The following is a 57671-nucleotide window of genomic DNA, read 5'->3' on the forward strand; positions in this document are numbered from 1 at the left end:
TCAACGAGATATACGGCAGATACTTCACATCTGTCCCTGCAAGAAGCTGCGTTGCAGTAAAAACGCTCCCAAAGGGCGTACTTGCAGAAGTCGAGGTAATAGCAGAGACAGCTGATTATTCCTATTGATACGGACATACTATATATTCAGGGGCGGAAAATATCCGCCCCTGATTTTTTGTACCTTTTTGCTGTCATATCAGCGAAAAAAGTATTTTACTTGAAATTATATCTCATATGTGATATAATTGATAAAATGGGTTAATTGTAATTTTACTCCAGAAAGGAAGTATATATATGACTGTCCGTGAATTACAGGATAATATCATAAAGCTCAAAAAGGAGACTAATACAGCTATCCTCGCACACTGCTATCAGGCGCGTGAGATATGCGAGATAGCCGATTTCGTCGGCGACAGCTACAAGCTCAGCGTTGACGCAAAGGGCGTATCTCAGGAGAATATCCTCTTCTGCGGAGTCCACTTCATGGCTGAGACCGCAAAAATGCTCTCACCTCAGAAGCGCGTTTTTCTCTCCAATAAACACGCAGGCTGCCCTATGGCTGAACAAATGGACGCTGAGATGATAAACATGATACGCGCACAGGAGCCCGATCGCACCGTAGTTGCATACATCAATACAACCGCTTCACTGAAAACAGTCTGCGACGTATGTGTAACTTCTTCAAGCGCACTTAAAATAGTAAAGGCTCTCGACAGCGACAAGATACTGTTTATCCCCGACTGCAATCTCGGTGATTATATAAAGAAGCAGTGCCCCGACAAGGACATAAAGCTCCTACAGGGCGGCTGTCCAACACACGCAAGGATAACTCCAAAGGAAGTCCTCAAAGCAAAGGAAGAACACCCCGATGCACTCTTCCTTGTTCACCCCGAATGTACTCCTAAGGTAGTTGAACTTGCGGACTATGTAGGCTCTACCACAGGTATCATGGATTACGCAAAGAAGTCCGACAAAAAGGAATTCATCATCGGTACAGAGAATTCTATCGTAGAGCATTTGCAGTATGACTGCCCCGATAAGAAATTCTATCCTGTAAGCCGTGACCTCGTCTGTCACAACATGAAGCTCACTACTCTCCCCGACATATACAACACTCTTGTTGGTATCAGCGGCGGTGACGGTGACGCATTTGAGATACTCATGGACAACGAGCTCATCACAAAGGCAAGAAAATGCATAGACGAAATGATAAGGCTGGGCGGCTGATATGACAGAACTTGTCCAAAAGCTTTATACTACAGGCGACCTTGACGACAGCGAGCTGAAATCTCTTATTGAGACCGATGACGAAGCTGCTGCAAAGCTGCTTAGAGAAAAAGCAGATAAGGTAAGGCAGAAACACTACGGTAAAAAGGTGTTTCTCCGCGGACTTATCGAGGTATCAAGCTACTGTAAAAACGACTGCCTTTACTGCGGTATACGCCGCAGCAACAAGGACGCTGACCGCTACCGCTTATCCCGCGAGGATATACTCAGCTGCTGTGAAAACGGCTATGAGCTGGGCTTCCGAACATTTGTAATGCAGGGCGGCGAGGACGGCACATTTACCGACGACTTCATGTGTGATGTGATATCCGAGATAAAGTCGAAATATCCCGACTGTGCAGTTACATTATCCCTCGGAGAACGCTCATACGAAAGCTACAAGCGCATGAAAGAGGCAGGTGCGGACCGCTATCTGCTCCGTCACGAAGCTGCCTCCGAGGAGCTTTATTCACAGCTCCACCCCGAGGGCATGAGCCTTGAAAACCGTAAGAAATGCCTGTTTGAACTGCGCGAGCTGGGCTATCAGGTGGGTGCTGGCTTCATGGTGGGAGCTCCTCATCAGACCACAGAGCATATAATAGCAGACCTGCGGTTTTTACAGGAATTGCAGCCTCAGATGATAGGCATAGGACCTTTCATCCCCCATCACAATACCCCGTTTGCAGAGGAAAAAGGCGGCACTTTAGAGCTTACCCTGAGACTTCTCGGTATACTCCGCCTTATGTTCCCTAAGGTGCTTCTCCCTGCCACAACAGCACTCGGCACTATTGCTCCAAACGGCAGAGAGCTGGGCCTGCAAACAGGCTGCAACGTAGTAATGCCTAATCTTTCGCCTGTAAAGGTACGCAAGAAGTACGATCTTTACGACAATAAGATATGCACAGGCGAGGAAGCCGCAGAATGTCGCAGCTGCCTGCAAAGACGCATAAACTCCGCAGGATACGAGGTCGTATCCGAACGTGGTGACTGCATAGATTAGATCAATTTTTGCCTTGCAAAAATTGATCTGAGTTTAGAGTTGAGAGTGAAGAGTTGAGAGTTTAGGTGTTCGCTTCGCTCACGTTATTTTATTTTTATCGCCAAAGGCGACTCCATAACTTTCAACTCTCAATTCTCAACTCTCAACTTTTATGTTATAAAAAACACTAAAATCTGCCTATACATTAATTTAAGGAGAATACTATGCGAGTTCGTTTTCATCTTCCCGATTTTTCGGGAAATTTCAAGCTTAATGTTATGTTTGCGGAAATGCTTGCCCACCGCCCCGAATTATTCCGCGAGGGTGTGGAGATCGCTTCATTCTACGGCGTTTTTCCACCGTCAATATGGAACGGCGGCAGAACACAGGGCGGAGTCTGTGACAAGACCTTTGTAAAAAGCGTCATCAAGACCTTTAACGACAGAGGTATACCTCTTCGCTTCACATTCACAAACCCTGCACTCGAAAAGAAGCATCTCAGCGATCCGTTCTGCAATATGGTCATGAATTTGGCGAACAACGGTCTCAATGAGGCTATCGTTATGTCGCCTATACTCGAGGACTATATACGCAGGAATTTCCCTAACTACAAGCTTACAAGCTCGACCTGCAAGCGTCTGAATTCCTTAGAGGGACTTCTTGACGAGCTGAAAAAGGATTACAGCATAGTCGTAATGGACTATGACCTCAATAACAAGTTTGATCTGCTTGAACAGATACCTATGGAGGACAGACCTCGCATAGAGTTCCTTTCAAATGCCTGCTGTGTGCCTAATTGTCCGCGCCGTTCAGCGCATTATCACTCTATCGGCGTTCAGCAGATAGCTTACAACGAGCATATCAAAAAATATCCTAATCTGCCGTTTGACGCTTCAAAGTACGATCCCGAGCATTTCCGTGACTGCCCTTACTCACAGAGAGGTCTCTTTGATATAAAAGGTCTCAGCACACATATCTCCCCCGATGATATCTGGGACAAGTACGTGCCTATGGGCTTTGAGCAGTTCAAGATAGAGGGCAGGACAGCAAGCCCTATCAATGTACTTGAGACCTATATATACTATATGGCAAATCCCGAATGTCGTGACGAAGCAAGATTTATCCTGCTTAAATCTCTTGAAAACTCAGGCGCACTTGTATTCAAATAAAATATCCTTCATCACGTAGGAGACATAATATTCCATATGAAAATAAACTTGCCCACCCTCTCTTATGGGCATCAACTAAACGAATAGGAGTAATTTAATGAGAGCAGCCGCTGTTTTCAGCGATAATATGGTGCTTCAGCGTAACAAGAATATCCGCATATTCGGCACCTGCAACGCTGATGAAAAAATAATAACCGTAGCTATCCCCGAGCTTGAAAGCTTCGCAAAGGCTACTGTAAAAAACGGCAGGTGGGAGGCTATCCTGCCGCCGCGCAAGGAGTGCAATTCCTGCACACTGGAGATATCCTGCGGAGCTATAAAGAAGATATTCCATAACGTTGCCATAGGCGAGGTGTGGCTGGCAGGCGGTCAGTCCAATATGGAATACGAGCTCCACAACGACAAAAATGGCATCAAAGAGCTGACTCAGTGCAACGATGTCAATGTAAGATATTATTATACGCCAAAGTGCGAAATGGTGGACGAGAACCTTGAACGCGCGGAAAGAGAGTCCTGCTGGATGATGCCCTCCGCAGAAAATGCTTCTTCATGGTCGGCTGTAGGCTACTACTTTGCAAAGGAACTCAGCAATCGTCTTGGAGTCACAGTAGGCATTATCGGCTGCAACTGGGGCGGTTCTTCCGCATCTGCATGGATAAAGAGAGAATATCTCGAACATGACATACGTCTGAAGCCTTACCTTGATGACTATGACAACGCCATTGCAGGCAAGACCGACGAAGAGATGATAAAAGAGTTTGACGAGTATACCGTTAAACAGACTATATGGGACAGGAATGTAAATGAGTATATTGCTGCAAATCCTGGCGTAAAATGGGCAAAAGTCATAGAATTATTCGGTGAGAACCGTTATCCTGGACCTATGGGTATCAAAAATCCAATGCGTCCGTGCGGACTTTACGAAACCATGGTAAGCAGAATAGCTCCGTACACTATCACAGGTGTGCTCTGGTATCAGGGAGAGTCCGACGACCACCGTCCTCACACCTATGAATATCTGCTGAAAAACCTCATACAGAACTGGCGAAACACATGGAAGGACAAGGAACTGCCCTTTATGATAGTTCAGCTCCCCATGTTCATATACGAAGATACACCTGATACCAAGAGCTGGGCATATATCCGCGAAGCTCAGGAAAACGTATATCTTTCAGTAAAGAATACAGGTCTTGCAGTTTGTCTCGACTGCGGAGAATTCAACAATATCCACCCTGTTGACAAAGCTCCCGTAGGTCACAGACTGTATATGCAGGCAATGACCGAGGTCTACGGACTTATGGGCTACAGTATGTCTCTTCCGCCGTTATACGACAATTTCGAGATAATAGATGATTCAATCCTCATACACCTTATGAACTGTGAAAAGGGACTGGGCGGAAAGAACGAGAATTGTCTCGAAGGCTTTGAGATAGCAGGTGCCGACGGAGTGTACTATCCTGCAGACGCAACGGTAAAGCTCCCGTATTTAGAGCTGAGGAGCGAAAAAGTGCCAAATCCGCAGAATGCACGTTTCATGTGGACAAACTATGCGGAGGTATCCTTATTCGGCGTAAACGGACTGCCCCTTGCGCCTTTCCGCACCGACCGCTTTGAAGAACAGGAATAATACGAATATATAAAGGAGAACCATTATGCTTTTAGCAGTAGATATCGGTAATACAAATATAGTTTTCGGCTGTGTAAATGAAAAGGACGAGGTAGTCCTTTTTGAGCGCATAAGCACCAACCATAACGCTACAGCCGCTGAATACGCTGTACTTATCAGAACTATCCTCGAAATGAACAGCTTTGATGTATCCGACATAGACGACGCTATCATGTCATCTGTTGTTCCGTCTGTAACAAATACAGTAAAAGAAGCTATCCGCAAGCTTTTCAATGTTGACGTTATGGTAGCAGGTCCCGGAGTAAAAACAGGACTTAACATACTCATCGACAACCCTGCTCAGCTTGGAAGCGATCAGGCTGTTGATGCTGTTGCAGCTATAAACGAGTACCCTGTTCCCCTTATCATCATTGATATGGGCACAGCTACAACTCTTTCCGTAGTTGACAGCAAGAAAAATTACCGCGGCGGACTTATCCTCACAGGCATGAAAGTAGCTGCGGACGCTCTTACAGCCCGTACAGCACAGCTGCCTAAAGTCAATTTTGAAGTACCGCCTCACGTTATCGGCACAAATACTATCGACTGTCTGAAAAGCGGTATCCTCTACTCCAATGCAAGTGCTCTCGATGGCATAATCGACCGCATCGAGGAAGAGCTTGGTGAAAAGTGTACAGCTGTAGCAACAGGCGGACTTTCCGAGCTTGTCGTGCCGCTGTGCAAGCGCAAGATAATCCTCGACAACAACCTGCTTATCAAGGGACTTGCAATAATCTACAGAAAGAACAAGAAATAATACTATAAATTGAAATAGGGAAAAACTGTGCAATAAAGCCGTTAGCCATGAGCTCTTAGCCGAAAGAGTTCGCTTACGCTCACATTATTTAAAATATTCGCCGAAGGCGACACATAGGCTAATAGCTAACGCCTAAAGGCTAAAGGCTGAGATAATACTTCCCTGATCCGATCATTTTTTTAATACTAAAGCCACTGCAAATGCAGTGGCTTTTCTGTTAGTTCTTCTTTTTATCCTTATCCTTGTCTTTATCCTTATCTCTGTCATCATCGAAGCTGTTAACTGTATTCAGGAACAACTCAGGATTAAGGCATATTCCGTGGTGACGCACTTCAAAGTGACAGTGGTTTCCTGTTGAGTCACCTGTAGTACCTACCTTGCCGATGAGCTGACCGCGTGATACATACTGTCCCTCGTCAACGAGTACCTTGCTCATATGACCGTATACCGTCTGATACTCATCGGTGTGACCGATCTGTACGAAGTAACCGTAGCCGCCTGTGTTCCAGCCTGCCGAAACTACCTCGCCGTCAGCAGCCGCATAGATATCAGTTCCGCCGTCAGCAGCTATATCAAGTCCCTTGTGGTTTCTTGCACCGCCGAAGTGGTCACTTATATATCCACCGTCAACAGGCCAGCCGAACTCGCCCGAACCTGTAAGGATAGTATTCGGACTGTCAGGTCTTGCAGCGTATACACCTATACCTATCTTTTCCACAACAGGCTCTTTTGTTACCTTTGAGCTTATGGTCTTTCGTGAATACTCCTTGCCGTCAACAAAAGTAACCTCGATATGGCTGACCTTTTCGCCTCGTCTGCCCTTTACGATAACATCTCTTACGCCCTTATTGAGTGAGCTGGTTTCCACTTCCACGGATTCATAATCAAGGAAGCTGACAGCATCAAGCTCGCGGACATACTGTATAGGAAGATAGCTTTCCTTCTCGATAACATTTACCAGAGTACCCTTGCGGCATTGCTCTGATATACCCGGATTGAGCTCTTCGATCTTCTCTGTTTCCATGTTATACTTCTGTGCGATAGAAACAGCTGTATCTCCTCTCTGAGCAATATATACAGCCTTTTTGTCCTTGGAAGATGTAAGAAGGTCGATAGCGTCCTTTTCTGCCATAACACTGCTTGCAAGGTATATTCCGTGAGAATACTCGACAGTGTTCTTATATCCGAGATCCTTTACAACACCGTCAACGCGGAAATTGAGTATCCTGTCGTTGAGAGCGTCCTGCACCTTGTCTTTATTCTGTACAGCACCTACGAATTTACCGTCGATATAGATACCGTAAGCTTCCTTGAGAGCCTGATCCGAGGCAGTAAGCATCTCGTTAGCCAGCTGAGCCGCAGAAAAAACAGTATCGTTCTCATTTATTATCCTGAGCGAATACTTAGCCGAAAGGTCGATCTTTTCCGCTTCTTCCGAGTGAGCTATTCTCTGCTTGACTTCACGTTCAGCCTCTTCAAAGTCCGCCTCCGCAGTTATCATACCTATCTCTTTGCCGTTATACTCTACACTCAGACCGTATTCCAGTCCCGAGCCGTATTTGACTATACCCACAAGGAATGCAATGGAAAGTATGGGCAGTATATAATTGAAAGCCGTGTAGAAAACTCCGTCCTCACCAAAAAGGTACGAACCCCAGAAGTTAATGAGTGCCTTTTTGTATTCGCGCTCGTCCTCTTTTTTGGCTTTGCGGACATTTTTCTGTAGCTTCTTGTTCAGATCAAATCTGCTCTTCATAGGAGATATAAGCTCCTTAAAGAGCCACAGGAGTGCTTTCAGTATAGACTTGCCAAGGTCGACAAGCTCGGAGAATATGAGCTTTATGCCCAATATTACGCCTATAAGGACTGCCGCAAATACTTTTACCGCAAAATGACCTGCTCTTGTGAAAAAGTCCATTTTACTGTACCGTGAATTTATCCTGTACGCCTCTGCAAGTATGGCAGACCTGCGTTCTCTTTCGGCTTTTTCTTCGGGAGATATATCATCTTCGGGAGTTACATCTTCACTAAAGGCTTCGGTGGCTTCGTCTGACAGTTCGCTTTGCACTTCACTGAACAATTCATCATTTTCATCGTTAAACAGCCCGTTTTGTTCTTCATCGAACAGCCCGTTATTATCGTCCATATCTTTTCAGCATCTCCTTTCTTTCTTATTTAAAAACTTTCCCATTGAAAGTCCAACAAATAATATTATACCAAATTTATGTGATAATACAACGAAAAAATCCCCCGAAAACAAGTTTCAAGGGGATATTTCGTCATTGTATACAAAAATCCGCTTATTATTTATCAAAATGCCACGAATAATTCAGCATCTCAACTGTATAATCCTGAAGCTTTTCAAGAAGCGGCACAACGTCCTTCTTTGCAGAAGCAAGATCGTGCTCACGGTAGTTTCCGCACTCTACCTCTGTGCAGCCGGGGATCTCGCCCTCATAGTCTCTTATGAAAGTATATGCCTCACGAACAAGCTTTATTGCATCTTCGTGTGAAATACCTCTTGTGAGCAGATAAAAGCCTGTACGGCAGCCCATAGGTCCTACGTATACGATGTTCTTTCCGAACTGCGAATTTCTTGCATATGTAGCGAAAAGGTGCTCGATAGTGTGCATAGACGGTGTTTCGAGGTATACTCCGCCGTTTGGCTTTACCATGCGGACATCATATGTTACGATATCATCATCTATTCTTGATATGTACAGTCCTACGCTGAATTTAGTGTGGTCTACCTGAAAGCTTGCTATCTTTTCCATGTTTATTCCTCCTGTTTGTTGAAAAGTGACTTTATATCCTCGGGAAGCTCTGAGGAAACTGTTACAGGCTCACCTGTCAGCGGATCGCTGAAGCTCATTTTTCCGCAGTGCAGAGCCTGTCTTGATATATCATCACGAAGTCCGCCGTACAGGTCATCGCCTGCAAGGGGAGCTCCGATATGAGCAAAATGTACTCTTATCTGGTGAGTTCGTCCCGTTTCGAGGTCTATCTCCGCAAGGGAGTACTTACCGTTTGTATCGAGACGTTTATAGTGGGTAACGGCTCTTTGTCCGTCCTCGCGCACACAGCGCAGGATTATAGACTCTCTCTCCCTTGCAATAGGTGCGTCTATCGTACCGCTTTCGGGGATAGTGCCGTGTACTGCCGCATAGTAGACCTTTTTGCAGTGCCCTTGCAAGAGCTTTGCTGCAAGAGCGTCCTTGGCAACTATGCACAGTCCCGAGGTATCGCGGTCAAGCCTGTTCACCGAACGGAAAGTCAGCTCGGGATAGCGGTAGGCAAAGTAATTTCCGAGTGTATCCCCCTGATGCCGTATGGACGGGTGTACAGGCATACCGCTGGGCTTATTGAACACCACAAGGCTGTCATTCTCAAAGGCTATGGGTACATCGAGGCTGCCGTTTGGTTCAAGGAAGCTGTCGTCCTCCATGCTGAGGATTATCCTGTCCCCTGCAGAGACCGTATCAATGCTCCTTATGGTAACACCGTCCCGAGTTATGCCGCCCTCCTGACGTTTAAGCTTTGTCAGCAGACGCTTTGAAACACCTTTTTTCCCTACGAGAAAGTTTTCCAGCGTTGTTGGTCTTTCCACGTCCGCTATCAGCTCTATTTGCTTCAAGGTATTCGTCCTCCTTGATAAAAATATCTATACTCAGCGAAAAAGCGTTCATCAGCTTTGTAAGTCCGTAAGGAAGTCCCGCTATAGTCAGCATCTGCGGCAGATATACCGCTATAAGCCTGAGAAGTACGCTTTTTCTTCCGCGCATGAAGCCTATGGTATATATGACTGTGCGGAATGCAGTCCGCTTTGGGTATCTCACCAGCAGAAATGGCACAGCCGCAAAGCTGAGCTTCAGAGATGCCCATATCAGCAGCGATACCAAAGTCAGAAATACGGCATTTATCGCAAGAAACGCCTCTCTTGCGTACATTTTTCCGCTGAGGAGAGTATATGCCGATGTTCCGAAGAATACCGCAGGAACAAGCGTAAAAAGCCCTATTGTCTTGGTCCAGAGCTTTGCCGATATACTGCGCTTTAACGTGCATTTTCTAAGCAGTATCCGCGAGAACGGCTTATGCCTGAGTTCGTTTTTCTCGGCAGTTATACTGTAGAGCCGCATTGCCGCCGCATACATGAGAGGCGCAGTCGTCACCCACCTGAGTAAAGCCGTAACTGCCGCAACTGCAAGCTGCAAAGGCTCATCGCCGCCGAAAAGCTTTATGGGAGCATAGTCCCCGAAATACAGCATAAGGCTGTATACAGCCGCTTCCGATGAGCGAAAGAAAAGCTCTGCCCCAAGCGGAAGTATGCATATCATCATAGTCCTTGCACGTCTGCCCGCAAGGAGTCCCTTTGAATAGCGGATAAGCTCTCTGACCTTCATATCTGCGCCTCCGAAAACCAGTTTTGCAGATATTATCGGCAGATTTTGGACAATTATTCATGCATTTATAGCTAACGGCTAATGGCTAACGGCTAATGGCTAATGCCTAACGGCTCAATCCTCGGCGTCGGGTATCTTGTCATAAGGACAATAGCCCAGTATCTCGAATGCCTGAGAATTCAGCCACATCTGAGCTGTAACTATTACATCAAATCCGCCCCCTGCCTCAGCAGTTATCTGCGACGGCGGATACTTCGGTATACCGAAGCAGCTGAGCATATTCGAGATGATTCCGCCGTGAGTTATCATAGCGCAGTGGGTCAGACCTGTCTCCATCATATCGGTTATGACGTAGTGCAGAGCCTTATAGGTACGGGCAGTAAGCTCTTCAAGGCTCTCGCCCTTTGGCGGACGGCTGTCCTTGCCACCGCGAAGCCATTTATTGTAGTCCTCGCGCTTTGCGAGCTCGTCAATGGTCTTGTTCTCGAATTCGCCGAAATTCAGCTCTTTCAGGTCATCTACCGTGCATAGCTCAGTATATGGGAACAATATCTCCGCAGTCTCTGTGCAGCGTTTCAACGGTGATGAATAGACTCTGTGGACGGTAGGATAACAGAATTCGTCCATTTTTGCCGCAAGGTCGGCTGCACCCTTGGCTGAGAGCGGTATATCGGTATTTCCGATGTAAATACCTTTTTCGTTTGCTTCCGTCATTCCGTGACGGATAATACTTATCCTGTAACCTTTCATGGCGGTCTCCTTTATTTTAAGATTGTACAATAAAAACATACAGGTAGGATAATTTTGCACAAATTTACTGCCCGTTTTTTTAACTCTTAGTAAAATTCACGAAAAATGCAATAAATTTTCTACAATTCTTTCATACTTCTGCATCTTTACAAATTATACATTTTGTATTATAATATTAATAACAGCTTTTAGAGCGTGTATCAGATTTAGGAGGAATTTCAATGAACTCAGATTTTGCAAGAATAATCACTTTACAGCGTAAGGAAAGACATATAAGCCAGAAACAGGCTGCAACAGACCTTGGTATATCACAGGCTCTGCTCTCACACTACGAGAAAGGCATACGTGAATGCGGACTTAATTTCCTTGTAAAGATCGCTGATTATTACAATGTATCCTGTGACTATCTTCTTGGAAGAACTCCCGAACCTGAGGGAAAAACCATCACTATCGAAGATATCCCCGATGACGACGGAAACAACAGCATGAAAATGCCTTCACCAGAGATCATCAACTTCAACAGAAGAATTATCAACAACTCTATCAGTCTTCTTTTCAGCCTTGCTCAGAAGGCTAACAGCATAACTCTCATCAAGGAGGTATCCTCCTATCTTATGCTCTCTGTCTACAAGCTTTTCCGTATCGTTTACAACGCTAACCCCCATAACGACCAGAAGCTTTTCCGTATCCCCAAGGTCATCGCAAACGACAGTGCAAACGCAATAGTATCCATGAGCGAAGCCAATATCAAAGCCGCGTCCAGCGGTATCGCCCTTGACGGCAACGACTGTGTAGACAATTTCGATACCCTTTATGTTACCACCGCAACTCTCCAGAAGGATTATGCCCAGTATTCGTCATCACTTCTCAACCTTATCAAACGAAGCGAAGAAAGTATCTCACGTACCCGTGCGAAGTATCGAAGTGACATAAAATGATCGTACATTTTATTATACCATTTTTTTGCAGCAAAGAAAAGTCTTTTTAGAAAAATTAGTTACAGCTAACTCAGGAGCTGTCCGTATGGGAGATATGTGCTGATGTTGGAGCACATTCCGAGAGCCTATGATGAACCTTATCCCGTGCGGACAGTTTCCCATTGCACATAAACGTCAATGAGCAGCTGAAATATGCTCAGATGTACGCTATTATGGCAATTTTATAAAGGATTTTTGAAAGTTCCCTTGACAAAGGTCACAAGCTGTGATATAATTCTGATTAATAGGGTATATTATGTGTTATAAAACCGATGAAGAAGAGTAGTAGTTCCGTAAGAACTTTTCAGAGAGCCTGCGGCGGCTGAAAGCAGGTAAGGGATACGGTATGAATGGACTTCCGAGGGCAAGCTGAAAGTGCAGTTTTTACTGTACCGCGTAGGTGCGACGCAGAGGAGCTGCGTTAACAAAACCGACGTATCAATGTACGTGCTGAGTGGACGTTTATCGTCAAGCAGGGTGGCACCGCAGAAGAATTACCGCTTCTGTCCCCGCATTATTTATATGCGGAGACGGAAGTTTTTTTATATCCAAGACTCTGCATAGTACGTCAAATCTAAAAAACGAAAAGGAGAATTGCTATGTCAATGTCAGATGAGAGAATCCCCTACAAAATTTATCTTGAGGAAAACGAGCTTCCAAAGCAGTGGTACAATGTACGCGCTGATATGAAGAAGAAGCCCGCTCCGCTCATAAACCCGGGTACAGGAAAGCCTTGTACAGCCGAGGATCTCAGCCACGTATTCTGTGACGAGCTCGTAAAGCAGGAGCTTGATGAAACTACACCTTTTATAGACATTCCACAGGAGATACAGGACTTCTACAAAATGTTCCGTCCATCTCCTCTCGTAAGAGCTTACTTCCTTGAAAAGAAGCTTGGTACACCTGCTAAGATCTACTATAAGTTCGAGGGCAACAACACCAGCGGAAGCCACAAGCTCAACTCTGCTATCGCTCAGGCTTACTACGCTAAGAAGCAGGGACTCAAGGGCGTAACTACAGAAACAGGCGCAGGTCAGTGGGGTACTGCTCTTTCAATGGCTTGTTCATACTTTGATCTTGACTGTAACGTATACATGGTAAAGGTAAGCTATGAGCAGAAGCCTTTCCGCCGTGAAGTTATGCGTACCTACGGTGCAAACGTTACTCCTTCTCCTTCAAATACTACAGAGATCGGCAGAAAGATACTCGAAGAATTCCCAGGCACAAACGGAAGCCTCGGCTGTGCTATCTCAGAGGCTGTTGAAGCAGCTACAACAAAGGAAGGCTACCGCTACGTTCTCGGAAGCGTTCTTGCACAGGTACTCCTTCACCAGTCTATCATAGGTCTTGAAGCAAAGACTGCTATGGACAAGTTCAACATCAAGCCTGATATCATCATCGGCTGTGCAGGCGGCGGTTCTAACCTCGGCGGACTTATCTCACCATTCATGGGCGAAAAGCTCCGCGGTGAAGCTGATTACCGCTTCATCGCTGTAGAGCCTGCTTCATGCCCAAGCTTAACAAGAGGTGCTTACGCTTACGACTTCTGCGACACAGGTAAGGTTTGCCCACTCCAGAAGATGTACACACTCGGCAGCGGCTTCATGCCTTCACCTAACCACGCAGGCGGACTCCGTTACCACGGTATGAGCTCTATACTCTCTGAGCTTTACGATCAGGGACTTATGGAAGCTACATCTGTTGAGCAGACAGCTGTATTTGAGGCTGCTGAGATGTTCGCAAGAGTTGAGGGTATCCTCCCTGCTCCTGAGAGCAGCCACGCTATCCGCGCAGCTATCGACGAAGCACTCAAGTGCAAGGAGACAGGCGAAGAAAAGACTATCCTCTTCGGTCTTACAGGTACAGGCTACTTTGATATGTACGCTTACGGCGCATACAATGACGGTACTATGAGCGACTATATCCCGACAGACGAAGAAATTGCAAAGTCACTTGCAAATCTTCCTAAGATCGAGGGCTGATAATAAAAAAGGGACTGCCTCGGCAGTCCCTTTTTTAGCCCTTAGCAGAGAGCTGATTGTAGGGGCTGGCGTCCGCGATAAGCCGATAAACATATGTAACTTGCGGACGACCAATGGTCGTCCCTGCACACTTTAAATGTATAGCATAAATAATATAAGGGCGGATATTATCCGCCCTTACTGCTTTTTATTCGTTATTTTCATCTTTTCCGAAGTAAAGCTCTGTCATCTGCTCCATGCCGAATTTTTTGGCAAAGTGCTCGAAATCATCTCTCATATTTCCGAAACTGTAGCCGCTGTTGATGAAGTATTCCTCGTCCATATCGCTGAGCTGAGCGTAGAATTCAAGACCTATCATCATATTTTCCTTTGTGTTGTTGTCGGTGAGCCTGTCAAGCTCCAGGACAGCTTCTTTCGGTTCGCCGTTTTTCACCTGTGTTACGAGCGCGTGAACTTTCTGTCTCTCGACCTCTTGCAGCATATAGAACGATTTCCTGTCATTTACTCCGAACATTATTTTTGCCATTATAGCGGTCATTTCCTTTATCTGCCGCATAATATAGTCCTGTTCAAACATAAGCAGCCTCCTTTCGGTATAAAAACAGACCTGACGCTTATAGCACGACAGGTCTGCATCGGTTGTCAAAAATCAAGCTTTGAGCGGAGCTTATCAAAGAAGCTCTGACGCTTTGCATAGTTCTTTTCTGTCAGTGAATTCTCAAACTCTTTCAGCAGGTCTTTCTGCTTCTTGGACAGATTTTTCGGAACTTCCACGTATATCTTTACGTACTGGTTTCCGCGTTCTGTACGGTGGAGACGTGTAACGCCCTTGCCTTTAAGGCGGAATACAGTGCCTGTCTGAGTTCCCTCACCTATATTGTATTTTACATCGCCGTCAATAGTAGGTACAGTTATCTCTGCACCGAGAACAGCTTCTGTATAAGTAACAGGGATATCACAGTATATGTCGTAGCCCTCGCGCTTAAAGATAGGGTGTGACTTTACGTTGATGCCAACGAGAAGATCACCGTTAGGACCTCCGTTGATACCGCAGTCGCCCTGTCCGCTTACGCGAAGTGTCTGTCCGTCGTCGATACCTGCAGGTACATCAACAGTAACTGTTTTCTGTACTCTTACTCTGCCAACGCCGCGGCACTTTGTACATGGATTTTTGATTATCTTGCCCTTGCCTCCGCAGTGAGGACATGGCTTTGTAGATGATATAGCACCGAACGGAGTACGCTGAGTTGCTTTTATAGAGCCTCTGCCCTGACAGTCAGGACAGATATCGGGTGTTGAACCTGCTTCTGCACCTGTGCCCTTACAGTTCTCACATACAGACATACGGTTTATTTTCAGGTCTATCTTCTTGCCTGAGCAGGCTTCCATAAAGCTTATGGAAACAGCTTCCTGTATATCAGAGCCGCGTCTCGGAGCGTTTACATTTGAACGCTTTGTTCCGCCGCCGAAACCAAATCCGCCGAATATGCTTCCGAGGATATCGTCCATATCGGCAAAACCGCCGAAGCCGTCCATACCGCCTGCACCGCCGCCATAGCTTGGGTCAACGCCTGCGTGACCGAACTGGTCATAGCGAGCACGTTTTTCGGGGTCTGAAAGCACCTCGTTAGCTTCATTTATCTCCTGGAACTTCTCAACATAGGAAGGATCATCGGGGTGAAGATCGGGGTGATTTTCTCTTGCCTTTTTACGGAAGGCTTTTTTTATCTCGTCCTCGGAAGCGCCTTTTTGCAGACCAAGGACTTCATAATAATCTCTTTTTTCAGCCATAAACATTCTCCATTCAAATTAATGCATAATGCATAATTCATAATTCATAATTATTGTCCGAGTATCTCATAACATTCAGATCAAGCAAAAAGCTTTTGGTGTTTTCTATCTGCCGTTCCACAAAAATCAAGCATAAACGAGACAATGTGAGAGACGATCAAAATAATTATGCATTACGCATTATGAATTATGAATTGGATAAATACACCACAAGGGCGAAGTATTATTCGCCCTTTTTATGGTGTTATATTTCAGTTCATCAAACCTCTGTGAAGTCAGCGTCAACTACGCCGTCATCATTTCCGCCCTGAGTACCTGCATTTGCTGCACCGCCCATGTTAGCGAACTGTGAAGGATCTATGCCCTGTGCGCCTGCTGCACCATTTGGAGCTGCCTGCTGGTAAACCTTTGCAGAGAGATCATAGAATGCCTTCTGGAGCTCTTCCTTGAGAGTCTTTATCTCGTCGTTGTTGTCAGCTGAGATAGCAGACTTGAGAGCTGTACACTTAGCTTCGATATTAGCCTTTTCGTCTGCTGATACCTTATCGCCGAAGTCTGTGAGTGCCTTTTCGCACTGGAATACGAGGTTCTCAGCTTCGTTCTTGTTATCAACAGCTTCACGGCGTTTCTTGTCCTCAGCTGCATACTGCTCAGCTTCCTTAACAGCCTTGTCGATGTCGTCCTTGGACATATTTGTTGAAGAAGTGATTGTGATGTTCTGCTCCTTGCCTGTGCCGAGGTCCTTAGCGGATACGTGAACGATACCATTCTGGTCGATATCGAATGTTACTTCGATCTGTGGGATTCCTCTTGGTGCAGGAGCGATACCATCGAGACGGAAAGTACCGAGCTGCTTGTTATCTCTTGCGAATTCACGCTCACCCTGAAGTACGTTGATATCAACGGCAGGCTGATTATCAGCATATGTTGAGAATACCTGTGACTTCTTTGTAGGGATTGTTGTATTTCTTTCGATCATTCTTGTGCATACGCCGCCTGCTGTTTCGATACCGAGTGAAAGCGGAGTAACATCGAGAAGAAGGAGACCGTTCTTAACGTCGCCGCCGAGAACGCCGCCCTGATATGCTGCACCGAGTGCAACACACTCGTCAGGGTTGATGCCCTTGAATGGGTCTTTACCGATGAGCTTCTTAACAGCTTCCTGTACAGCAGGGATTCTTGAAGAACCGCCGACCATAAGGACCTTGTTGATCTCTGAGATGCTGAGACCGCTGTCGCTGAGAGCCTGTCTTACAGGTCCCATTGTAGCTTCTACGAGGTCAGCTGTGAGCTCGTTGAACTTAGCCTGTGTAAGTGTAAGATCAAGGTGCTTAGGAGTACCTGTAGCATCAACAGTGATGAATGGGATATTGATATTTGATGTTGTTGTAGATGAAAGCTCGATCTTTGACTTTTCAGCTGCGTCCTTGAGTCTCTGTGCAGCCATCTTGTCAGCTGAGAGGTCGATACCCTCTGTCTTTTTGAACTCTTCAACGATCCAGTTGATGATACGCTGGTCGAAGTCGTCACCGCCGAGACGGTTGTTACCTGCTGTAGCAAGTACCTGCTGAACATCTTCGCCCATTTCGATGATAGATACATCGAATGTACCGCCGCCGAGGTCGTAAACCATTACGGTCTGCTCCTCTTCCTTGTCGATACCGTATGAAAGAGCAGCTGCTGTAGGCTCGTTGATGATACGCTTAACAGTAAGACCTGCGATCTGACCTGCGTCCTTTGTAGCCTGTCTCTGTGAGTCTGTGAAGTAAGCAGGAACTGTGATAACAGCCTCTGTTACAGGCTCGCCGAGGTAAGCCTCTGCGTCAGCCTTGAGCTTCTGGAGAATCATAGCTGAGATCTCCTGAGGTGTGTAGTTCTTGCCGTCTATAGCTACCTTATAATCAGAACCCATGTGTCTCTTGATAGAAGAAACTGTTCTGTCGTGGTTTGTGATTGCCTGTCTCTTAGCCACCTGACCTACGAGACGCTCGCCGTTGTTTGTGAAAGCAACGACTGAAGGAGTTGTTCTTGCACCTTCACTGTTAGGTATTACAACTGCGTTTCCGCCTTCCATAACAGCTACGCAAGAGTTAGTTGTACCAAGGTCGATACCAATAATTTTTCCCATAATATATTCCTCCTGATCTATGAGTCATCAGCCGTTAGCCTTTAGCTGTCAGCCAATGGTGTCCGCGATGCGGACTGATTTGATTGTTTTGATTGATGTTTTTTTCGGAACGCCGAGGTCGGCGTTACCTACAAGCTAACGGCTAAACTGCCACTGCTACCATAGCAGGTCTTACCAGCTTATCGCCGAGCATATAGCCTTTCTGGAATACGGAACATACATGATTGCTTGCATAATCCGTACCGTCAAGCTGCTGAATAGCGTTGTGTACATTGGGATCAAATTCAGCTCCGAGAGCTTCGATCTCAGTTACATTCATCTGAGTAAGGAAGTTCTTCATCTGATTGTATATCATCGCCATGCCGTTCTTGAAGTTTTCATCGGAACATTCAGCTTCAAGTGATCTTTCAAAGCTGTCCAGCACGGGAAGGATCTTTTCTATACACTGTGCGGAAGCGTTCTGATAAGTCTCTGTCTTTTCCTTTGCTGTACGCTTGCGGTAGTTGTCGTACTCTGCGTAAAGCCTAAGATACTTGTCGTTTGCCTCTGCAAGAGCGTCCTCAAGGTCGGAGAACTGCGTAGCAGTATCATTGTATTCGCTTGCTGCATCGTCCTCGTCAAGAGCGTCTGTGTTTTCATCAGCATCGGGAGTTTCGGCTGTATCCCCTGCAAGCTCCTCAAGCTCTTCCGAGAAATTCTCATTCTTTTCCATCGGTCATTTCTCCTTTCTATGGCTCCTGTCCGTTTGGCGGAGCGTTTATGATGTCATCGTCTGTACCGTCCATAAGATAAGATATCTTCTGGGTGAGGTATTCGACGTATGGGATTATCTTTTTATAATCTACTCTCATAGGACCTATGATTCCCAAAGAGCCTGCCTCCTTGCCGCCCTTGCGGTATTTGGAGACGATAAGGCTTGAATTGCCTATTGCAAGGCTGTCGTTTTCAGCTCCGAACTTTACCTGTATACCGCTGAATGCGTTTTCAAGCAGCTCGGAAAGACCGTCCTTGTGTTCTATGAACCTTACGACTTCCATTTTATCAAGATCCTCACAGGAGAGGAGCTTTTCTCCTCCGCTGACGGTCAGTTCTTCCTGACGAAGATCCTCCGAAAGTTCGCAGATGCCTTTTACCAGCGGTGAAAGCGATACCATGTACGCGCTCACGGCTGCTACCATTTTGTCGAAAACGTCCTCAGACAGTTCGTCTACGGATACACCGCTGAGGTTTTCCTCTATATAATGTGTAAAGAAATCAAGCTGTTCATGGCTGAGGTCGAATTCAAGTCTGCAAGCCTTGTTTTTAATGCTTCCGTTGGACGTTATCAGCAGGATAACGTACAGTCTTTTACCCGTGGGGATGACTTCCACCTTTGATATCACCGAAAATCTCGGTACAGCGTTTGAAACTACTGCGGCACACTGTGTTATCTCGGTAAGAGCAGTTGCGGCATTCTGCACCAGAAGCTCTTCGGGAGTATCCTTATCGCCGAGCATTTCATCGAGCCGCCGCTTTTCCTCATCGGGGAGGTCGTGAGGCGTCATAAGCTCGTCGATATAAAGGCGATAGCCTTTGAAGGTAGGAACTCTGCCTGCCGATGTATGTGGCTGTTCCAGATATCCCATCTGTTCAAGAGCCGCCATATCATTTCTGATAGTAGCGGAGGAAACATTTATATTTTCAAGCTTTGAGATAGATTTCGAGCCGACGGGTTCGCCCGTCCTTACATATTCGTCAACCACAGCAGCAAGTATTTTCAGCTTTCTGTCGTCCACGATACTCACAACCTTTCGATCTCGTTAGCACTCTAACTCTCTGAGTGCTAACTATAATTTATCACTATTATAGACTTTTGTCAAGGGTTTTATACATTTTCGGCTTTTTGACTCATTTTTACCACCTGCCTATGTGTATTTAGAGCAATTTGACAAAGACTCTGAAAGGACGTTTTTTCGTGCCCCGAACTATTGACAAACGGCGATATGCGCTGTATAATGTTAGTGCAGTAAGGTACTGCGATCAATCATTTGAAGAGTAAAAATGCGTTCGTTATACCTAAATGGTATTCCAGTGTTGACCGAACGGGGAGTTGTCGGTCAAACGAAAAGCTCAGGCTTACGGTTCGCATTTTGCATCCCGCTTCATAGGACAACTAAAAAAGAAACGAAACCTTCTTTTCTTGTCGTATGAGTGAGGAAAAGGAGGTTATTTTTATGGTTTCAAACAACAGAGGAACAGCAGTAAAGAACGATATCAGGCTTTTCGGCAGCACAAAGGTGCTTATCATCGCAGGACTTCTTGCCGCAATGAGCATCGTTCTCGGCAAATTCGGTGCTATCAACATCGGCAACAGTATCCGCATAGGCTTTGGCGGACTCCCGATACAAATGGCAGGCATCTTCTTCGGACCTGTCATTGGCGGAGCTGTAGGACTTGTGGCAGACGTTGTGGGCTGCATAATGAAAGGCTATGCTATCAACCCAATAATCACCATAGGTTCGACCTGTATCGGCGTTTTCTCGGGACTTGTCTATCATTTCGCACTCCGCGGAGTCAAGAACGCTCTGCTCCCGAAAATAGCAGCTTCAACTGTTACCGCACACGCTATAGGCTCTATGATAATCACTTCCATAGGTCTTTACGTTTACTATCATACTCCATTTGAGACTCTCCTGTTCCGTGTGCCGATATACCTTATAACAGCAGCAATAGAGACAGCTGTCATCTACCTTATGCTGAAAAACAAGGCTTTCACAGCAGAGCTCAACAAGGTAAGAAGAAAATGAATTATTCCGAAGCACTTGCATATATGAAAAAGGCTGCCGAAAGGGGCAGCGTACTGGGACTTTCCCGTATCACAGAGCTTCTGCGGCTCATGGGCGATCCGCAGGAAAAGGTGAAAACAGTCCATATTTCGGGCACTAACGGCAAGGGTTCTTTTGGAGCTATGCTCACATCGGTGCTGAAAAATGCAGGCTATAGGGTAGGGGGATTTTCTTCTCCTGCCATTACCAAAGTAACGGACAGCTTCCGCATTGACGGCTGTGAGATATCAGAGCAGGAATTTGCCGACATCATAGGCGATATCGCTCCAATATGCGAGAGCATGGACGAGAAGCCCACGGAATTTGAAGTCCTTACAGCTGCGGCATTCGAGCTTTTTGTGCGAAAAGGCTGTGATATAGCTTTGGTCGAGTGCGGAATGGGCGGCGACCTTGACTCCACCAACGTTATAAAAGCTCCCGTACTGTCGGTGATAACCAATGTGCAGAAGGATCACAGCGCGTTCCTCGGTAATACTATCGCGGAGATAGCTTCGCATAAATCGGGCATCATCAAAAATGGCAGACCTGTTTATTTCGGCGGCGACAGCGAGGAAGCCTACGAGATAATTGCCGATGCTGCAGAGAAAAACGGCTCGGAGCTGTTCCTGCCCGATTATTCAAAATTTGAATGGTCTGACAGCTGTTTTGACATCAACGGTGCGGACTTCAAATATAACGGTGAAAAGCTTCATATACCGCTTCTCGGCACGTATCAGCTTGAAAACGCAGTCAATGTTATCAGCTGTGTGGAGATACTCAGACGCGAGGGACTTATGTTCTCTTGTGAGGCAGTCCGCAAAGGACTTGCAGATGTGAAGTGGCACGGACGCTTTGAAGTTCTGAGCAAAGAGCCGCTCATTATCTATGACGGCGCACATAACCCTGACGGTATACGCTGTGCTGCGGACAGTATACGCCGATATTTCAGTGATAAAAAGGTGGCACTTCTTATCGGTGTCATGGCTGATAAGGAGTACGGACTGTATGCGGATATGCTTGGTGAGCTTGCAGAGACTGCCTTTGCGGTAAAGCCTGCTAACCCACGTTCCCTTGACAGTCAGAATCTTGCAGACGCTCTTAACGCAAAGGGACTCAGCACAGAGCCGTTCGCAGTACTTGCTGAGGGAGTCAGAACCGCTTACAGCTATGCAAAGGATCATGGAGTGCCCCTTATAGTGCTTGGTTCGCTGTATATGTACCGAGAAGTAACCGATGTGCTTAAAAAATTGTAAAATTACAAAAAACTTGGATGAATAATAAAGGGCGGATATTTCAGTTATCCGCCCTTGTTGTTTATGTGTAATTGTATGAGCAGGCTTTCCATGTGCCGCCGTCGTTAACTGCATTAACTGAGAATGTCTTTACTCCGCTGCCTGTTGCTATAGGCACGGTGAACGAAAGTGAGCCGCCTGTCACGCTTGTTATAGTTGGATCACCCTGATATCCGAATCCGCAGTTCCTTGATTCGTTCAGATAATACAGCTCGCCGCCGAACTCCTTGAACGTAGGCGAATCGCCAGAGTAGAGACCGCTGTATTTATATACAAGGTCGCCGCAGATAAGGGTATTGACGTAATTTATAACATCGTTAACAGTTGAAAAACGGTTATCAGTTACCTTGCTGTAGGACTGACCGCCGTCCTGTATCGAAGTATTCGGGTCTAAAGATACATAAAAACCGCCTGCTATATTGTCGAGTCTGTCAAGCGACTGCATGATATTCTTTGCTACGGGAACGTATTCCGAATAATTATTTGCAGCAGCTGCCTGCTGTGCAGGTGAAGCTGTTACCTCGGGCGGATCGGCTTTTGGTGGCTGAGCAGTTATGACCTGCTGTGTCTGAACAGGGGCTTCCTGCTGCTGTTGTGCCTGTGGCTGTTCTGCCTGCGGTGTCTGCTGTACAGGAGCGGCTTCCTGTTGCTGCTGTTGTACCTGCTGAACATTATTATCGGCAGCAGCCTGCTGTGTATCGGCTGATTGTACGTTGTTGCTTGGTGCGTTTGTAGGGGTAGAGACAGACCAGTTTGCAGAGCGCGGAGTCGTGCTTTCATATGTTTCGAGAGTGCATGACGCTAACGAACTGCATACCAATCCTGAAATAAGCACTACGGTAAGAATGTGTTTTTTCATGTTGGATTCCCTCTTTTTTAACGGTAAGTATTATGGTTTTCCTTTAAGTAATACTATGATACCTATTTTTTAGCCATTTTTCAAGAGTAAATTTCAACGAACTTTTTACCGCAATGTTATTATTTTAGTATATTTAGCTGTAGAAAAGACGCTTTTCGGGTGTGAACTCATTGACAACATGACATACGATTGCTATAATAAATGTATCTTTATTCATCATAATATACGAAAGGATCTTGCTATGAACTTCAAAAAAACTGTATTTACAGCCGTTCTCAGCTTTGCAGCCATTGCTCTGACAGGCTGCAGCGACAGTAAAAATGACACGCAGAAAGATATTTCCACTGACATAAAAACAACTACATCTGTACAGGATACAACAGATGCAGTTTTAACTACAGAAGCCGAAACGACTACAAAATCGGAAGCTCCTGCTGCTTTCCTTGATGAGCTGACGACCTTCGATGTTTCTTCGGAAAATCTCCATGACGGTGTGTGGGACTCTGTTATTTCAAACACAAGCAACGGAGAGAACCATTCTCCACAGATTTCATGGGAGAGTGTTGAAAACGCAGAGAGCTACGTCATATACATGATCGACACATCGGCAGGCAACTGGATGCACTGGAAATCAAACGGAGTCACAGATACTTCACTTCCCGAGGGCTGGGCAAGTGAGTCGGAGTATGTAGGACCATATCCGCCAAAGGGTGCTCCTCACGATTACGAGATATATGTGTTTGCACTTAAAAAGCCTGTTGAGGAGATAAAAGGCTGGTTTGACAGCAATAACAATAAATTCTTTGAGAATTTAAGCTTACTTGATACCGATGCAGACGGCACAAGCGGAAATATTATCTCATACGGTCATATCACCGGTACATACACCAACGGCGACTAACAAAAAAGGGACGGTTTGACCGTCCCTCTTGTTTTATCTTGCATTTTCTGCGCCGCCGTCAACAGTGAACGAACTTGCTTTCCAGAGTCCGTTATCCTTAACAGCCTTTACTACTAATTCAGAATCACCGCCGAAATTGTCAAACTTCACGGTTATTGTAAATGACTCATCTGTTACATCTGTGATAACAGGCTCATTTATGAATGAGAAGCCGCATCCTCTGGCAAGTTTATTGAAGTAGAGCGTACCGTCATAATCCTTGAAGAAAGGCGCATTGCCCTGATAAAGGACGCTATATCTGTCAAGAAGTGAGCCGCAGATAGAATCAGTAATATACTTCTTTACATCATCAACTGTTGAGAAACGGCTGTCAGTTACTTTTTCATATGATATAGTGCCTTCTTCTTTTGTATCAGCCGGGTCTGTGTCAACAACACCGCCGCCTATACAGTCGATATCATTCAGTTTGTTGAGGATAGCAGAAGCGTCTGTGAGGTGCTCCTGTGCAGCATCATTGTCGTTATTGTTTGCTGCTGTAGTAGTCTCTGCTGCTTCTGTAGTTGTTGTAACATCCTCTGTAGTCTCGGCAGCTGTGGTTTCTGTCTCAGTTGTCTCCGCTACAGTAGTTGTGGCAGCTGTTGTGGTCTTTGTATCTGATTTGCTGTCGGAAGACTCGTCTTTTCCGCACGAAGCAAATGTGCCGCATATCATTGCAGAAGCTATGATACACATAATAATTTTCTTTTTCATATTGTTACCTCTTTCTTTTTGATACACTTAAAACGTTATATGTTATATGATACACATTTTTCGCCCATAATTCAAGGCTAATATTTCACAAACTTTATTTTCTGAAATTAAAATATTTTAGTATATATGATTTGGAGAAATGAAGTATTTTGCATACAAAAATATTATGCACAGTATTGATTTCAAGCCGCTTATATGCTATTATATAGATGAAAACAGCGTGACGAAACTCAGCCTTTAGCCTTTTAGCCAATGTGTCGCCTTCGGCGAATAATTCAAATAATGTGAGCGTAAGTGAACTCTTTCGGCTAATGGCTGTATTACTATGACGCAGAGGAGTTGATATTATGAAAAGAAAAATACTGGCGTTTCTGACTGCGGCAATGTGCTTTGCAAGTGCGGTGCCTTTTAATGCCACTGCCGAAGATACAGTCAAAGGCTTGGAGGGACTGCAAGAAGCAGGCGGCAGCCTTATATCAGGTGAGCAGTCTGACGAAGATTATGTTGAATATTATTCTAAACTCAGTGATATAAGCAAGACTGCCGAAGAAGATACTGCAAAGCTTATAATTAACAAAGACTATGCTTCCGATACAGTGAAAAGCAGCTGCACTATAAAAAATCTCAGCAAAGACCTTACCATTGATGCAGTAGAAAAGGATATCATAGTTCTTCTTGATGAAGCCGTTCTCGAAAAGACCATAACTGTAAAAGCTTTTAAAGGCTCTGTTACGTTCTTTGTACAGGGAAGCCTTACCTGTGGAAAAGAAAGCAATGGCATCGTATGGTATGAGATATGCGACGGCTGCAAGGTCACAGACGATAAGTACATACCTATCACTTTTTACGGCTCTGAGGACTCCACTGTAACTCTGACCGATGAAGCGATATTGTGCGGCAGTCTGAGGCTTCCCTATACAGTCCTCGATGACAGGAGTACAGGTGCTTTCAAGATAGAGTATGTTTCCGAGAACGATAATAAACATTATATGATGAAGCCTACTGTCATCGGTAATGCGCTGTTAAAGAAGTACATTAACGGTGAAGGAGCTTTTGCTTACTGTGCAAAAAAAGCTGACAGCGGCGAAATTCACGAACTGACCATATCTAATGGCACAAAACAGCTCACTCTGTCCGAGGTTATACCTCTTGCCAGAAAGGGCGATAATATCACATGGTCAGACTTTACTCCATATGAAGGCGACTGGCACGGCATAGGTATGTATACTCATGTCTGCAATTACGACCTCGGCGGCGGATTTTTCCTGCTTGTTGAGGGCAATCCTCCCGAAGAACCTGCTGTTGTAGAGCTGTACAAAGACGGCTATGAGAACCGCATTGATATCCGCAAGGACGATATTGACGAGTTTATGGCATGGGCTTCGGATTTTTACCATGCTTCCGAGCTCGATACAGCCGAAACGAAAATGACACTTGACGATGTTATCACTCTTTCCAAGAAAGGCAATGCCCTTGACTGGTCGGATTTCATGATATACAGCGGTCAGGAGTCAGGTCACGGTTATACTGAGTGGAGGTTTGAGCTTGAGGACGGTTATACTCTTCGTGTCATGGGCGAAAGCAAGGAGCAAGCTCCCGAAAAAATAACTCTTTACCGCAATGACCAGATAAAAGGATGTGAAGAGATAGACATACGGACAGACGATGTTAAAGTATTTCTGGAAAGCAAACAGTATTACTTCAATGAGATAGGCTCTATGACTAAGAACGAGCTAAAGGCTCTGTTTGCCAAAAAGGGACTTACAGAGGATAAGGGCTACGGCGTATGGACTAAAGAAGAAGCAGCCGCTGTGCTCAAAGACAATACCTTTACGGTGATCCTTAAACCCGATGCCCGTTATGTTACAAAGGACGGAACAGAAGTCCTCAACGAAGCTTCAAGCGTTGCGGAATTGCTGAAATATGATGACTACAACACTGTACAGGCGAATTACCTTGATTTTGCTACAAAACTGCCCCGTGACGAGATTTTCTTATTATTTATAAACACTGAGATACGCACTGAGAAAAACGAAAAGGGCGAATATGTTTACAGGAGATATTTCCATTATAACTTTGGTTCTATGTTCAATGATGAGGAAACTCAGATAAAAAAGATAACCACTGCACTGAATTATCTCCAGTTAAATCCGTATCTGGACGGCTTTGAGCTGAACACGAATACTGCTTACGGCGGAACAACAGACTCTGAAATAAAAGGCGATGCAAACTGTGACGGCGAAGTTGATATGTCCGATGTTGTGCTTGTAATGCAGGCTCTTGCAAATCCAAATAAATACGGATTAAACGGTAACGCTGAGCATCATCTTACAGCACAGGGCAAACTCAACGGCGATATGAACGGTGACGGACTTACTGTCGGCGATGCACAGGCTATACAGAAGAAGCTCCTCGGTATCACAGAGAACGAAGCTCCCGTTATCAAATTAAGCACTGTCATACCTCAAAAAGGAAGCGAATATGTTGAATTGAAGCCTTATGAGTCAATGGCAAGCAGCTACAATCCCGTACTCAGTTCTCTTGACGGAATAGGCGTGTGGTTTGAGTTTGAGTCCGAAAAATATCCCCTTACTCTGACCGCTGACAAGGGTACTTTCAAGACATACACCTATAAAAGCGGCGGTATAGGCACAGTTGATGAAGTTGGCTCGACTTACGAGGTAGGCAAAAGCGGCTCTGTAAGCTGGGTGCCCGATGATATAAGTATCCCTATCGGCTATGAAGCCAAGATAAAGGTAACAGGTGACGACAACGGCAAGAGCGTTGACCTGGGCACTCTCGTTGTCAACAAAAATCCCAACAGCAGTGAGAGTGCAGTCTTTGTAACTCTGCAAAAACCCAATACTTCCGCAAGCAGTCAGCCATTCCCGAAGCTCAGCGATATCGTAACTATTGACAACGATTATTAAAAAAACAAAGGCTATAAGGGAATAGGCATATCCCTTGAATTCGACTCTAAGGACTACCCCATAGCTCTGACAGCTGCCGAAGGCGGTTTTGTTGTTGAAAATACCGACAGCAGCACAGGTATGTACAAGATCCTTGGAAAGACCTGTGAAGTAGGCAAAAGCGGCATGGTGATATGGGAGCCGCTTGAAAAATATATGTCCTATGATTACGAGTTTAATTTCAGTCCCGAACGCTTGGATATCGAGGTACTGGTGGAGGCTATTGACGGCGACAGGCGTGTTGAACTTGGCAAAATTTATATAGCTCAGGTCGAGCGCACTAAATTTACTGCATCGCTTGACGCGAAGGTTGTAAGTCCGTATAGAGCAGTCATTGCTGACAAGACCTATGTATACGAAAAAGAGGGCGTGGGCAGCGATTTCACTATCACCTTTAATGCCGACGGTACTTACGGATACTATGAGGGCGTTTTAAGCAGCTACAAGGGCGCAGGAACATGGAAAGTATCAGATGATACCGTTATAATGACAGAGGGTGTTTCCAAAAAAGTCAACTACCTGAAAATACAGGGCAGCGACCTTGTCTACATCGCAGAAAACTCGGATAATTTCTACTATATCACCGTCAAGGACGGGGAGAAATTCTTAGTTAAGTCCGAAGAATAAACCGAATATACAAAAAGAAGCTCCGCATTTGCGGAGCTTTCTTCGAGCTGAGCCAGCTCGACCGCTTCCACGTTGTCGCTTGCAAGCTCGCTCACTATTATCTATACCCATAATCGTACATCGCTTAGGGTGCTTTTAATTATGAATTATGAATTAAATACGCCGCCCCTACATAGTGTCATTTGGAGTTAATGCGTAACTGACGGGCGAGCGGAACTCGCCCCTACAGTGCGTTCATGTTATTCGCAGCGTAAGGCACGGACGGCTAACGGCTAATCACCTGCGGAAGCCTGTTGGTCTTGGAGGAAGTCCCCATTTATTTGCGCCTTCGCTTGGTCTGCACCAGAATATGATGATCACGATACATATTGGCAGCATCAACAGATAGAAAAGTCCGATCAATGCACCTGTCGATCTATCGTCTATGGTCAAACCGTACAGTGCAGTAGCTACCGATATATACGCCATAACAACAGCTGCAATTATCGGACCTGCTATCCACCAGCCTGACTTTCCAGCATCATGCAGTCTCCTTACTCCAACGGAAGTGCTTGGCACAAACATTATAACTTCGACAACATAACTTAACCCGTTAGCAGCCGATAGGCTCATAAAGAGTCCCATAAACCATATTCCGATACCCACAATGAAGGAAAACAGAACAGAATACCAGAATTCGCTTCGTGTTGAGCGTCCTTTGAAATTGGCAAAGTTCTTGAAAAACAGAGCTATCGCTTCTCCGAACTCAACATACTTTGGACTTTCGTCCTTAGTATTGAAATATCTCGGGTCATAGCCAAAAGGCGGCTGACCGTAACCATAGGGCTGACCATACATATTAGGCTGTCCGTATGGATTTGGTTGACCGTATGGGTTTGGCTGTCCGTAGGGATTTGGCTGACCGTATGGGTTTGGCTGTCCGTATGGGTTAGGCTGACCGTTATAGCCCTGAGAGCCGTTTCCTGCCTGCGGAGCGTTATTACCGCCTGATGGCTGAGTAGTTGCGCCCTGATTTGCAGGCGGAGGCACAGGAACAGAAGATATATCGTTCATTCCAGTATTATTATCAACAATCGCACCGCAGTTCTCACAGTATTTATCCCACGGTTTGAGCTCGTAATTACAGTATTTGCATCTCACAACAACCACCCCTATATAACTGATGATATAATTCTATCAAAAAACCTATTCTTTGTCAATATCCCTGCGTATAAAACAAAAAAGCTCCCTGACGGGAGCTTATCATACTTATTCGATCGTAACAGAGACCTTCTGGTCCTTTTTAGCTGCGCCAGCGCGCATTATTGTACGGAGTGCCTTTGCGATCCTGCCCTGCTTACCGATAACTCTGCCCATATCGTCAGGAGCTACGTTAAGGTGGAATACGATAACGCCCTCTTCATCGGGAGCATCTTCGGTAATATTGATAGCGGACTTGTCTTCTACGAGGCCTGCTGCGATAGCATAAAGTAAATCTTTCATAGTAAAACCTCCGTTCAAGCTCTGGGACAGAGGCAGAGACCTTACGCCTCTCCTCTTCCATTAAGCTTTAGATCAAAGAACTCCCTCTTTCTTGAGGAGCTCCTTTACTGTATCAGTAGGCTGAGCACCATTAGCGATCCAAGTCTTAGCCTTATCAGCGTCGATCTTAACAACTGATGGCTCCTTTGTAGGATCATAGAAACCGATCTCTTCGATGAAACGACCGTCTCTTGGGTATCTTGAATCAGCAACTACTACACGATAGAAAGGAGCCTTCTTAGCACCCATTCTTCTGAGTCTGATCTTTACTGCCATTTGTATTCACCTCCGTAATTGATAATGTGATATATTCAAGCGGCGGGAGACCGCATTGAAAGCTTTAGAAAGGCAGATTTCCGCCGCCCTTGCCTGTATACTTGTCAAAGTTCATACCTGCAAGGTTCTTTCTTGCCTTACGCAGAGACATCTTTCCGTTTTTGCCTGTGAACTGCTTCATAACGGACTGCATCTGCTCAAACTGCTTGAGGAGCCTGTTTACGTCCTCGACCTTTGTACCTGAGCCCTTTGCGATACGCTTTTTGCGTGACGGGTTGATGATAGAGGGCTTAGCTCTTTCAGCCTTGGTCATTGAGGTTATCATAGCCTCGATCCTGCCAAGCTGGCTCTCATCGATATCGGCTTCCTTGATCTTGTCGCCAACTCCCGGGAGCATACCCAGTATAGACTTCATTGAGCCCATACGCTTGATAGACTTCATCTGGTCAAGAAGATCGTCCATATCGAACTTGTTCTCCTTGAACTTCTTGGTGAGCTTTTCAGCGTCCTTCTGAGACATAACGTTCTCAGCCTTTTCGATAAGGGTGAGCACATCGCCCATGCCCAGTATTCTCGAAGCCATACGCTCAGGGTGGAACTGCTCGAAATCGTCAAGCTTTTCACCCATACCAACGAACTTGATCGGCTTACCTGTTACAGAGAGTACAGACAGTGCCGCACCGCCTCTTGTATCAGAGTCAAGCTTTGACATAAGAACGCCTGTGATACCAACAGCATCATCAAAAGCCTTGGCAACGTTTACAGCGTCCTGACCTGTCATAGCATCAACTACGAGCATGATCTCGTCAGGCTGGGTTTCCTTCTTGATATTTACAAGCTCGTCCATGAGAGCTTCATCTATATGGAGACGACCTGCTGTATCTATGATAAGGATATCGTGACCGTAGTCCTTAGCATAGGCAAGTGCCTTCTTAGCGATAACAACGGGATCAGTCTGTCCCATTTCAAATACCTTGACATCAGCCTTTGCGCCGACTACCTGCAACTGGTTGATAGCGGCAGGACGGTAAATATCGCAGGCAGCCAGAAGCGGACGGTGTCCCTCTTTCTTTAAAAGCTTAGCCAGCTTTGCGGCGTGGGTAGTTTTACCTGAACCCTGAAGTCCGCACATCATTATTACCGTAGGCGGCTTTGATGCCATATTTATACGTGAATTGCTGTTACCCATAAGGGATACAAGCTCTTCGTTAACTATCTTTATTACCTGCTGTGCAGGAGTAAGGCTTGACAGCACTTCTTCTCCGACAGCACGCTCTGTAACGCTCTTTACAAAGTCCTTAACGACCTTATAGCTGACATCGGCTTCGAGAAGTGCAAGGCGCACCTCACGCATAGCCTCTTTAACATCAGACTCGGTAAGCTTTCCTCTTGATTTGAGCTTTTTAAAGACGGTATTCAGTTTCTCTGAAAGTCCTTCAAATGCCATGTCGAGCCTCCTTCTATACTATAATTGTATTTATAACAGCTCCGTGACCTTTGCAGTCTCGGAGAGTATGGTATTTCTTGCATCTTCATCTGTGATATGCTCTGCGGCGGACTGTATACGTCCGAAACATTCACGCATTTTGCCGAGCCTTTCGGCAAACCCAAGCTTTTCCTCATAGTTGAGGAGTATATCCTCGGTGCGTTTTATGATACTGCGCACAGCCTGTCTTGTAATATCAAGTGGCTGACCAATCTCCGCAAGGGAAAGATCCTCGCAGTAATAAAGCTCCATGATACTGCGCTGGTGCTCTGTGAGCAGGTCGCCGTAACAGTCAAGAAGCATTACGAATTTAAGTTCCTTAGCCATTTTTGCCGCACCTCTCTTAGGTGTAATACAAAATCACTTTACACATTATACTACATATCACATACTTTGTCAAGGGGTAAATGAAATAATTTTATTGCTGCGTCTGCTGAGTAAGGTCGGAATAGGTAATGCTTACGAAATCCACTAAGCCCTGCTCGTCAAAGGATACTGCGATATTATGACCGCGGGCTATACCGTGTGCGTCCTCGCCGAGGGTGATACCGTAGTGATATACATGAGTATACGGCATTTCGACCTTGTCCACCGACTCAGGCTGACCTACAAGGTATTCAACATCGGCTATGGTTGATATCTGCGGAGTTATGCCGTAGATATCGGAGTCGCTTGTCTTTATGGCGATGCTGTACATAACGCTGTCCTTCTCCCTGCCCGTATAGCAGTTTTCTAGAGAGACCGTGCCCATTTCCACACCATTATAATAAAGTGTAGCATAGCCGCTTCCCTCTTTGAGTCCGTAGTCCTTCCTGTCGTAGTATCTGAAATCCCAGTCCTTGCCAAGCTTAACTATAGGCAGGGGCAGGTCAAAATGCTGTCCCTTTATGTTTATCATACTTCTTACGGCATCGACATCGAATGTTCCCGCAGGAGCGGTATGAGGCTCAACAGTTGGTGCTACCTCGAAAGGGATATCGGGCTTGTTATTGTCCTCAAGACAGCTTGTCAGAGAAAAAAGCATCGCGCCTGCTATAAGCAGTAACGGTAATTTCTTCATGTCATTCTCCTGCCTTTCCTATTTTTTCTCCAAGCTTTACCACAGTCTCTATACCCTCGGCAGAATTACACAGTATATCGCGGTCGATGCTGATACTGTCCTTGCCGAAGAGCATTACTATAGTAGAGCCGCCGAACTCAAATCTGCCCTTTTCCTCGCCTCGGCTGAACCTTGCTTCACCGTGGTTATTGACTATGCGTCCTACCATCATAGCTCCCACCTCTATCTGCACAACATCGCCGAAATTCTCGGTATGCAGCACTGTGTACTCGCGGCAGTTGCGCTTGTAGATGTTGTAGCGTTCAAGAGCTATGGGGTTTACGGTGTGAAGCTCGCCTGCAATAAAGGTGTTTTCGGTCTTTGTGCCGTTGTCGATATAGCAGTAGCGGTGGTAATCGTCTACTTCAAGGCGGAATATAAGGCAGTATCCGCCGCAGAAACGCTTTGCGAGGAAGTCGTTCTGCAAAAGGTCGCTTACTCTGTAGCGTGAGCCCTTTATGCGGAAGATGCTGTTCTTCGATATCTTATGAGCCGTAAGCTTTGAGTCGCAGGGACTTATAAGATGCTCGGGGATATAGTCCACAGGACGCTTACCGGGCTTTACAAGACGGGTGAAGAAATCGTTATACGAGTTGAAGCCGCTCATTATATACTGTGAGGTATCAATGCCGCTTCTCTTTATGAATGGCTTTATGAGAAGCTTTGAAGCCCCTGAGTCCATGAACGCTCCTGCCGCTTTGGATATGCAGGGAGCGGTGAGAGTTTTCAGCACAACTCGTCCAAGTGTGCAGCCGTAAAGCTTTTTCAACAGCTTGTTCTGTTTTTCGTTGGTGACGATAATATCGCCGTTTCGTGTTTTTATCATGTTACAGCTCCTTGCTCAGTCTCAGAGTCGGGCATTTGCAAGCATAAGCTTTATTCTGTTTTCCTGATTTACTCTTGTAGCTCCGGGGTCATAGTCTATGGCTACGATATTTGCATTTGGGTTGTCCTCCTTGATAGCTCTTGACATACCCTTTGCAACTATATGGTTGGGCAGACAGCCGAATGGCTGAGTGCAGATAATATTCTCAACGCCCGACTTTGCAAGCGCAGCCATTTCCGCAGGAATGAGCCAGCCCTCGCCCATGACTACGCCCTGATTTATATACTTGTCGGCAAGCCTTCTCAGATGCTCAAAATCGTGGAGAGGCTCAAAGCTGCCCTGCTCCTTCATTATGTTTATGAGCTCCTTCTGCTTTGCGTAGATGAGCTTATAGCCTATCTTATTGAAAACCGAGCTCTTTGTGGGATGATCGTATATCTTTGCGTTGTTGAAGTTTGCAACAGCACAGTACATGACGAATTCCAGAAGTGACGGAACTACAGGCTCACAGCCCTCGGATATGAGGAAGTCCTCAAGGTGGTTGTTGGCAAGGGGCGAATATTTAACGTATATCTCGCCGACTATTCCCACTCTTACCTTTTTCTCGCCGCTGAGCTCTATTGAAGCGAAATCATCGAGTATATCCCTGTATATCTTCTTTGTTTTCAAGAACATCTTGCTGCCCTTGCGGAAGATATTGCAGAGTCTGCGGTGCCATTTGTCCAGCATCTTCTTCGACTCGCCCTTGTTTATCTCATAGGCTCTGCACTTGTTATAACAGGTCATGAGCAGGTCGCCGTAAAGGACGGCATAAAGCATCTGCATGAACATAGGCGCAGTTATCTTGAACGCGCTGTCCTTTTCAAGTCCGCTGAAATTAAGTGATACAACGGGTATCTGAGGGTAGTTCTTGGCAACAGCCTTTCTCAGCAGGTGGATATAGTTCGATGCACGGCAGCCGCCGCCTGTCTGAGTGATAAGGAGAGCTGTTTTGTCGGGATCATACTTGCCGCTTTTCAGCGCGTCCATGAACTGTCCTATAACGAGGAGCGCAGGATAGCAGGCATCATTGTGGACGTTTTTCAGTCCCTCATCGACAACTGCACGAGAGTCGTTCCTCAGAAGCTCCAGCTTATAGCCCTTTGCTTCAAAGATAGCAATGAGCATCTTGAAGTGTATGGGCAGCATATCGGGAACGAGGATAGTGTGAGTTTTTATCATATCCTCGGTAAATCTTGCATATTCAGGCATAAAAACCTCCATATATCATCTTCATAGCCTGAGCTTATGCTACAGGCTGTACCTCGGGCTTTTTAGCAGGCTTCTGCTCTGCCTGCTCCATAGCGGCAACAAGACTTCTCAGTCTTATCCTTGCCGCGCCGAGATTGTTTATCTCGTCAATTTTAAGCTGTGTATAGAGCTTACCGCGGCTTTCAAGGATATGTCTCACCTCATCGCCTGTAACCGCGTCAATTCCGCAGCCGAATGATACCAGCTGTATGAGCTGCATATCGGGCTGTGTGGTGACATACTTGGCTGCACGGTAAAGTCTCGAATGATAAGTCCACTGATTGAGTACCCCAAGCTTTGGTGTAGTCGCAAGACCTGCAACGCTGTCCTCGGTTATTACAGCCATACCGAGACTTGAAACGAGCTTGTGTATGCCGTGGTTTATCTCCTTGTCGATATGGTAAGGTCTGCCTGCGATGACGATTATCTTGCGTTCCTCGGCTCTTGCCTGTTCGATTATCTCCAGTGCCTTGCGTGTAACTGAGTTATGGTACTTTTCAAGGGCTTCGTAAGCCTTATCAACTGCATCGGGTATCTTGCCCTTTACGTTGTACCTGCCAAGCACCTGTCCCAGTACCTTTATGACGTTCTTTCTGATGTTGAGGTCAAGGTAGGGGTGAACGAAGTTCTTACTGTTGAGTCTCGGGTTATTTGCAAGGAGAAGCTCGGGATAGTAGGCTACAACAGGGCAGTTGAAGTGGTTATCGCTGCCGCCCTCGTCAAGGTTATAGCTCATGCAGGGGTAGAATATGAAGTCCACGCCCTTATCCAGGAGACATTCGATATGTCCGTGAGCAAGCTTTGCAGGGTAGCATACCGTATCCGAGGGGATAGTATGCTGACCGAGATAGTACATATCACGGGAGCTCTCATCGGAAATGACAGTCCTGAAGCCCAGTGTGGTGAACAGCATATGCCAGAACGGGAGCTGCTCATAGAAGCCCAGTGCAAGAGGAAGTCCAACTGTGCCGCGGAAACGCTTTGGCTGGTGAGTCTTTACGGTATTGAGTATACTGTCGTACTTGAATTCGTAAAGATTGGGGACTGTGTTCCTGTTGGCGATGCCGCCGCCCTTTTCACAGCGGTTGCCCGAGATGAAGCGTCTGCCCTTGCCGAAGTTGATGATATTCAGCTGACAGTGTGCGGTACAGCCGCCGCAGTTAGCCGAACGTGACTGATATGTGAAGTTTTCCAGTTCCTCGGCAGATATAAGCTTTGAATCCTCACCGTCTGCTCTCTCCTTTGCGTAGAGTGCGCAGCCGAATGCTCCCATAAGTCCCGAAATAGCAGGACGGATAACGTTTCTGCCAAGCTCCTTCTCGAATGAGCGGAGAACTGCGTCATTAAGGAATGTACCGCCCTGTACTACGATGTTCCTGCCCAGGTCGTCGGGAGAATTTGCACGTATTACTTTGTATATTGCGTTCTTGATGATAGACGATGAAAGTCCTGCGGAGATATCCTCTACGGTAGCACCGTCCTTTTGTGCCTGTTTTACGGAGCTGTTCATGAATACGGTACAGCGCGAGCCGAGGTCAACAGGGTGCTCTGCGAAAAGTCCAAGCTGTGAGAACTCAGATATATCGTAGCCCAGAGCCATTGCGAATGTCTGTATGAAAGAGCCGCAGCCCGAGGAACAAGCCTCGTTGAGCATGATGCTGTCGATGCTCTTGTTCTTTATCTTGAAGCACTTGATGTCCTGTCCGCCGATATCAATGATGAAATCAACATCAGGGCAGAAATATGCAGCAGCCTTGAAGTGGGCAACTGTCTCAACTATGCCGTGGTCAACGGAAAGACCTGCCTTTATAAGGTCCTCGCCGTAACCCGTAACAGCCGAGCCCTTTATGGTGATATCGGGGTTCATAGCCGAGTAGATGCGTCTGAGTTGGTCGGCTATCTTGTCAAGAGGCTGTCCCTGATTTGAGGAGTAATGATTGTAGAGCATACGTCCGTCAGCGGTTATGAGCACAAGCTTCGTAGTCGTAGAGCCTGCGTCGATACCAAGATAAGCATCGCCCTTATATGTACGTATATCGGCATATCCTAAATCGAACTTCTTGTGGCGGTCGATGAACTCGTCATACTCTGAGTGCGAACGGAAAAGGGGTTCACCTGTAACGATAGCGTCAGAAGCCTTTGCTGTGCGTATCTTTTCGATCATATCGCCTATCCTGTATGCTTCCGCAGCCTTAGCTGCATACAGTGCGCAGCCGTAAGCCACGAATACAGGAGCTTCCTGTGGGAATACAGCGTGTTCCTCATCGAGCCCGAGAGTCCTTACGAAAGCCTTTTTCAGTCCCTTTAAGAAGAACAGCGGACCGCCGAGGAAAAGGACTTTTCCCTCGATAGTGCGTCCCTGAGCCAGTCCCGAAACGGTCTGGTCGACAACTGCCTGAAAGATACTTGCGGCAACGTCCTCGCGCCTTGCTCCCTGATTGAGAAGCGGCTGTATATCGGACTTTGCAAATACTCCGCAGCGTGAAGCTATAGGGTGTATCTTCTGAGCGTGGAGAGAGAGCTCGTCAAGCTCATCGGCTGTGATACCGAGAAGTGTTGCCATCTGGTCGATGAATGCACCTGTACCGCCTGCACAGGTACCGTTCATACGCTGCTCGACTCCGCCTGTGAGGAAGATTATCTTTGCGTCCTCGCCGCCAAGCTCAATAACTGCGTCAGCGTCGGGCTGTTTTTCCTTAACTGCAAGGAAAGCCGCATGGACTTCCTGAACGAAAGGTATATCCGCAGAATTGGCAAGTCCGAGACCTGCCGAGCCTGTGATGCAGACTGTGAATTCCTCATCGGGATAGTCCGCCTGTATTATTTTAAGCTGATCTGTAACAGTTTCCTTTACTTTGGAAAGATGACGCTGATATTTCGAGTAGATTATATTGTTTTCAGCGTCCGTTATGACCGTTTTTACTGTGGTCGAACCCACATCAATGCCCAGTGAATATTTATTTGACATTTTACACCTCAGTAGAAGTAATCATATGGCGGAAACCTGCGCTCCGCCGCTATCTTTATATTATAACATATTATAAGTGAAATTGCAAGCCTTGGCTTAGCCATTAGCCTTTAGTCCTTAGCCTGTAGGGGCGGCGGTTTTAATTCGGAATTCGGAATTAAAAGTACCGTAAGCGATGTATGAGTATGGACGTTGATAAAAGTGAGCGAGTTTACGAGCGACAACGTGGTTAGGAGGCGCAGGCTCTGCGCTGTAGGGGCTGATGCAAGCATCAGTCCGACAAAATGTAACGAAGCCCTCATTGCCCCATACATATGACTGTTTACTGTTTTTGTTTCCATTGAAAAATCTCCTTTCACTTATACACCGTAAAAGAGCTTTTTTCAACGGAAAACCATTGAATATCCAAAAAGTTTTTAATTGTTAGTGCTTAGAAAGTAGTGAGTAGTGTAGAGAACGGCTAACGGCTAAAGGCTAAAGGCTAAGGGCAAAATAAATATTGACATAAAATAGCGCAAGTGATATAATAGATTATATATGTATATTTGCGGCTGTATGCCGTATATGATATAAGTAAAAGTTGATTGTCGGGAAGCTTTAATAAGTCTGCGGAGCAGACACCACAACTCTCAACTCTCAACTCTGAACTCTCAACTAAACAACGTCTGGAGATAATAGAATTGATAAAGACAGTTAACGGTTTAAAGATAAACTACGAGGAAAAGGGTGAGGGCGACCTTATCGTACTGCTTCACGGCTGGGGCAGTAATATAACCCTTTTCGCCAACATGATAGAGCTCCTGTCGAAGAAGTACAAGGTAGTTGCTATGGATATGCCCGGCTTCGGAAAGAGTGAAGAGCCTAAGGAAGTATGGGACGTGAGCTCATATGTGCAGTTCGTCATCGACTTCCTCAAAGACTACGACACAAAGGAAGTAATGCTCCTCGGACACAGCTTCGGAGGACGTGTCATCATAAAAATGCATAGCCGCAATGACCTGCCCTTCAAGGTGACTAAGGTCATTCTCGTGGACAGTGCAGGCATCATGCCGCCAAAGTCCAATAAAAAGAGCTGGCGCACTCGCTATTACAAAATGGGCAAGGCTGTGCTCTCGCTTGGCATAGTGAAGAAGCTCTTCCCCGATGCGCTTGAGAACTTCCGCAAGAAAATGGGCAGTGCGGACTACGCCGCAGCTTCACCCATGATGCGTCAGGTCATGGTCAAGGTCGTAAACGAGGACTTAGAGCCGTATCTGCCCAATATCAAAGCTCCCACACTGCTCGTATGGGGCGTGAACGATACAGCTACTCCCCTGTCCGACGGTGAGAAAATGGAGAAGCTCATACCCGATGCAGGTCTTGTAAAGCTGGAAAATGCAGGACATTATTCCTTCTTAGAGCAGCAGTTCACATTCAACCGAGTAATGTGCAGCTTTATGAAAATAGAATATTAATTCATAATGCATAATGCATAATTCATAATTATATGAGTTCGCTTCGCTCACAATATTTAAATTATTCGCCGTAAGGCGACACCTCAATTATGAATTATGAATTCTTAATTATGCATTATTAAGGAGATAAGTATGAATTTGGTTTTATGGATAATATATGCGGTCATTTCGCTGACTGCTACTGTTTTTCTCGGGCTGAGGGAGTTCCATATGCTCCAGCTCAACGGCTACAAGACCCCCGAGCACTCGCGCTGGATGAAGAAAAACAAAAAGAGGTATATACTCCCTGCGGTGCTGTTCTGTGCGCAGTTCCTGCTGATACCGTTCCAGTACCATGACGGACTTGCGACTGCTCTCGTCATAGTGCTTTGCTTCTTCAACGCAATAATAGCACTGCTCAACAAGCCTGGCAAGAAGTTCAAGAAGCCCCTTGTGTACACAGCCCGTATGAAGCGCATGATGATAACATTTGCAGTACTTGTGGCGGTATACTACACAATTGCAATACTCAACGGCAAGTCATTCGTACAGATAGACACAATAAACGATGGCTGGGAAGAGACTCGCTGGTTCATAACTTACCTGCCGTATATCATGGTGGGCTCGGCTCTGTACCTGACACCTATACTCGTTCCCCTGTCCAATCTTATCAATAAGCCCGTAGAAAAGGCAGTCCAGAACTGGTATATCAACGATGCAAAGCGCATACTCTCGGAGTGCCCGACGCTCCACAAGGTAGGTATCACGGGAAGCTACGGCAAAACAAGCATGAAGTTCTACCTTGACGAGCTTCTCAACTCGCAGTACAACACGCTGAAAACTCCCGAGAGCTTCAATACTCCTATGGGTGTTACAATAACCATACGCCGCGACTTAAAGCCAACTCACGAATACTTCATCTGCGAAATGGGTGCAAGACGAGTTCACGAAATAAAGGAGCTCTGCGGCATTGCAGACCCACATGACGGTATCATAACTTCCGTAGGTCCTCAGCATTTAGAGACCTTCGGTTCTATCGAGAATGTAGTGAATACCAAGTTCGAGCTTGCCGACCATGTAAAGGCAAAGGGCGGTAAGATATACCTCAACGGCGACAACGAGCTTATCCGCAAGAAAGCTCCCGAATATCCCAATGCGGTGCTTTACGGACTTTCTGAGGGCAACCACTACCGCGGTACTGATATATCCGTATCCGACAGAGGTACGGAGTTCACGGTAACTGCTCCAAACGGCGAGACACAGCGTTTCTCAATGAAGCTTCTGGGCGAGCACAATGTTCAGAACGTCCTCGGAGCTATCGCCTACGCACACGGTACAGGCATTTCACTTGAAAAGCTGACACTCCCCGTTAAGCGTATCGCCGCAGTACCCCACAGATTGCAGCTTCTCGACAAGGGCGGAAATATGACCTTTATCGATGATGCATACAACTCAAATCCAAACGGCTGCCGTGCAGCTCTCAATGTCCTCGGTCTTTTCGATGCCTGCCGTATACTGGTAACTCCCGGTATGGTAGAGCTTGGCGCAAAGCAGGAGGAGCTGAATTTCGAGTTCGGTCAGGAAGCTGCAAAGGCTTGTGACCATATAGTTCTTGTAGGCAAGGCTCAGACAGTGCCTATATATAACGGTATCAAGGACGCAGGCTACGATATGGACAACGTTTTCGTTGCGGACAGTCTTAACGAGGCTCTCACCCACGTAAATGCATATCAGACCGACAAGAAGAAAATAGTCCTTCTTGAAAACGACCTGCCCGATAATTATTAAAGCCATTAGCTATTGGCTGTTAGCCTTTAGCCTGTGGTATCGCTGCGCGATAATATTTGAAATTATATATAAGAGCTTCGGCTAATAGCTAAGGGCTAACGGCTAATGGCTCAGATAAAAGGAGTAATTACAATGAAGATCAATCTTGCAGTTCTTTTCGGCGGAAGAAGCGTTGAACACGAGGTATCAGTTATCTCGGCTGTTCAGGCTATGGCAAGCATAAACAAGGAAAAATACAACATTATCCCTGTCTACATGACTAAGAAAAGCGAATTCTGGACAGGTGAAAAGCTCATGGACATCAACAGCTTCAAGGATATCCCTGCACTCCTTAAAGAGTGTACCGAGTGCGTTTTCGTAAGAAGCGAGGGCAAAGTACAGCTTATCCGCCAGAAAATGAAGAAATTCGGCACTAATGTCATTTCCGATATCGACGTTGCATTCCCTATCGTTCATGGCACAAACGTTGAGGACGGCGCATTGCAGGGCTATCTCCAGACTCTCGACCTGCCTTACGTAGGCTGTGACGTACTGGCTTCCGCTATCGGCATGGATAAATTTGTAATGAAGATACTCCTTAAAGACGCAGGCTTCCCTGTACTTGACTGCTGCCGTTTCTCCTCATACGAGATAAACGAAATGGACAGAATGGTGGAGACAGTCGAGAAGAAGTTCGGCTACCCTGTTATCGTTAAGCCTATCAATCTCGGTTCAAGCGTTGGTATCTCAAAGGGCAAGGACAGAGACAGCCTTATAAAGTCTATCGAAGAGGCTTTCGAGTTCGCTGACCGTATTCTCATCGAGCCATGCGTAGTTCAGCTCAAAGAGATAAACTGTGCCGTAGCAGGCGACAGCGAGTCCGCAGAAGCTTCCGTATGTGAAGAACCTGTACAGGCAAGCGGCGATGATATCCTCAGCTACGACCAGAAGTACGTAGGCGGCGGCAAGGGCGGCAGCAAGGGCATGGCTACACTCAAGAGAAAGATACCTGCTGATATTACTCCCGAGCAGGACGAATTCATCAGAAAGACTGCTGTTGACGCATTCCGCTATCTTGGACTCAACGGCGTTACACGTATCGACTTCATGATAGATATGGCTACCGACAAGGTATACATCAACGAAATAAACACTATCCCCGGCTCACTCGCATTCTACCTCTGGGAACCTAAGGGAGTGAAGTATACAGAGCTTCTCGAAAGACTTATCCAGCTTGCTCTCAAACGCTACAGACAGGGCGAGAAGATAAGCTATACATTTGATACAAATATCCTTTCAATGGGTGGAAGCTTCGGTTCTAAGGGCAGCAAACGCTAAAGCGCGGAGCCCGCGCTGGCTAATCACATTGTCGCTCGTAAACTCGCTCACTCTAAAAAAATTCCTTACTCGTACATCGCTTACGGTACTTTTAATTCCGAATTAAATCCGCCGCCCCTACAGGGGCTAAAGGCTAAGGGCTAACGGCTATATAACAGGGGGGAGAAATGGAAAAGATAAATTTACTTCCTGTGGCAGAGAAGATAGATGATATTTACGTGTACAATGATCTACCCGAGAAGAAAGACTTCTGTTTAGACTTCTCTCGTGATGTATATATCCGCCTTTTGGCAGATTTGCTTATCGGCTTTTTAATGTCTGCAATCCTCGGAGTTTGTGTATTCGGAGCAATATTAATAATTTTGCCTTTAGATAAGAAAGTAACGACCAAAATCAATAGCAGGTTCGTCAGGAACACTTTCTGGAACCGTTTGCCTTTTCAGCTCTTCGGTTTAACGCTCATAGTCTTTTACGTGGTCTGCGGGATTATCGAGATGGAAAAAAGGAAAACAGGTGCAGCATACCAAATAAACGGAACAAGCATGATGATAATAAAGTACTATATCGCCTTTATTATCGCAATTATAGTCGGCAGGCTCATATATCTCATAGTGACGGCTTTCGCAATAGCAAACCGAAAAAAGAAATGTACCGTTCCTGTGAACATTGAGCTGAGTGCAAACTATTCCCAGGACAAAAGCAGAATATTCAAATACTATTACGAGGGAGAAACATACCGTTTCATCGACCACGAAAAACAGGCAAATATCCTATACAACTCTCTTCAGAGAGAGTACGATATCACTCCCGATCATGTATATATCGCCCCAAATGAGCCCGAGTGCTATTACTCACGTCAGATATTCGGTTACAATTCAAAGAAGCTGAAACACTATTTCGTCTCGCTTTTCCTGTTTTTGTTTTTTACGTCATTCTTTTGGATAATTCCTGTATTCAGATACATAGTGGATCACATCTGCGCATAAAAGCAGCGAGAGAATTTGGAATATGACAATGAAAAAGTTAGAGTTACTGCCAAGAGCAGAAAGAATAAGAAACGAATATTTCGACGAACAGCCTAAGCCCACAGTCGTTAAAAAGCGTAATATGTCAATAGCATGGGGCATACTTGTCATCATAACTTTAGTACTGTCCTGTTTTGACAATTCTATCATAATTAGCGGCATAGGAGCAGGCTGCTTACTCGGGGAATTTTCAAAGTACACTGGGAATGACCTGAGTGTTATAAAAGAAAAAGACACTCTGTGGAAGAAATTTCCTGTCATAGTTTTTGGTACAGCACTGATATTTACCGGCATCATAGGTACTGTCTCGGTGGCGAGCGGCTCGGAGACGCTGACCTCAAAGGTCTTAAAAAAGCTTCTGACAGTATTTATTGCCATAGTTCTCTGCGGATTTATCATCAGACTGATATTTCTCCTTGCAGCCACTGTAGCATTAAGGAAACGCAAAAAGAGATGTACCTCTCCTGTTATGGCGGAGTTCATAGGTTATGCGGCAATAAACTCCGATATATCGCTGAACCGCGAAGAACCGCACGGGTTAGATCCGCTGTTCAGGTATCACTATGAGGCAGTGAGCTACCGTTTTGCGGTGTCGGAGAATTCTCCTCTGCTCGAAGATATTGAAAGTAATTTTAAGATATACATTGACCCAGACCAGCCCGATGCTTACTATCTGGAAGAAATGTCCGAGGACAATAAAAGGATATTTTTCAATTACTTCATAACCTTTGGCATAGCTATCATATTTCCATTAGCTCTGGCTCTTCCTTTTATACTTCATTAATGTACTGTTTAACAGAGGGAAAAAATGAAAAAATTCAGTGTACTTCCGCTGGCAGAAAAAATAGACCCGAGCGACTTGTTCAGTCCTATGCCCGAGCGAAAAAGGTTCGGGATAAAGCTCGATAAAAGGGTAAAGTATGTTCTGCTCGCTATCTATGCGATATTAATGTATATCGCGCTTTTGAAAAATATTTTGGTGTTTGTTTTCGGCTTCGGACTTCTATTCCTGTACGCAGGTCTCAGCAAAGAAGGTCAGGTGTCAAAAGGAACAAGAGACACACAAAGAACCGTGGAGAATAACATATGGAACCGTCTGCCTTTCCTGCTTGCAGGATTGTTCTTTACCTTTTCTCTTGGTGCAGATTTTATCAATAAAAAATTAGGCATAAGGCTAAGAGACTACAAAGTACTTACTATGCTGACAAAGGGTGTCATATTGGCTCTTATCATAGGAAGGATCGTCTTTCTCATAGCAAGTCTGTGCGCTGTAGCTTCAAGAAAAAAGCACTGCACAGAGCAAGTACACACAGAGCCAGAAGGCTCAGCATCAGGATTGGGCGCAAGCTTTAACTTTACCTCTGACGGTATGCCTGTATTCAGATACAATTTTGAGGGCGAGGACTATCGCTTCATAGACCATGATAACGCAACAGCATATCTTGATCTTGACGATACCTTTAAAAACGATCTCAAGCTCATCGACCTGCATATTGACCCAAATGCTCCCGAAAGGTATTTTTCCGAGATCATTTTCAGAAGAACAGGCACAAAACTCAAGGATTTTTTCATAACGCTCGCATTTATACTTCTTTTTTACTATGGAATACACCACAAATAAGAAGATCAGATAATAACATCAGAGGCTGTAAAAATGAAAAAGCTGCATATATTACCGTTGGCTGAAAAAATAACTGCCGACAACCTTTACTCTGCACCAACTGAAAGAAAGCTGCCGTCTGTAAAAATACCCTCGGCAGTATATACCGTCTTAGCTGTTATATCATTTATCGCCTGTTATACCGACCCTGTTATCGGCATTATCGCAGTCGGTATACTGTTCATTGTCGCAGGTATTGACGGCAAAACAGGAAAGAACAAAAAACGCAGAACAGTAGAGAAAATGATATGGACAAGGCTCCCCTTATTATTTATGGGTATTTTCTTCATATTAACGGGTATATTCATATTAATATCGGAAGAGACCTCAAGAAGCATCAATACCGACATGACCAGAGCGTATTTCATGTTGATGCTGAAACTGTTTCTTATTGCTTTTGCAGTATTGGGAATATCGAGACTTATCATGCTTGTGACTGTCGAGCTTGCCCTTCGCAGCAGACGGGAACACTGCGGTACACTTGTACACATCGAGCCCGACTTAACGGCAGCGGACTATACAGTCAACGCAACGGATACTGAATACAAGTGCCATGTTCCCGTATACAAATACTACTACGAGGGAAAAGGCTATCGCTTCACGGACCATTCCAGAGACCTGTATTTCTTTTCACCTACCGACTCATCTCAGGTATACGTAGATCCCGAAAAGCCTGACCGCTATTATTCTCCCAATCTCTTTGCAGATAACGGTGAGAACCTTATAGAATTCCTTCAGTTTTTAGGGTATATGTTCTTTTTTTCAATTCCCTTGCTGGTAATACTGCTTCTCAACTGGTAAACATATAAAATCAAGATCAAGGAGGGTTTAAAATGACCGAAAAAGAAAAACAGCAGGCAGGAGAGCTTTACAACGCAGGTGCTCCCGAGCTTGTAAACGAGAGGATAAAAGCCAAGAAGCTTTGCTCTGAGTACAACGCTGTCGAATACAACGATTATCAAAGGCGCGAACGCGTCCTTGCAAGACTTCTTCCGCTGAAAAGCGAAAATGCAATAATAGAGCCGAATTTCTTCTGCGACTATGGATATAATATCATAATGGGAAGTAACTTCTACGCAAACCATAATCTCGTTATCCTTGACTGTGCAGAAGTCACCTTCGGCGATAACGTCTTTATCGGTCCGAACTGCGGCTTCTATACCGCAGACCACCCTATTGACGCAGATACGAGAAATCAGGGACTTGAGTCCGCAAAGCCAATAAATGTTGGAAACAATGTATGGATAGGCGGTAACGTTACCGTACTCGGCGGAGTTAACATAGGCGATAATACAGTCATCGGCGCAGGAAGCGTTGTTATAAATGATATCCCTGCAAACTGCGTTGCCGCAGGAAATCCCTGCAAGCCCATAAAGCCCATAGAGTCAAAGCCTGCAGAAATAATGCCTCAGAGCGAAGAAACTAAATTCAAGGCACCTGCTAAGCCCGAGCCTCCCAAGCGCAGACACATCGAGGTCAAGCTTGTGAGCAGCAGTGACGATAAATAATACGAAAGGACGACTGAACCATGAACACCCTGCACTTCAAATACGCTGTTGAGATCGAAAAAACGCGCTCTATAACACAGGCTGCTGAAAATCTCTACATGGCTCAGCCTAATCTGAGCAAGGCTATAAAAGAACTGGAAAGCACCCTCGGCATCACTATCTTCCGCCGTACATCAAAGGGCGTTATCCCTACGGATCAGGGACTTAAATTCCTCGATTACGCAAAGCAGATACTCATACAAATAGACAATATGGAGGCTATACACTCCCCTGACAAGCCCAAAAACAGCCGTCTTCGCATATCCGTGCCGAGAACAGGCTATATCTCAAAGGCTTTCTCGGAGTATATCGCTTCCCTTGATACTCCCGAGGATATGGAAGTATTCTTCTGCGAGACAAACTCACTGAGAACTATCGAGAATGTCCGCGAAAACGGCTATGATTTCGGCGTTATACGCTATAATACCGCTCACGAGAAGTACTTCACAGACTTCCTCGCCGAGAAAAACTTAGACGGCAAGCTCCTCTGGGAGTTCGAGATGCTGGCTGTAATGTCAGCCGAACACCCTGCCGCAGGTGCTGATGTGATAACCTATTCAGACCTGTCCTGCAACTACACCGAGCTTGGACAGGGAGACGACTCTGTTCCCTATGTTTCGGGAGCTGTGGAGAAGCTCTACGCTTCAAACCGTCCTGCCGATGTACCCGTGAGAAAGGTCTGTATGTACGACCGCGGAAGTGCTCTCGACTTCCTTCTGACAGTGCCTCAGGCTTTCATGCTGGACTCTCCCATGCCTGCAAGCCTTTGCGGAAAATACGGACTCGTCCAGAGAAAATGCGCTTTCCCCGACAACAGCTTCAAGGATATGCTCATCTACACATCGGGACATAAGCTCTCGGATAACGAGCTGAAGCTGGTAAACCGCCTGTATGAGGTAAGAAACGAAAGTGCTTTTGCCGAGTATAAATAAGGCATATTGCATATGGAATATGAGTATTCCGTGTAGGAATAAACAAAAACTGTAAAAATAACAAAACACAAAGGCGGCTTTATGCCGCCTTTTCTCTTTTTTCCATTCATTTCCGCCCTTGACACGGCTTTGTCAAGCAATTGTCAAGGTTTATTTCGTTACAAGAATATCGATATCGGAATACCGATATTCTACTGTTATATTTGTGAAAGATAGTTTATTATGATATAATATTGAATATATCGTGCAGTACCTGTATCTGATGAGGTCAATGGGGATATCACGGAAATTTCCCGTACTGCAAATCTAAAGCAAGGAAGGTTAGGACAATGTTTGAAATTCTTGAAAAAAGAACTCTCAATCCCACCGTTACTCTTATGAGAATCAACGCTCCAAAGGTAGCAAGAAAGGCTGAACCGGGTCAGTTCATCATTCTCAGAACTGATGCTGACGGAGAGCGTATACCGCTTACTATTGCGGATTTCGACCGTGAAAAGGGCTCTGTTACTATCATTTTCCAGATAGTAGGAGCTACAACAGAAAAACTCAACCACATGAACGAGGGCGACTGCCTCCAGGACTTCGTTGGTCCTCTCGGCAGAGCTACAGAAACAGAGGGACTTAAAAAGGTAGCCGTTGTGGGCGGCGGCGTTGGCTGTGCTATCGCTTACCCTGTTGCCAAGAAGCTCCACGAGCTTGGCGTTGAGGTTCATTCTATAGTTGGTTTCAGAAATAAAGATCTCGTTATCCTTGAAGACGAATTCAAGGCTTCAAGCTCTAAGTTCGTACTTATGAGCGATGACGGCACAGCTGGCGAAAAGGGACTTGTTACAGATGCTCTCAAAAAGCTCATCGAAAGCGGTGAGAAGTATGACAGAGTTATCACTATCGGTCCTCTCATTATGATGAAGTTCGTCTGTCGTCTTACAAAAGAATACGAGATACCCACTGTTGCTTCCATGAACCCTATTATGATAGACGGTACAGGTATGTGCGGCGGCTGTCGTCTTACTGTCGGCGGCGAGACAAAGTTTGCCTGCGTTGACGGTCCTGAGTTCGACGGTCATCTCATCGACTTCGATGAGGCTATGGCAAGAGGTGCTATGTACAAGCCTTTCGAGCGTCATGCCTACGAAGAAGCCTGCAATCTGTTCAAGGAGGTAAAGTAAAATGCCTAATATGTCACTTACAAGAAACGAGATGCCAGTACAGGCTCCCGATGTGAGAAATAAGAATTTCAGCGAGGTAGCTCTCGGCTATACCGAGGAACAGGCTATCGACGAGGCTAAGAGATGCCTCAACTGCAAGAACAAGCCATGTTCCACAGGATGTCCCGTACAGATAGATATCCCTGCATTTATTGCTCAGGTAGCTGAGGGTAATTTCGCAGAGGCTTACAAGATAATCACAAAGTCAAGCTCACTCCCTGCTGTATGCGGCAGAGTATGTCCTCAGGAGACACAGTGCGAGAGCAAGTGCGTAAGAGGCGTAAAGGGCGAGCCTGTTGCTATCGGAAGATTAGAGCGTTTCGTTGCAGACTGGCACAATGCACAGCCTGAGACAGCTCCCGAGATACCTGCAAAGAACGGTCACAAGGCTGCTGTTATCGGTTCAGGTCCTTCAGGTCTTGCCTGTGCAGGCGACCTTGCAAAGAAGGGCTATGACGTTACTATATTTGAAGCTCTCCACGTTGCTGGCGGAGTTCTCTCCTACGGTATCCCTGAGTTCAGACTTCCAAAGTCTATCGTTCAGAAAGAAATCGGCGGTCTCAAGGCTCTCGGCGTAAAGGTAGAGACTAATACTGTAGTCGGCAAGACTATCTCAGTTGACGAGCTTATGAAGGAGGAAGGCTTCGAGAGCGTATTCATCGGCTCAGGTGCAGGTCTCCCAAGATTTATGAATATCCCCGGTGAGAACCTCAACGGCGTTTATTCCGCTAACGAGTTCCTCACACGTATCAACCTCATGAAAGCATACAAGGAGGGCAGTGCTACTCCTATCAAGGCAGGTACAAAAGCTGTAATCGTAGGCGGCGGCAACGTTGCTATGGACGCAGCACGCTGCGCTAAGAGACTTGGTGCTGAGGTATATATCGTATACAGACGTACAGAAGCAGAGCTTCCTGCAAGAGCTGAGGAAGTAGAGCACGCTAAGGAAGAGGGCATCATCTTCAAGTTCCTCACAAATCCTATTGAGATTCAGGCTACAGATGACGGCTGGGTAAAGAGCGTTCACTGTCAGCAGATGGAGCTCTCAGAGCCTGATGCTTCGGGCAGAGCTAAGCCTGTTCCGATAGAGGGTGCTTTCGTTGATATCGAGGCTGACTGCGTTATCATGTCTATCGGTACTTCACCAAATCCGCTCATCAAGTCTACTACAGCTGGTCTTGATACTCAGAAATGGGGCGGTATCATCGCAGATGACAACGGTCTCACATCTAAGGAAGGCGTTTACGCTGGCGGAGACGCTGTAACAGGTGCAGCAACTGTTATCCTTGCTATGGGTGCAGGCAAAAAGGCTGCTGCTGCTATGGACGAATATATGCAGAACAAGTAAGCCCTCTGACGGAGGTATACCATGGAAAAAAACATTACCTCACAGACACTTTCAAGGCTTCCGATATACTTCAATTACCTTGTATCACTTCCGGAGGAGAGAAAAAAAGGAAACATATCAGCTACAGCTATTGCTGAGGCTCTCGGGCTCAACGATGTACAGGTGCGAAAAGACCTTGCTTCGGTCAGCAGCGGCGGTCGTCCCAAGGTGGGATATATGACCTCTGAGCTTATCGGCGATATCGGTAAATTCCTCGGCTTTGAGAACCACGACAAGGTGGTAGTGGCAGGTATGGGAAACTTCGGAAGAGCTATGCTGGAATACAACGGCTTCGAGGCTTACGGGTTTGATATAATCTGCGGCTTCGACTGCAATAAGGAGCGCGTCGGTAAAAATGTTGGCGGAAAGCCTGTGCGTCATATCGACGAGCTTGAGGATTTCTGCCTGAAAAACGATATCCGTATCGGTATCATAACTGTGCCCGAAACAGCCGCACAGGAGGTCTGTGACCGTATGGCAGAGGCTGGGATAAAATTTATCCTTAACTTTGCAGCAGTACATATAAACGCTCCTAAGGGAGTTGCTGTGCATAACGAAAATATTTCCCTCACTCTTGCAATGCTTGCAAGATGCGGTGCATAAAATAAACGGGGCTGTCAGACAGTCCCGTTTTTTATTAGTTTGGCGCAAGTCACAAAGAGCGTTCATTTTATTTATTTTATAAGGCTCGGACTGGTTTTATCAGAATTGGCGGATGACCAATGGTAGTCTCTACAAGCTAAACGACTAAGGGCTCGGAACGCCGAGGGCGGCGTTCCCTACACATTGATTTAGTTATACATAATGGTTACGTGGGTTACTCGGGCGAGCGGAACTCGCCCCTACAGACCTAACGGCTAAAAGCTAAGGGCTAACGGCTAAGAGTGGGCTAAGGGCTAAAAAAAAAGACGGCATAAAGCCGGCCTTTTTTTATTATTCTTTTTCCTCAGCAGCTGATGTTGCTGTTGCAGCTTCTTCTAAACCAAAGTCTGCTTCTGCCTCTGTTTCAAGGTCTATCTTCATTTCCATATCTTCGGGGATCTCCTTGAATTCGTCTACGTTTTCAAGAACTGCCTCGTTCTGCATGGTATCGCCCTCTTCTGAAAGATTAAGGATCATCTTACCGTTTTCATATACGAGGTATACCTCATCTTCGTCAAATACTTCCTTGCTGATGAGCTGGATCTTTCCGTCCTTGTTCTCCCACTCGATATCCTCAGGCTTGTTCTCTTCATTGAAAAGGAAAGAATAGAATGTGCCCTTGTTATCGTCTGTAAGCTCAATCTGGAAAAGTGCATATGCATCTACACCATAAAGGCTGTCCATTTCCTGACCGTCAAGAATAAGCTTGCTGCACTGCCATTTACCTATAGCATCTTTGCTGTCAATGCTTTCAGTTTTTCCTGCTTCTGTTGTTGTCTCAGCTTCTTCTGTTGTTGCCTCAGTAGCTTCTGTTGTTTCTGCAACAGTTGTAGTCTCTTCCTTTGCGTCTTTTTCCTTAGTATCGCCGCAGCCTACCATAGATGATAAGATACAAACGAGTGCGAGAGATGAACAAATAAGTTTTTTCATAGTTTTTATCCTCCATAAAATAAGCCTTAGTCAGTTTAATATCCCATTTTTACCTGACTTTTTTGACCTCGTGAATTATATCACCCTTTTTTTCATCTGTCAAGTTTTTCAAAAATGTCCGTACAGCCGTTTTCGGGCTGTTTCGCACTGTTTTCAGCCGATTTATCAGCAATTAGCAACAAAAATAACATTTCGTTCTTGATATATTTCGCTATTAGATAGAATTTTTAAACTATTATTTCAAAGCTGCCCGATAAAGTCGCTTAAAACGCGAAAAACGGCGGAATGACCGCCGTTTTCGTTATTATTCTTCGTCGTCAGTTTCTACAGCATCATCTTCGTCAGCGTCATCATCGTCGCTGCCAAGATCACCAAATGGATTTTCAGGCATTTCCTTGAAGGAGTCTACCTTTACAAAATACATCTTCACCTCTTCGCCCTTGCCGTCTTCCGACGATTCGTCTTCATCAGCAACGCTCATTATCATTTTGCTGCCGCTCTTTTCGAGAATAGCCTCTTCACCGTCAAATGCTTCATCGTTGACAAGCTTGATCTTTCCGTCATCCTGCTTCTCCCATGTGAGATCAACAGGCTTTCCTTCAGTGCTGAAAGCTGAATCTACTGTACCCTTGTTGCCCTCTTTAAGCTCGATCTGATATATAGCATAAGCGTCTACGCCAAAGAAATTATCCATTTCTTCGCCGCCCATAACGATCTTTTCGCACTCCCACTTGCCGAGGAAGTCGTCCTTCTTTTCCTTCTTGGAACCGCAGCTTGCAAATGATGTTGCAACACAAATTACAGCGAGTGATGAGCAAAATAATCTTTTCATAGTCATAATAAATTCCTCCATAAATCTATGTATGTTTAGTTCGGGTTCAGAGTAACTTTGAATAAGTTCATCCGAACCTTTCGACATTATGAATTATATCACACTTTTTTCAGTTTGTCAAGTTTTTGCCCCAAAATCTTTATTCGCTGTTTTTGCCTGTTCTGCGACAAATCCGAATTATTTGTTAGTATATGATAACGAATAAAGTCTTTTACGGAGCATTTTCAGGAATAGGCTCTGCGTTGACACATATCGCCTTTAATGATATAATTAAAGCGTACCAAATAACCGTCTGACGGCGATCATTGCCCCGATCGCGGTTCGGTAAACGCTTCATTTCACAGAAGGGAAAAACTATGCAGGATAAAAGTACCAACGATATACGCGAATTCAGTCTCCTTGCTCCGGACAGTTCTGACAGATACTTCAACCTTAGCGGCAATACCGCAAACGATCTCTCGGTAGACTTCATCGCACAAAGCATTACAAGCAATTCTACAGAAAAAAACATCATTAGCAGGATATTGCTTGATATGCCCACTGACGAAAGAATAATAAACTACCGCAGAGCAGTCTATACGGAACTCAGCAGCTCCCCCGAGCTTTGCGAAGAGCTGTTTGAAATATTTGACGCTATGCGCTTCTATGTCAGCGATTCATTCAACCGTATCGAAAAAGGCTCTACTATATGGGAGCTTCTCACGCGGCTCAAATCCCTTGAACATTATTCAAGCTCAATAATCAGGCTGAATGATACTATAAAAGGTCACGATTTCAAATCAGAGGGCATGAAAAAGTTCGCTGATTATATCTCTGATATATATGATAACAGCGGCTTTGATGAGCTTACAAAGGACATCGCAGGCATAAGCGACGAAATTGCCAATATCCACAGCCTTACTATCGGCGTTAATCTGAATGAGAACTTCTATCCCGAGGAAACGGGTATTATCTCACTGAATACTTACTGGTTCGGCGAACAGAGCGTTCTTGGACGCTTTATGAAGTATCACCGTCAGGATCAGATAAACGATAAGGACCTCATGCCGTTCACAATGGAGATGCATAATGACGGTCTTGACAGGATATCAAAGAAATTCGGCAGAGACAGTGCCATGAACCGTCCCACAGACAGTCCCCTCATGAACAATCTCAACAAGATAATAGAGCGTATGCTCCCGAGCATGACAGCCAAACTGAAAAAAGTGCTCAATAAATATGTTGATACCAGTGGAAAAGCTCTCAGCGAGCTTGCTGACGAGTTCCTGTTCTATCTCAGATTTATCGAGCTTGAAAAAAAGCTCCGCAAACTCGGGCTTCCCTGCTGTTTCGGCGAATACTCCGCAGACGACTCTCATATCAGGGACTTTTACAACGTCAAGCTTGCCATATGCAAGCTGCAAAACAAGATAGATGAAGATATAGTATGCAACGATGTTGAATTTTCTGATGCTAAAACTGTTCAGATACTGACAGGTCCTAACCGCGGCGGAAAAACCATACTCACTCAGGGTATCGGTCTTACATTCCTATTTTTCCAGAGCGGAGTCTTTGTTCCTGCAGCTTCTGCGGAAATACGCCCCTGTGACGGTATCTACACTCACTTCCCCGTAGAGGAGGAGCGCACAGTATCTCTCGGCAGGCTCGGTGAAGAGGCTGAAAGATTTAATTCTATCTGCAAAACCGCAGACCACGACAGCCTGCTGCTGTTCAATGAGTCCTTTGCTACCACGAGCCATACCGAGTCACTTTACATAGCGGAAGATGTACTGAAATACCTCTGCTTCATCGGTGCGCGTACCTGCTTCAACACTCATATGCATGAGCTTGGCGAAAACGCAGATAAGCTCAGCGGTTCAGCCTACAAAGCTGTCAGCGTAGTCATGGAAAACGAAAACGGCAAACGCTCTTACAAAATAAGCTACAAAAAGCCAGACGGTAAGAGCTACGCACACGAAATAGCCCTTAAATACGGCATAACCTTTGAACAGCTGTGCGATAACAAAAAATAAAAAGCCTCCGCCTTACGCGGAGGTTTTCTATGTAATAAAAACTTATTTCTTTTCGTTCTGTGCCTTGAGAAGATCTCTGATCTCTGTAAGAAGAACTTCTTCCTTTGGTGGTTCAGCAGGCTTTTTCTCTTCTTCCTTCTTCTTGCCTACTGTCATTGCCTTGTTAACTGCTTTGATGATGCAGAAGAGAATGATAGCGATAATAAGGAAATTAAGAACTGCGGAAATAAATGCACCGTAGTTGAAGTCAACGCCTGCAACTGTAAACTTTCCGCCTACAAGCTGCATAACACCGTTTTCGTCCTTCTCTGCGCCGCCAGTAATAACAGCGATAAGTGGATTGATGAAGTTATCAGTAAGAGAACTTACGATGCTTCCGAAAGCTGCACCGATGATAACACCGATAGCCATATCCATTACGTTGCCTTTGAGTGCGAATTCTTTGAATTCCTGTAAAAACTTCTTCATTTTTTACAACATCTCCTTAAAAGTGTTAGAATATAGTTTATTAAAATTCCGGCAAGCCGGGAATTTCCGTTTTATTGGTCTTTTTCGCTTTCATCTCTTCAGGAAGCTCTATCGCATCTATCTCATCGTTATAGGTCTTTGCTTTTTTGGGCATTGCCTGAACAGCGCGATCCGCCTGAGCCATCATCGAACCTGTACGCTGTTTTGGAGTATTTGCCTGCAATTCGCTGGGATCAGCCATACCTGCCGACGACATTACATTCCATGACTTGCGCTCTTCCTTTGCGCGGAGCTCTGATGCGTCAACAGTTTTTGTTGAACCCATATAATCAAAGCGTCGCTGTTCCTTTTTGGCTTCGAGAGCACCTGGATCGGCAACTTCTGCCGAACGCATGAACATCTTGTTGTATTTTGACTCCTCATTTTTCTTGAGCTTGCTTGCATCAACAAGAGGAGTATCGTTCATATAGGATACTTTCTTCTTCTCGGGACGCTTTAAGCTGCCGAGATCCTCATTGCGCTTACCGAAAAAGTCATCGGTAGGATCTGTCTCGGCGTGTTCCGTAGCCTTGCCGCCGTCAAAGAATTCCCAGAAATCATCAGGTACTTCGACCTTGTTCTTGTCCTCTACAGGAGGAGGAACAGGCTGGTTCATCTGCATATTTCCGCCCATTGGGGGAACAACAGGTATACCACCCATAGCAGGCACAACGGGTATATCAGCCAGCTCGCCTGCCTGCGCAGGATTTATGACTACGGGCTGTCCGTAGACGGGCATACCGTTCTGGTCGTAGCCGATTATCTGCGGCTGAGCATACATTACAGGCTGACCGTATACAGGCATACCGTTCTGGTCATAGCCTATCAGCTGAGGCTGATTATACATCACAGGCTGACCGTACAGAGGCATACCGTTCTGGTCATAACCGATTATCTGCGGCTGACCGTACATTACGGGCTGACCGTAAACAGGCATACCGTTTGCCTGTGCGCCGCCGTTCTGAGCAGAAACTCCCTGCATCGCAGCAGGCTGTGGTATTCCCTGCATACCATTAGGCGCAGAGATACCTTGCATACCGCCCTGTGGCGGGATACCCTGCATACCACTTGGCGCAGGAATTCCCTGCATACCGCCCTGTGGTGCTATACTCTGCATACCGCTTGGTACAGGGATACCCTGCATCGCAGCAGGCTGCGGTATTCCCGGCATACCGTTAGGCGCAGGAATTCCCTGCATAGCACTTTGCTGGCGCATTTGATTTACATTATTCATCTGAGCCTGACGGACTGCTCTTGTCTGTTCAGGCAGAGTAACTCGTCCTGTGTCGAGCTTTGGTATAAAAGGCTCATCTTCAAAGCCGCTGAAATCAAACTCTTCGTCTGTATCATTAAGTTCAGCAGCAGTATAAAGATCTGAAGAAGAATCGTTAGAAGGGGTATCGCTTATAGTAAAAGTGCCGCTTCCGAAGGTAAAACCGCCCGAGGCAGAGTCTTCTTCGGAGTAATAGCCGCCCATATCCAGCTGTTCAATGTTAATATCCTGCGGATCTTCGAGGTTAACGCCGCATTTAACGCAGAACCTGAAACCCGCTTCGTTGTCTGTTCCGCACCGTGGACATTTCATAGAATCACTTCCTTTAACGCGAAGATGAAATAAAGACCGCAGATCAATATCCCCAACGGAGCGGTCTTTAACAAATCGCTTAATTAAAGAATTTGCCCATACTTCCACTATACATTATAACATTTTTTTAAAGCATTTTCAAGTGATTAAAAAAAGATTGTGCAATACTGTCTTAATTGCCATACCCTTTTTGTGAAGATTAACATTATATTACGCACTTATAAGCCTTTAGCTATTTTATATATCAGCTTGCAGGGCATCTCAAGCGGCGAAAAAATTGTCGAAAGCTCACAATTTATAGATTTTATCGACATATCCAATACAGCACCTTTACAAAGATGTATCGCTAACACTATATTTTTAGCGCGAACTATGGTATAATAAGCTTATACGTCCATTTATACGGAATTTATAGAGATAAAAAGAACAAAAGTAAAGCGGAACCAGTGAGTTCCCCAATGATGCGGCTGCTTATGGAGCAGCGGAATGGAGCAGACATATGTCCAAAAAGAAAATCAGCAAAGAAAAAAGTATACAACACGCAAAAATGACAACTGAGATAGTTATAAGCCTTGTCCTTCTCGGAACTTGCGCGTTCTTTATCAGGAACAGTCTTAATCATGCAAAGACCGTTGAGCCTTCACCTTATGTTGAACATAATAATAATATAGATATCGAGGATCCGTCAGCTACAACTTTGCCCGATCCAAATCAGACTATCTACGAATCACTTTCTGTCAATACAAAGGACAAGTTCCGCGGCGATCTTATCCTTGTAAATAAGGAGCATCAGTACTTCGGCGGTGACGAAGATCTCGTAAGCATCACTGATATGAACTATGAGAACGAGATAAACTTTTTCAGCGCAGTTGACTCGACTTATACCATACTCAAAGAAGTCTACTCACCTATGGTAAAGATGATACAGGACTTCTACGACAAATACCAGAATGACACTCTCATTATCTACGGTTCATACAGAACAACGGATTTCCAGCAGGAGCTTTATGATAACGATGTTGCAAACAACGGCGGAGAAGAGTCCACAAGAGTTGCAAAGCCGGGATTCAGCGAACATGAAACAGGTCTTGCATTCGACTTCAGTGAGACTGAAAACAACGATTATCAGGGCACAGGCGATTTTGAATGGATAAACGCTAACTGCTATAAATACGGCTTTATAGTGCGCTATACTTCAAGCAAGGAGAAGATAACAGGCTTCCAGAACGAGCCATGGCATTTCCGCTATGTAGGCGTACCTCACGCATACTATATGGACGCTAACGACCTTTGCCTTGAAGAGTATATCAAGCTCATAGGCGAGCACCCAT

The 57671-nt window shown here is 45.6% G+C and carries 53 protein-coding genes, 1 riboswitch and 1 other annotated feature (2 of these 55 running past the window's edge); of the genes, 27 read left to right on the forward strand and 26 right to left on the reverse strand.

The features are described 5' to 3' along the window. From QZZ41_RS02790 to QZZ41_RS02815, 6 genes are all read left to right on the forward strand, one after another. Positions 1-128, forward strand: partial view of a RidA family protein gene (locus tag QZZ41_RS02790; RefSeq protein ID WP_295067840.1) — the 3' portion only. 259 nt of this gene lie to the left of the window's left edge; the window shows 128 of its 387 coding nt (coding positions 260-387); its start codon lies beyond the left edge, outside the window; it ends in the stop codon at positions 126-128. A 168-nt stretch (positions 129-296) separates the two neighbouring features. After that, positions 297-1229: a quinolinate synthase NadA gene (nadA, locus tag QZZ41_RS02795; RefSeq protein ID WP_295067845.1), complete on the forward strand. Its 933-nt coding sequence runs from the start codon at positions 297-299 to the stop codon at positions 1227-1229. Position 1230: 1 nt separating this feature from the next. Beyond that, entirely contained in the window at positions 1231-2268 is a 1038-nt protein-coding gene (gene hydE / locus QZZ41_RS02800; RefSeq protein ID WP_295067849.1) for a [FeFe] hydrogenase H-cluster radical SAM maturase HydE, read from the forward strand. Between the two features lie 203 nt (positions 2269-2471). After that, positions 2472-3416 carry a hypothetical protein gene (locus QZZ41_RS02805; protein ID WP_295067852.1) on the forward strand — a complete coding sequence of 315 codons (945 nt, stop codon included), beginning with the start codon at positions 2472-2474 and terminating at the stop codon, positions 3414-3416. Positions 3417-3513: 97 nt separating this feature from the next. Beyond that, a complete protein-coding gene (locus tag QZZ41_RS02810; RefSeq protein ID WP_295067855.1) occupies positions 3514-5043 on the forward strand; it encodes a sialate O-acetylesterase in 1530 nt (509 codons plus the stop codon). Between the two features lie 25 nt (positions 5044-5068). Then, on the forward strand, positions 5069-5839 hold the full coding sequence (locus QZZ41_RS02815; protein ID WP_295067857.1) for a type III pantothenate kinase: 771 nt from the start codon (positions 5069-5071) through the stop codon (positions 5837-5839). Positions 5840-6056: 217 nt separating this feature from the next. On the opposite strand, the gene QZZ41_RS02820 is transcribed toward QZZ41_RS02815, so the two are convergent. From QZZ41_RS02820 to QZZ41_RS02840, 5 genes are all read right to left on the reverse strand, one after another. Next, on the reverse strand, positions 6057-7985 hold the full coding sequence (locus QZZ41_RS02820) for a peptidoglycan DD-metalloendopeptidase family protein (RefSeq protein ID WP_295067860.1): 1929 nt from the start codon (positions 7983-7985) through the stop codon (positions 6057-6059). Positions 7986-8142: 157 nt separating this feature from the next. Continuing rightward, positions 8143-8613 (reverse strand): S-ribosylhomocysteine lyase, encoded by a 471-nt coding sequence (locus tag QZZ41_RS02825; protein ID WP_295067864.1) that lies wholly within the window; start codon positions 8611-8613, stop codon positions 8143-8145. A 2-nt stretch (positions 8614-8615) separates the two neighbouring features. Continuing rightward, positions 8616-9473: an RluA family pseudouridine synthase gene (locus tag QZZ41_RS02830; protein ID WP_295067869.1), complete on the reverse strand. Its 858-nt coding sequence runs from the start codon at positions 9471-9473 to the stop codon at positions 8616-8618. Beyond that, positions 9370-10239: a hypothetical protein gene (locus QZZ41_RS02835; RefSeq protein ID WP_295067872.1), complete on the reverse strand. Its 870-nt coding sequence runs from the start codon at positions 10237-10239 to the stop codon at positions 9370-9372. The genes QZZ41_RS02830 and QZZ41_RS02835 overlap by 104 nt, the downstream gene beginning before the upstream one ends. A 114-nt stretch (positions 10240-10353) precedes the next feature. Next, a complete protein-coding gene (locus QZZ41_RS02840) occupies positions 10354-10989 on the reverse strand; it encodes a histidine phosphatase family protein (RefSeq protein WP_074716098.1) in 636 nt (211 codons plus the stop codon). Between the two features lie 221 nt (positions 10990-11210). Here QZZ41_RS02840 and QZZ41_RS02845 point away from each other — a divergent pair, with 221 nt between their 5' ends. Together QZZ41_RS02845 and QZZ41_RS02850 are read left to right on the forward strand one after the other, a co-directional pair. Beyond that, positions 11211-11927: a helix-turn-helix domain-containing protein gene (locus tag QZZ41_RS02845; RefSeq protein ID WP_024861164.1), complete on the forward strand. Its 717-nt coding sequence runs from the start codon at positions 11211-11213 to the stop codon at positions 11925-11927. Positions 11928-12229: 302 nt separating this feature from the next. Beyond that, positions 12230-12480, forward strand: a binding site (T-box leader). A 91-nt stretch (positions 12481-12571) separates the two neighbouring features. Then, positions 12572-13948, forward strand: a complete 1377-nt coding sequence (locus tag QZZ41_RS02850) for a TrpB-like pyridoxal phosphate-dependent enzyme (protein WP_295068083.1) — start codon at positions 12572-12574, stop codon at positions 13946-13948. 187 nt (positions 13949-14135) lie between these two features. Here the strand turns inward: QZZ41_RS02850 and QZZ41_RS02855 are convergent, their stop codons facing one another. From QZZ41_RS02855 to hrcA, 5 genes are all read right to left on the reverse strand, one after another. Next, on the reverse strand, positions 14136-14525 hold the full coding sequence (locus QZZ41_RS02855; RefSeq protein ID WP_295067877.1) for a DUF6483 family protein: 390 nt from the start codon (positions 14523-14525) through the stop codon (positions 14136-14138). A 65-nt stretch (positions 14526-14590) separates the two neighbouring features. Then, complete coding sequence (dnaJ, locus tag QZZ41_RS02860; RefSeq protein WP_295067879.1) at positions 14591-15739, reverse strand: molecular chaperone DnaJ; 1149 nt, start codon at positions 15737-15739, stop codon at positions 14591-14593. A 259-nt stretch (positions 15740-15998) separates the two neighbouring features. Further along, complete coding sequence (gene dnaK, locus QZZ41_RS02865; RefSeq protein ID WP_295067881.1) at positions 15999-17867, reverse strand: molecular chaperone DnaK; 1869 nt, start codon at positions 17865-17867, stop codon at positions 15999-16001. A 142-nt stretch (positions 17868-18009) separates the two neighbouring features. Further along, the gene (gene grpE / locus QZZ41_RS02870; protein ID WP_028517752.1) at positions 18010-18579 is read right to left on the reverse strand and encodes a nucleotide exchange factor GrpE; all 570 of its coding nucleotides are present in this window, start codon (positions 18577-18579) and stop codon (positions 18010-18012) included. A gap of 16 nt (positions 18580-18595) precedes the next feature. Then, positions 18596-19642, reverse strand: coding sequence for a heat-inducible transcriptional repressor HrcA (hrcA, locus tag QZZ41_RS02875; protein ID WP_028517753.1), 1047 nt, complete (start codon positions 19640-19642; stop codon positions 18596-18598). A gap of 253 nt (positions 19643-19895) precedes the next feature. Next, a riboswitch (THF riboswitch) is annotated at positions 19896-20011 on the forward strand. Positions 20012-20080: 69 nt separating this feature from the next. On the opposite strand from hrcA, the gene QZZ41_RS02880 reads away from it, so the two are divergent. Together QZZ41_RS02880 and QZZ41_RS02885 are read left to right on the forward strand one after the other, a co-directional pair. Then, positions 20081-20653 (forward strand): folate family ECF transporter S component, encoded by a 573-nt coding sequence (locus QZZ41_RS02880; RefSeq protein WP_295067887.1) that lies wholly within the window; start codon positions 20081-20083, stop codon positions 20651-20653. Further along, on the forward strand, positions 20650-21924 hold the full coding sequence (locus QZZ41_RS02885; protein WP_295067890.1) for a folylpolyglutamate synthase/dihydrofolate synthase family protein: 1275 nt from the start codon (positions 20650-20652) through the stop codon (positions 21922-21924). Before QZZ41_RS02880 ends, QZZ41_RS02885 begins: the two co-directional genes overlap by 4 nt. A 61-nt stretch (positions 21925-21985) precedes the next feature. Here the strand turns inward: QZZ41_RS02885 and QZZ41_RS02890 are convergent, their stop codons facing one another. Further along, a complete protein-coding gene (locus tag QZZ41_RS02890) occupies positions 21986-22822 on the reverse strand; it encodes a hypothetical protein (protein ID WP_295067893.1) in 837 nt (278 codons plus the stop codon). A gap of 241 nt (positions 22823-23063) precedes the next feature. On the opposite strand from QZZ41_RS02890, the gene QZZ41_RS02895 reads away from it, so the two are divergent. Continuing rightward, a complete protein-coding gene (locus tag QZZ41_RS02895; protein WP_295067896.1) occupies positions 23064-23723 on the forward strand; it encodes a phosphatidylethanolamine-binding protein in 660 nt (219 codons plus the stop codon). Between the two features lie 33 nt (positions 23724-23756). Here QZZ41_RS02895 and QZZ41_RS02900 read toward each other — a convergent pair whose 3' ends face one another. Beyond that, complete coding sequence (locus tag QZZ41_RS02900; protein ID WP_295067899.1) at positions 23757-24473, reverse strand: hypothetical protein; 717 nt, start codon at positions 24471-24473, stop codon at positions 23757-23759. Between the two features lie 347 nt (positions 24474-24820). Between QZZ41_RS02900 and QZZ41_RS02905 the strand changes: the two genes are divergently transcribed. Both QZZ41_RS02905 and QZZ41_RS02910 read left to right on the forward strand, forming a co-directional pair. Continuing rightward, positions 24821-27403 (forward strand): dockerin type I repeat-containing protein, encoded by a 2583-nt coding sequence (locus QZZ41_RS02905; RefSeq protein WP_295067902.1) that lies wholly within the window; start codon positions 24821-24823, stop codon positions 27401-27403. A 120-nt stretch (positions 27404-27523) separates the two neighbouring features. Further along, positions 27524-28069: a hypothetical protein gene (locus tag QZZ41_RS02910; RefSeq protein WP_295067905.1), complete on the forward strand. Its 546-nt coding sequence runs from the start codon at positions 27524-27526 to the stop codon at positions 28067-28069. A gap of 276 nt (positions 28070-28345) precedes the next feature. Here QZZ41_RS02910 and QZZ41_RS02915 read toward each other — a convergent pair whose 3' ends face one another. The 10 genes from QZZ41_RS02915 to QZZ41_RS02960 all read right to left on the reverse strand — a co-directional run bounded on the left by QZZ41_RS02915 (position 28346) and on the right by QZZ41_RS02960 (position 37876). Further along, positions 28346-29209 (reverse strand): DUF805 domain-containing protein, encoded by an 864-nt coding sequence (locus tag QZZ41_RS02915; protein ID WP_295067908.1) that lies wholly within the window; start codon positions 29207-29209, stop codon positions 28346-28348. A gap of 108 nt (positions 29210-29317) precedes the next feature. After that, positions 29318-29551: a KH domain-containing protein gene (locus QZZ41_RS02920; RefSeq protein ID WP_024861192.1), complete on the reverse strand. Its 234-nt coding sequence runs from the start codon at positions 29549-29551 to the stop codon at positions 29318-29320. A gap of 72 nt (positions 29552-29623) precedes the next feature. Then, positions 29624-29866, reverse strand: a complete 243-nt coding sequence (gene rpsP, locus QZZ41_RS02925) for a 30S ribosomal protein S16 (RefSeq protein ID WP_295067912.1) — start codon at positions 29864-29866, stop codon at positions 29624-29626. Between the two features lie 64 nt (positions 29867-29930). Further along, positions 29931-31313, reverse strand: a complete 1383-nt coding sequence (ffh, locus tag QZZ41_RS02930; protein ID WP_295067915.1) for a signal recognition particle protein — start codon at positions 31311-31313, stop codon at positions 29931-29933. A gap of 30 nt (positions 31314-31343) precedes the next feature. Next, a complete protein-coding gene (ylxM, locus tag QZZ41_RS02935) occupies positions 31344-31679 on the reverse strand; it encodes a YlxM family DNA-binding protein (protein ID WP_074716130.1) in 336 nt (111 codons plus the stop codon). Between the two features lie 91 nt (positions 31680-31770). Continuing rightward, the gene (locus QZZ41_RS02940; protein WP_295067919.1) at positions 31771-32412 is read right to left on the reverse strand and encodes a hypothetical protein; all 642 of its coding nucleotides are present in this window, start codon (positions 32410-32412) and stop codon (positions 31771-31773) included. Position 32413: 1 nt separating this feature from the next. Further along, entirely contained in the window at positions 32414-33277 is an 864-nt protein-coding gene (locus QZZ41_RS02945) for a phosphatidylserine decarboxylase (RefSeq protein WP_295067921.1), read from the reverse strand. A 21-nt stretch (positions 33278-33298) separates the two neighbouring features. After that, complete coding sequence (locus QZZ41_RS02950; RefSeq protein ID WP_295067924.1) at positions 33299-34528, reverse strand: 2-hydroxyacyl-CoA dehydratase; 1230 nt, start codon at positions 34526-34528, stop codon at positions 33299-33301. A 34-nt stretch (positions 34529-34562) separates the two neighbouring features. Then, positions 34563-37535, reverse strand: a complete 2973-nt coding sequence (locus QZZ41_RS02955) for an acyl-CoA dehydratase activase (protein ID WP_295067927.1) — start codon at positions 37533-37535, stop codon at positions 34563-34565. A gap of 110 nt (positions 37536-37645) precedes the next feature. Continuing rightward, positions 37646-37876, reverse strand: a complete 231-nt coding sequence (locus QZZ41_RS02960; protein WP_295067930.1) for a hypothetical protein — start codon at positions 37874-37876, stop codon at positions 37646-37648. 339 nt (positions 37877-38215) lie between these two features. On the opposite strand from QZZ41_RS02960, the gene QZZ41_RS02965 reads away from it, so the two are divergent. The 12 genes from QZZ41_RS02965 to QZZ41_RS03020 all read left to right on the forward strand — a co-directional run bounded on the left by QZZ41_RS02965 (position 38216) and on the right by QZZ41_RS03020 (position 50435). Continuing rightward, positions 38216-38989, forward strand: a complete 774-nt coding sequence (locus QZZ41_RS02965) for an alpha/beta hydrolase (protein WP_295067933.1) — start codon at positions 38216-38218, stop codon at positions 38987-38989. Positions 38990-39121: 132 nt separating this feature from the next. Further along, on the forward strand, positions 39122-40756 hold the full coding sequence (locus tag QZZ41_RS02970) for a UDP-N-acetylmuramoyl-tripeptide--D-alanyl-D-alanine ligase (RefSeq protein WP_295067936.1): 1635 nt from the start codon (positions 39122-39124) through the stop codon (positions 40754-40756). A 132-nt stretch (positions 40757-40888) separates the two neighbouring features. Further along, positions 40889-42073, forward strand: coding sequence for a D-alanine--D-alanine ligase family protein (locus QZZ41_RS02975; protein ID WP_295067938.1), 1185 nt, complete (start codon positions 40889-40891; stop codon positions 42071-42073). Positions 42074-42240: 167 nt separating this feature from the next. Then, positions 42241-43059, forward strand: coding sequence for a hypothetical protein (locus tag QZZ41_RS02980; protein WP_295067941.1), 819 nt, complete (start codon positions 42241-42243; stop codon positions 43057-43059). Between the two features lie 28 nt (positions 43060-43087). Next, complete coding sequence (locus QZZ41_RS02985; protein ID WP_295067943.1) at positions 43088-43882, forward strand: hypothetical protein; 795 nt, start codon at positions 43088-43090, stop codon at positions 43880-43882. 24 nt (positions 43883-43906) lie between these two features. Further along, entirely contained in the window at positions 43907-44719 is an 813-nt protein-coding gene (locus tag QZZ41_RS02990) for a hypothetical protein (protein ID WP_295067946.1), read from the forward strand. A gap of 33 nt (positions 44720-44752) precedes the next feature. Then, entirely contained in the window at positions 44753-45559 is an 807-nt protein-coding gene (locus QZZ41_RS02995) for a hypothetical protein (RefSeq protein WP_295067949.1), read from the forward strand. Between the two features lie 32 nt (positions 45560-45591). Then, the gene (locus tag QZZ41_RS03000; protein WP_295067952.1) at positions 45592-46266 is read left to right on the forward strand and encodes a sugar O-acetyltransferase; all 675 of its coding nucleotides are present in this window, start codon (positions 45592-45594) and stop codon (positions 46264-46266) included. Positions 46267-46286: 20 nt separating this feature from the next. Further along, a complete protein-coding gene (locus QZZ41_RS03005) occupies positions 46287-47237 on the forward strand; it encodes a LysR family transcriptional regulator (RefSeq protein ID WP_295067955.1) in 951 nt (316 codons plus the stop codon). Positions 47238-47566: 329 nt separating this feature from the next. Next, the gene (locus QZZ41_RS03010) at positions 47567-48406 is read left to right on the forward strand and encodes a sulfide/dihydroorotate dehydrogenase-like FAD/NAD-binding protein (protein WP_295067957.1); all 840 of its coding nucleotides are present in this window, start codon (positions 47567-47569) and stop codon (positions 48404-48406) included. A 1-nt stretch (position 48407) separates the two neighbouring features. Then, positions 48408-49793 carry an NADPH-dependent glutamate synthase gene (gene gltA / locus QZZ41_RS03015; protein ID WP_295067959.1) on the forward strand — a complete coding sequence of 462 codons (1386 nt, stop codon included), beginning with the start codon at positions 48408-48410 and terminating at the stop codon, positions 49791-49793. A 21-nt stretch (positions 49794-49814) separates the two neighbouring features. Then, positions 49815-50435 carry a redox-sensing transcriptional repressor Rex gene (locus QZZ41_RS03020; protein ID WP_295067962.1) on the forward strand — a complete coding sequence of 207 codons (621 nt, stop codon included), beginning with the start codon at positions 49815-49817 and terminating at the stop codon, positions 50433-50435. Positions 50436-50765: 330 nt separating this feature from the next. Here the strand turns inward: QZZ41_RS03020 and QZZ41_RS03025 are convergent, their stop codons facing one another. Continuing rightward, positions 50766-51404 carry a hypothetical protein gene (locus tag QZZ41_RS03025; protein WP_295067964.1) on the reverse strand — a complete coding sequence of 213 codons (639 nt, stop codon included), beginning with the start codon at positions 51402-51404 and terminating at the stop codon, positions 50766-50768. 304 nt (positions 51405-51708) lie between these two features. Continuing rightward, positions 51709-52236, reverse strand: a complete 528-nt coding sequence (locus tag QZZ41_RS03030) for a hypothetical protein (RefSeq protein WP_295067967.1) — start codon at positions 52234-52236, stop codon at positions 51709-51711. 356 nt (positions 52237-52592) lie between these two features. Here QZZ41_RS03030 and QZZ41_RS03035 point away from each other — a divergent pair, with 356 nt between their 5' ends. After that, positions 52593-54248: a hypothetical protein gene (locus tag QZZ41_RS03035; RefSeq protein WP_295067970.1), complete on the forward strand. Its 1656-nt coding sequence runs from the start codon at positions 52593-52595 to the stop codon at positions 54246-54248. A gap of 42 nt (positions 54249-54290) precedes the next feature. Here the strand turns inward: QZZ41_RS03035 and mscL are convergent, their stop codons facing one another. After that, positions 54291-54716 (reverse strand): large-conductance mechanosensitive channel protein MscL, encoded by a 426-nt coding sequence (gene mscL / locus QZZ41_RS03040; RefSeq protein ID WP_295067973.1) that lies wholly within the window; start codon positions 54714-54716, stop codon positions 54291-54293. 40 nt (positions 54717-54756) lie between these two features. Next, a complete protein-coding gene (locus QZZ41_RS03045) occupies positions 54757-56340 on the reverse strand; it encodes a zinc-ribbon domain-containing protein (RefSeq protein ID WP_295067976.1) in 1584 nt (527 codons plus the stop codon). 499 nt (positions 56341-56839) lie between these two features. Here QZZ41_RS03045 and QZZ41_RS03050 point away from each other — a divergent pair, with 499 nt between their 5' ends. Continuing rightward, positions 56840-57671, forward strand: the 5' portion of a protein-coding gene (locus QZZ41_RS03050) for a M15 family metallopeptidase (RefSeq protein ID WP_295067979.1). Its footprint extends 299 nt past the window's final position; the window shows 832 of its 1131 coding nt (coding positions 1-832); the start codon lies at positions 56840-56842; the stop codon falls past the right edge of the window.

Source organism: Ruminococcus sp. (assembly GCF_016283395.1).

Excerpts from the sequence above, each read along its gene's own strand:
- QZZ41_RS02995 (WP_295067949.1), top strand. The coding sequence starts at position 44,753 with ATGAAAAAGCTGCATATATTACCGTTGGCTGAAAAAATAACTGCCGAC.
- QZZ41_RS02945 (WP_295067921.1), bottom strand. The coding sequence starts at position 33,277 with ATGATAAAAACACGAAACGGCGATATTATCGTCACCAACGAAAAACAG.
- QZZ41_RS02880 (WP_295067887.1), top strand. The coding sequence starts at position 20,081 with ATGGTTTCAAACAACAGAGGAACAGCAGTAAAGAACGATATCAGGCTT.
- dnaK (WP_295067881.1), bottom strand. The coding sequence starts at position 17,867 with ATGGGAAAAATTATTGGTATCGACCTTGGTACAACTAACTCTTGCGTA.
- ylxM (WP_074716130.1), bottom strand. The coding sequence starts at position 31,679 with ATGGCTAAGGAACTTAAATTCGTAATGCTTCTTGACTGTTACGGCGAC.
- gltA (WP_295067959.1), top strand. The coding sequence starts at position 48,408 with ATGCCTAATATGTCACTTACAAGAAACGAGATGCCAGTACAGGCTCCC.
- QZZ41_RS02960 (WP_295067930.1), bottom strand. The coding sequence starts at position 37,876 with ATGGAAACAAAAACAGTAAACAGTCATATGTATGGGGCAATGAGGGCT.
- QZZ41_RS02840 (WP_074716098.1), bottom strand. The coding sequence starts at position 10,989 with ATGAAAGGTTACAGGATAAGTATTATCCGTCACGGAATGACGGAAGCA.
- QZZ41_RS02820 (WP_295067860.1), bottom strand. The coding sequence starts at position 7,985 with ATGGACGATAATAACGGGCTGTTCGATGAAGAACAAAACGGGCTGTTT.
- QZZ41_RS02975 (WP_295067938.1), top strand. The coding sequence starts at position 40,889 with ATGAAGATCAATCTTGCAGTTCTTTTCGGCGGAAGAAGCGTTGAACAC.
- QZZ41_RS03045 (WP_295067976.1), bottom strand. The coding sequence starts at position 56,340 with ATGAAATGTCCACGGTGCGGAACAGACAACGAAGCGGGTTTCAGGTTC.
- QZZ41_RS02905 (WP_295067902.1), top strand. The coding sequence starts at position 24,821 with ATGAAAAGAAAAATACTGGCGTTTCTGACTGCGGCAATGTGCTTTGCA.
- QZZ41_RS02845 (WP_024861164.1), top strand. The coding sequence starts at position 11,211 with ATGAACTCAGATTTTGCAAGAATAATCACTTTACAGCGTAAGGAAAGA.
- mscL (WP_295067973.1), bottom strand. The coding sequence starts at position 54,716 with ATGAAGAAGTTTTTACAGGAATTCAAAGAATTCGCACTCAAAGGCAAC.
- QZZ41_RS03010 (WP_295067957.1), top strand. The coding sequence starts at position 47,567 with ATGTTTGAAATTCTTGAAAAAAGAACTCTCAATCCCACCGTTACTCTT.
- QZZ41_RS02890 (WP_295067893.1), bottom strand. The coding sequence starts at position 22,822 with ATGAAAAAACACATTCTTACCGTAGTGCTTATTTCAGGATTGGTATGC.
- QZZ41_RS02855 (WP_295067877.1), bottom strand. The coding sequence starts at position 14,525 with ATGTTTGAACAGGACTATATTATGCGGCAGATAAAGGAAATGACCGCT.
- ffh (WP_295067915.1), bottom strand. The coding sequence starts at position 31,313 with ATGGCATTTGAAGGACTTTCAGAGAAACTGAATACCGTCTTTAAAAAG.
- QZZ41_RS02920 (WP_024861192.1), bottom strand. The coding sequence starts at position 29,551 with ATGAAAGATTTACTTTATGCTATCGCAGCAGGCCTCGTAGAAGACAAG.
- QZZ41_RS03000 (WP_295067952.1), top strand. The coding sequence starts at position 45,592 with ATGACCGAAAAAGAAAAACAGCAGGCAGGAGAGCTTTACAACGCAGGT.
- nadA (WP_295067845.1), top strand. The coding sequence starts at position 297 with ATGACTGTCCGTGAATTACAGGATAATATCATAAAGCTCAAAAAGGAG.
- QZZ41_RS02900 (WP_295067899.1), bottom strand. The coding sequence starts at position 24,473 with ATGAAAAAGAAAATTATTATGTGTATCATAGCTTCTGCAATGATATGC.
- QZZ41_RS02970 (WP_295067936.1), top strand. The coding sequence starts at position 39,122 with ATGAATTTGGTTTTATGGATAATATATGCGGTCATTTCGCTGACTGCT.
- QZZ41_RS02885 (WP_295067890.1), top strand. The coding sequence starts at position 20,650 with ATGAATTATTCCGAAGCACTTGCATATATGAAAAAGGCTGCCGAAAGG.
- QZZ41_RS02810 (WP_295067855.1), top strand. The coding sequence starts at position 3,514 with ATGAGAGCAGCCGCTGTTTTCAGCGATAATATGGTGCTTCAGCGTAAC.
- QZZ41_RS02910 (WP_295067905.1), top strand. The coding sequence starts at position 27,524 with ATGTACAAGATCCTTGGAAAGACCTGTGAAGTAGGCAAAAGCGGCATG.
- QZZ41_RS03020 (WP_295067962.1), top strand. The coding sequence starts at position 49,815 with ATGGAAAAAAACATTACCTCACAGACACTTTCAAGGCTTCCGATATAC.
- rpsP (WP_295067912.1), bottom strand. The coding sequence starts at position 29,866 with ATGGCAGTAAAGATCAGACTCAGAAGAATGGGTGCTAAGAAGGCTCCT.
- grpE (WP_028517752.1), bottom strand. The coding sequence starts at position 18,579 with ATGGAAAAGAATGAGAATTTCTCGGAAGAGCTTGAGGAGCTTGCAGGG.
- QZZ41_RS02940 (WP_295067919.1), bottom strand. The coding sequence starts at position 32,412 with ATGAAGAAATTACCGTTACTGCTTATAGCAGGCGCGATGCTTTTTTCT.
- QZZ41_RS02850 (WP_295068083.1), top strand. The coding sequence starts at position 12,572 with ATGTCAGATGAGAGAATCCCCTACAAAATTTATCTTGAGGAAAACGAG.
- hydE (WP_295067849.1), top strand. The coding sequence starts at position 1,231 with ATGACAGAACTTGTCCAAAAGCTTTATACTACAGGCGACCTTGACGAC.
- QZZ41_RS03005 (WP_295067955.1), top strand. The coding sequence starts at position 46,287 with ATGAACACCCTGCACTTCAAATACGCTGTTGAGATCGAAAAAACGCGC.
- QZZ41_RS03025 (WP_295067964.1), bottom strand. The coding sequence starts at position 51,404 with ATGAAAAAACTTATTTGTTCATCTCTCGCACTCGTTTGTATCTTATCA.
- QZZ41_RS03035 (WP_295067970.1), top strand. The coding sequence starts at position 52,593 with ATGCAGGATAAAAGTACCAACGATATACGCGAATTCAGTCTCCTTGCT.
- QZZ41_RS02985 (WP_295067943.1), top strand. The coding sequence starts at position 43,088 with ATGAAAAAGTTAGAGTTACTGCCAAGAGCAGAAAGAATAAGAAACGAA.
- QZZ41_RS02835 (WP_295067872.1), bottom strand. The coding sequence starts at position 10,239 with ATGAAGGTCAGAGAGCTTATCCGCTATTCAAAGGGACTCCTTGCGGGC.
- QZZ41_RS02955 (WP_295067927.1), bottom strand. The coding sequence starts at position 37,535 with ATGTCAAATAAATATTCACTGGGCATTGATGTGGGTTCGACCACAGTA.
- QZZ41_RS02805 (WP_295067852.1), top strand. The coding sequence starts at position 2,472 with ATGCGAGTTCGTTTTCATCTTCCCGATTTTTCGGGAAATTTCAAGCTT.
- dnaJ (WP_295067879.1), bottom strand. The coding sequence starts at position 15,739 with ATGGCTGAAAAAAGAGATTATTATGAAGTCCTTGGTCTGCAAAAAGGC.
- QZZ41_RS02980 (WP_295067941.1), top strand. The coding sequence starts at position 42,241 with ATGGAAAAGATAAATTTACTTCCTGTGGCAGAGAAGATAGATGATATT.
- QZZ41_RS02950 (WP_295067924.1), bottom strand. The coding sequence starts at position 34,528 with ATGCCTGAATATGCAAGATTTACCGAGGATATGATAAAAACTCACACT.
- QZZ41_RS02825 (WP_295067864.1), bottom strand. The coding sequence starts at position 8,613 with ATGGAAAAGATAGCAAGCTTTCAGGTAGACCACACTAAATTCAGCGTA.
- QZZ41_RS02895 (WP_295067896.1), top strand. The coding sequence starts at position 23,064 with ATGAACTTCAAAAAAACTGTATTTACAGCCGTTCTCAGCTTTGCAGCC.
- QZZ41_RS02990 (WP_295067946.1), top strand. The coding sequence starts at position 43,907 with ATGAAAAAATTCAGTGTACTTCCGCTGGCAGAAAAAATAGACCCGAGC.
- QZZ41_RS03030 (WP_295067967.1), bottom strand. The coding sequence starts at position 52,236 with ATGAAAAGATTATTTTGCTCATCACTCGCTGTAATTTGTGTTGCAACA.
- QZZ41_RS02815 (WP_295067857.1), top strand. The coding sequence starts at position 5,069 with ATGCTTTTAGCAGTAGATATCGGTAATACAAATATAGTTTTCGGCTGT.